Annotated in this window: 53 protein-coding genes and 1 pseudogene (1 of these 54 only partly in view); 40 read left to right on the top strand and 14 right to left on the bottom strand. The window is 55.7% G+C overall.

Going from position 1 to position 57,324, the window contains the following annotated elements:
• Positions 1–228 carry the 5' portion of an ASCH domain-containing protein gene (locus tag FKP33_RS16925; protein WP_127605747.1) on the bottom strand. It extends 105 nt beyond the left edge of the window, so the window shows 228 of its 333 coding nt (coding positions 1–228); it begins with the start codon at positions 226–228; its stop codon lies beyond the left edge, outside the window.
• A 105-nt stretch (positions 229–333) separates the two neighbouring features.
• Here FKP33_RS16925 and FKP33_RS16920 point away from each other — a divergent pair, with 105 nt between their 5' ends.
• The 3 genes from FKP33_RS16920 (at position 334) to abc-f (ending at position 5,098) form a co-directional block, all read left to right on the top strand.
• Positions 334–1,380, top strand: coding sequence for a M42 family metallopeptidase (locus FKP33_RS16920; protein WP_373423907.1), 1,047 nt, complete (start codon positions 334–336; stop codon positions 1,378–1,380).
• Positions 1,381–1,425: 45 nt separating this feature from the next.
• A complete protein-coding gene (locus tag FKP33_RS16915; RefSeq protein ID WP_141335827.1) occupies positions 1,426–3,369 on the top strand; it encodes an ABC-F family ATP-binding cassette domain-containing protein in 1,944 nt (647 codons plus the stop codon).
• A 115-nt stretch (positions 3,370–3,484) separates the two neighbouring features.
• Entirely contained in the window at positions 3,485–5,098 is a 1,614-nt protein-coding gene (gene abc-f / locus FKP33_RS16910; protein ID WP_054799417.1) for a ribosomal protection-like ABC-F family protein, read from the top strand.
• Between the two features lie 107 nt (positions 5,099–5,205).
• On the opposite strand, the gene FKP33_RS16905 is transcribed toward abc-f, so the two are convergent.
• Positions 5,206–5,394, bottom strand: coding sequence for a hypothetical protein (locus FKP33_RS16905; protein ID WP_054796473.1), 189 nt, complete (start codon positions 5,392–5,394; stop codon positions 5,206–5,208).
• Between the two features lie 107 nt (positions 5,395–5,501).
• Between FKP33_RS16905 and FKP33_RS16900 the strand changes: the two genes are divergently transcribed.
• The 8 genes from FKP33_RS16900 to FKP33_RS16865 all read left to right on the top strand — a co-directional run bounded on the left by FKP33_RS16900 (position 5,502) and on the right by FKP33_RS16865 (position 11,487).
• Positions 5,502–5,840, top strand: a complete 339-nt coding sequence (locus FKP33_RS16900) for a thioredoxin family protein (protein WP_054796442.1) — start codon at positions 5,502–5,504, stop codon at positions 5,838–5,840.
• A gap of 45 nt (positions 5,841–5,885) precedes the next feature.
• Complete coding sequence (gene kapB / locus FKP33_RS16895) at positions 5,886–6,269, top strand: kinase-associated lipoprotein KapB (RefSeq protein WP_141335826.1); 384 nt, start codon at positions 5,886–5,888, stop codon at positions 6,267–6,269.
• Between the two features lie 19 nt (positions 6,270–6,288).
• Positions 6,289–7,683, top strand: coding sequence for a sensor histidine kinase (locus FKP33_RS16890; RefSeq protein ID WP_141335825.1), 1,395 nt, complete (start codon positions 6,289–6,291; stop codon positions 7,681–7,683).
• 6 nt (positions 7,684–7,689) lie between these two features.
• On the top strand, positions 7,690–8,349 hold the full coding sequence (locus tag FKP33_RS16885; protein WP_054796444.1) for a response regulator transcription factor: 660 nt from the start codon (positions 7,690–7,692) through the stop codon (positions 8,347–8,349).
• Positions 8,350–8,386: 37 nt separating this feature from the next.
• On the top strand, positions 8,387–9,466 hold the full coding sequence (locus FKP33_RS16880; RefSeq protein ID WP_141335824.1) for a Gfo/Idh/MocA family protein: 1,080 nt from the start codon (positions 8,387–8,389) through the stop codon (positions 9,464–9,466).
• 4 nt (positions 9,467–9,470) lie between these two features.
• Positions 9,471–10,118, top strand: coding sequence for a trimeric intracellular cation channel family protein (locus FKP33_RS16875; RefSeq protein ID WP_127605752.1), 648 nt, complete (start codon positions 9,471–9,473; stop codon positions 10,116–10,118).
• Between the two features lie 23 nt (positions 10,119–10,141).
• Positions 10,142–10,663 carry a hypothetical protein gene (locus tag FKP33_RS16870; RefSeq protein ID WP_258313464.1) on the top strand — a complete coding sequence of 174 codons (522 nt, stop codon included), beginning with the start codon at positions 10,142–10,144 and terminating at the stop codon, positions 10,661–10,663.
• Positions 10,664–10,746: 83 nt separating this feature from the next.
• Positions 10,747–11,487 carry a YhcN/YlaJ family sporulation lipoprotein gene (locus tag FKP33_RS16865; protein ID WP_054796446.1) on the top strand — a complete coding sequence of 247 codons (741 nt, stop codon included), beginning with the start codon at positions 10,747–10,749 and terminating at the stop codon, positions 11,485–11,487.
• A gap of 53 nt (positions 11,488–11,540) precedes the next feature.
• Here the strand turns inward: FKP33_RS16865 and FKP33_RS16860 are convergent, their stop codons facing one another.
• A complete protein-coding gene (locus FKP33_RS16860; RefSeq protein WP_141335823.1) occupies positions 11,541–12,251 on the bottom strand; it encodes a response regulator transcription factor in 711 nt (236 codons plus the stop codon).
• 222 nt (positions 12,252–12,473) lie between these two features.
• Here FKP33_RS16860 and FKP33_RS16855 point away from each other — a divergent pair, with 222 nt between their 5' ends.
• Positions 12,474–12,677 carry an aspartyl-phosphate phosphatase Spo0E family protein gene (locus FKP33_RS16855; protein ID WP_054799415.1) on the top strand — a complete coding sequence of 68 codons (204 nt, stop codon included), beginning with the start codon at positions 12,474–12,476 and terminating at the stop codon, positions 12,675–12,677.
• Positions 12,678–12,791: 114 nt separating this feature from the next.
• Positions 12,792–12,962 carry a hypothetical protein gene (locus FKP33_RS16850; RefSeq protein WP_244932905.1) on the top strand — a complete coding sequence of 57 codons (171 nt, stop codon included), beginning with the start codon at positions 12,792–12,794 and terminating at the stop codon, positions 12,960–12,962.
• Positions 12,963–12,997: 35 nt separating this feature from the next.
• Here the strand turns inward: FKP33_RS16850 and FKP33_RS16845 are convergent, their stop codons facing one another.
• The gene (locus FKP33_RS16845) at positions 12,998–13,321 is read right to left on the bottom strand and encodes a winged helix-turn-helix transcriptional regulator (RefSeq protein WP_054796475.1); all 324 of its coding nucleotides are present in this window, start codon (positions 13,319–13,321) and stop codon (positions 12,998–13,000) included.
• Positions 13,322–13,569: 248 nt separating this feature from the next.
• On the opposite strand from FKP33_RS16845, the gene purT reads away from it, so the two are divergent.
• The 6 genes from purT to FKP33_RS16815 all read left to right on the top strand — a co-directional run bounded on the left by purT (position 13,570) and on the right by FKP33_RS16815 (position 17,886).
• Complete coding sequence (gene purT / locus FKP33_RS16840) at positions 13,570–14,751, top strand: formate-dependent phosphoribosylglycinamide formyltransferase (RefSeq protein WP_141335822.1); 1,182 nt, start codon at positions 13,570–13,572, stop codon at positions 14,749–14,751.
• 97 nt (positions 14,752–14,848) lie between these two features.
• Positions 14,849–15,637, top strand: a complete 789-nt coding sequence (locus tag FKP33_RS16835) for a TIGR00266 family protein (protein WP_054796447.1) — start codon at positions 14,849–14,851, stop codon at positions 15,635–15,637.
• Positions 15,638–15,701: 64 nt separating this feature from the next.
• Positions 15,702–15,974, top strand: coding sequence for a hypothetical protein (locus FKP33_RS16830; protein WP_127605758.1), 273 nt, complete (start codon positions 15,702–15,704; stop codon positions 15,972–15,974).
• A gap of 166 nt (positions 15,975–16,140) precedes the next feature.
• On the top strand, positions 16,141–16,647 hold the full coding sequence (locus FKP33_RS16825; protein WP_127605760.1) for a metallophosphoesterase family protein: 507 nt from the start codon (positions 16,141–16,143) through the stop codon (positions 16,645–16,647).
• A gap of 50 nt (positions 16,648–16,697) precedes the next feature.
• Positions 16,698–17,039: a bacillithiol system redox-active protein YtxJ gene (ytxJ, locus tag FKP33_RS16820; protein ID WP_127605762.1), complete on the top strand. Its 342-nt coding sequence runs from the start codon at positions 16,698–16,700 to the stop codon at positions 17,037–17,039.
• 34 nt (positions 17,040–17,073) lie between these two features.
• Positions 17,074–17,886, top strand: a complete 813-nt coding sequence (locus FKP33_RS16815; protein ID WP_127605764.1) for an alpha/beta hydrolase — start codon at positions 17,074–17,076, stop codon at positions 17,884–17,886.
• An 80-nt stretch (positions 17,887–17,966) separates the two neighbouring features.
• On the opposite strand, the gene FKP33_RS16810 is transcribed toward FKP33_RS16815, so the two are convergent.
• On the bottom strand, positions 17,967–23,117 hold the full coding sequence (locus tag FKP33_RS16810; RefSeq protein WP_258313463.1) for an AAA family ATPase: 5,151 nt from the start codon (positions 23,115–23,117) through the stop codon (positions 17,967–17,969).
• Positions 23,118–23,296: 179 nt separating this feature from the next.
• Here FKP33_RS16810 and FKP33_RS16805 point away from each other — a divergent pair, with 179 nt between their 5' ends.
• Entirely contained in the window at positions 23,297–24,193 is an 897-nt protein-coding gene (locus tag FKP33_RS16805; RefSeq protein WP_141335820.1) for a TIGR01777 family oxidoreductase, read from the top strand.
• 13 nt (positions 24,194–24,206) lie between these two features.
• Positions 24,207–24,512 (top strand): hypothetical protein, encoded by a 306-nt coding sequence (locus FKP33_RS16800; RefSeq protein WP_127605770.1) that lies wholly within the window; start codon positions 24,207–24,209, stop codon positions 24,510–24,512.
• A 55-nt stretch (positions 24,513–24,567) separates the two neighbouring features.
• Here FKP33_RS16800 and FKP33_RS16795 read toward each other — a convergent pair whose 3' ends face one another.
• Positions 24,568–26,721 (bottom strand): DNA topoisomerase III, encoded by a 2,154-nt coding sequence (locus FKP33_RS16795; protein ID WP_141335819.1) that lies wholly within the window; start codon positions 26,719–26,721, stop codon positions 24,568–24,570.
• A 182-nt stretch (positions 26,722–26,903) separates the two neighbouring features.
• Here FKP33_RS16795 and FKP33_RS16790 point away from each other — a divergent pair, with 182 nt between their 5' ends.
• A complete protein-coding gene (locus tag FKP33_RS16790; protein WP_127605774.1) occupies positions 26,904–27,884 on the top strand; it encodes a helix-turn-helix transcriptional regulator in 981 nt (326 codons plus the stop codon).
• Here the strand turns inward: FKP33_RS16790 and FKP33_RS16785 are convergent.
• The gene (locus tag FKP33_RS16785) at positions 27,881–28,360 is read right to left on the bottom strand and encodes a GyrI-like domain-containing protein (RefSeq protein WP_141335818.1); all 480 of its coding nucleotides are present in this window, start codon (positions 28,358–28,360) and stop codon (positions 27,881–27,883) included. The genes FKP33_RS16790 and FKP33_RS16785 overlap by 4 nt on opposite strands.
• Positions 28,361–28,536: 176 nt before the next feature.
• Here FKP33_RS16785 and FKP33_RS16780 point away from each other — a divergent pair, with 176 nt between their 5' ends.
• From FKP33_RS16780 to FKP33_RS16755, 6 genes are all read left to right on the top strand, one after another.
• Positions 28,537–29,223 (top strand): class I SAM-dependent methyltransferase, encoded by a 687-nt coding sequence (locus tag FKP33_RS16780; protein WP_054796459.1) that lies wholly within the window; start codon positions 28,537–28,539, stop codon positions 29,221–29,223.
• Positions 29,213–30,076 carry a carbon-nitrogen hydrolase family protein gene (locus FKP33_RS16775; protein ID WP_127605780.1) on the top strand — a complete coding sequence of 288 codons (864 nt, stop codon included), beginning with the start codon at positions 29,213–29,215 and terminating at the stop codon, positions 30,074–30,076. The genes FKP33_RS16780 and FKP33_RS16775 overlap by 11 nt, the downstream gene beginning before the upstream one ends.
• Before the next feature lie 44 nt (positions 30,077–30,120).
• On the top strand, positions 30,121–30,774 hold the full coding sequence (locus tag FKP33_RS16770) for a GNAT family N-acetyltransferase (RefSeq protein ID WP_155614150.1): 654 nt from the start codon (positions 30,121–30,123) through the stop codon (positions 30,772–30,774).
• 348 nt (positions 30,775–31,122) lie between these two features.
• A complete protein-coding gene (locus FKP33_RS16765; RefSeq protein WP_141335817.1) occupies positions 31,123–32,508 on the top strand; it encodes an MFS transporter in 1,386 nt (461 codons plus the stop codon).
• A 68-nt stretch (positions 32,509–32,576) separates the two neighbouring features.
• Complete coding sequence (locus tag FKP33_RS16760; protein WP_054796461.1) at positions 32,577–33,194, top strand: superoxide dismutase family protein; 618 nt, start codon at positions 32,577–32,579, stop codon at positions 33,192–33,194.
• A 191-nt stretch (positions 33,195–33,385) separates the two neighbouring features.
• Positions 33,386–34,480: a DUF3900 domain-containing protein gene (locus FKP33_RS16755; protein WP_127605784.1), complete on the top strand. Its 1,095-nt coding sequence runs from the start codon at positions 33,386–33,388 to the stop codon at positions 34,478–34,480.
• Positions 34,481–34,526: 46 nt separating this feature from the next.
• On the opposite strand, the gene FKP33_RS16750 is transcribed toward FKP33_RS16755, so the two are convergent.
• Both FKP33_RS16750 and FKP33_RS16745 read right to left on the bottom strand, forming a co-directional pair.
• On the bottom strand, positions 34,527–36,260 hold the full coding sequence (locus FKP33_RS16750; protein ID WP_127605786.1) for a vWA domain-containing protein: 1,734 nt from the start codon (positions 36,258–36,260) through the stop codon (positions 34,527–34,529).
• 20 nt (positions 36,261–36,280) lie between these two features.
• Positions 36,281–37,582, bottom strand: coding sequence for an AAA family ATPase (locus tag FKP33_RS16745; RefSeq protein ID WP_054796462.1), 1,302 nt, complete (start codon positions 37,580–37,582; stop codon positions 36,281–36,283).
• Positions 37,583–37,894: 312 nt separating this feature from the next.
• Between FKP33_RS16745 and larE the strand changes: the two genes are divergently transcribed.
• The 8 genes from larE to FKP33_RS16705 all read left to right on the top strand — a co-directional run bounded on the left by larE (position 37,895) and on the right by FKP33_RS16705 (position 47,233).
• Positions 37,895–38,791 carry an ATP-dependent sacrificial sulfur transferase LarE gene (gene larE / locus FKP33_RS16740; RefSeq protein ID WP_244932906.1) on the top strand — a complete coding sequence of 299 codons (897 nt, stop codon included), beginning with the start codon at positions 37,895–37,897 and terminating at the stop codon, positions 38,789–38,791.
• Complete coding sequence (locus FKP33_RS16735; protein ID WP_127605787.1) at positions 38,788–39,789, top strand: 2-hydroxyacid dehydrogenase; 1,002 nt, start codon at positions 38,788–38,790, stop codon at positions 39,787–39,789. The genes larE and FKP33_RS16735 overlap by 4 nt, the downstream gene beginning before the upstream one ends.
• A 196-nt stretch (positions 39,790–39,985) precedes the next feature.
• The gene (locus FKP33_RS16730) at positions 39,986–41,437 is read left to right on the top strand and encodes a PTS mannitol transporter subunit IIBC (RefSeq protein WP_141335816.1); all 1,452 of its coding nucleotides are present in this window, start codon (positions 39,986–39,988) and stop codon (positions 41,435–41,437) included.
• A gap of 73 nt (positions 41,438–41,510) precedes the next feature.
• Positions 41,511–43,580 carry a BglG family transcription antiterminator gene (locus FKP33_RS16725; protein WP_164751738.1) on the top strand — a complete coding sequence of 690 codons (2,070 nt, stop codon included), beginning with the start codon at positions 41,511–41,513 and terminating at the stop codon, positions 43,578–43,580.
• Positions 43,577–44,014, top strand: a complete 438-nt coding sequence (locus tag FKP33_RS16720) for a PTS mannitol transporter subunit IIA (RefSeq protein WP_127605793.1) — start codon at positions 43,577–43,579, stop codon at positions 44,012–44,014. The genes FKP33_RS16725 and FKP33_RS16720 overlap by 4 nt, the downstream gene beginning before the upstream one ends.
• Positions 44,011–45,168, top strand: a complete 1,158-nt coding sequence (locus tag FKP33_RS16715) for a mannitol-1-phosphate 5-dehydrogenase (RefSeq protein WP_127605795.1) — start codon at positions 44,011–44,013, stop codon at positions 45,166–45,168. The genes FKP33_RS16720 and FKP33_RS16715 overlap by 4 nt, the downstream gene beginning before the upstream one ends.
• A 33-nt stretch (positions 45,169–45,201) precedes the next feature.
• Positions 45,202–46,947 (top strand): phosphoenolpyruvate--protein phosphotransferase, encoded by a 1,746-nt coding sequence (gene ptsP / locus FKP33_RS16710; protein WP_127605797.1) that lies wholly within the window; start codon positions 45,202–45,204, stop codon positions 46,945–46,947.
• A 25-nt stretch (positions 46,948–46,972) separates the two neighbouring features.
• Entirely contained in the window at positions 46,973–47,233 is a 261-nt protein-coding gene (locus tag FKP33_RS16705; protein WP_127605799.1) for an HPr family phosphocarrier protein, read from the top strand.
• Between the two features lie 68 nt (positions 47,234–47,301).
• On the opposite strand, the gene FKP33_RS16700 is transcribed toward FKP33_RS16705, so the two are convergent.
• A complete protein-coding gene (locus tag FKP33_RS16700) occupies positions 47,302–47,676 on the bottom strand; it encodes a hypothetical protein (RefSeq protein ID WP_127605801.1) in 375 nt (124 codons plus the stop codon).
• A gap of 237 nt (positions 47,677–47,913) precedes the next feature.
• On the opposite strand from FKP33_RS16700, the pseudogene FKP33_RS16695 reads away from it, so the two are divergent.
• Positions 47,914–48,404, top strand: a pseudogene (locus FKP33_RS16695) (cation efflux transmembrane domain-containing protein).
• 264 nt (positions 48,405–48,668) lie between these two features.
• Here the strand turns inward: FKP33_RS16695 and FKP33_RS16690 are convergent.
• The gene (locus tag FKP33_RS16690) at positions 48,669–50,810 is read right to left on the bottom strand and encodes a HelD family protein (RefSeq protein ID WP_127605803.1); all 2,142 of its coding nucleotides are present in this window, start codon (positions 50,808–50,810) and stop codon (positions 48,669–48,671) included.
• A 226-nt stretch (positions 50,811–51,036) separates the two neighbouring features.
• Positions 51,037–51,183 (bottom strand): DUF4023 domain-containing protein, encoded by a 147-nt coding sequence (locus FKP33_RS16685; protein WP_127605805.1) that lies wholly within the window; start codon positions 51,181–51,183, stop codon positions 51,037–51,039.
• 137 nt (positions 51,184–51,320) lie between these two features.
• Here FKP33_RS16685 and fumC point away from each other — a divergent pair, with 137 nt between their 5' ends.
• Complete coding sequence (gene fumC, locus FKP33_RS16680) at positions 51,321–52,709, top strand: class II fumarate hydratase (protein ID WP_141335815.1); 1,389 nt, start codon at positions 51,321–51,323, stop codon at positions 52,707–52,709.
• A gap of 82 nt (positions 52,710–52,791) precedes the next feature.
• Here fumC and FKP33_RS16675 read toward each other — a convergent pair whose 3' ends face one another.
• Complete coding sequence (locus FKP33_RS16675; protein WP_054799406.1) at positions 52,792–53,181, bottom strand: ArsR/SmtB family transcription factor; 390 nt, start codon at positions 53,179–53,181, stop codon at positions 52,792–52,794.
• A 1-nt stretch (position 53,182) separates the two neighbouring features.
• Positions 53,183–53,608: an SRPBCC family protein gene (locus FKP33_RS16670; RefSeq protein ID WP_141335814.1), complete on the bottom strand. Its 426-nt coding sequence runs from the start codon at positions 53,606–53,608 to the stop codon at positions 53,183–53,185.
• 320 nt (positions 53,609–53,928) lie between these two features.
• Here FKP33_RS16670 and FKP33_RS16665 point away from each other — a divergent pair, with 320 nt between their 5' ends.
• Positions 53,929–55,176, top strand: a complete 1,248-nt coding sequence (locus FKP33_RS16665) for a GTP-binding protein (protein ID WP_127605809.1) — start codon at positions 53,929–53,931, stop codon at positions 55,174–55,176.
• A 247-nt stretch (positions 55,177–55,423) separates the two neighbouring features.
• Positions 55,424–57,324: DNA topoisomerase 3 (locus FKP33_RS16660; protein WP_141335813.1), on the top strand; the 1,901-nt coding region annotated here is incomplete at its 3' end.

The raw sequence follows: 57,324 nt of genomic DNA, 5'->3' as shown, positions 1-57,324 counted from the left end.
ACCTTCCGTTTGCACGTTCTCGTCGGTCAATTCGCCGATCGATTGCTGGTAGACGCGTGTGACCTCATATCGATGCCCGCGCAGCTCCATAATTTCACCCGGGTCAGCGTACCGTCCGTTGCGGCGGGTAGTTGTTTTTTGGCCGCTCAATACTTTCTCAATGTCGGCTTCCACCGTAATCATCCGGTCGATCGAACAGGTTTTCGGCGGCAATGCTTCGGTTGTCATTTTGTTTCCTCCTTGAGGGTTCGTCTGCAGTTATGCAATTCCATCCAAAAGCTTACACGAAAACGAAATTCGAATCAAATAAAGGAGCGTGACGTGAACTTGAACATGAACGAGTCATATATGCTGCAGCTGCTCCGAACGCTGCTCGAAACCCCCAGTCCGAGCGGCTTTTGCGCGGATATCATGCGCCTGTTGAAGCAGGAAGCCGCGGGGCTCGGTTATACGATGCAGCTGACGCCCAAGGGCAACGGCATCCTGACGGTAGAAGGGCGCGAGCCCGGCCGGACGATCGGCTTATCCGCACACGTCGATACGCTGGGCGCTATGGTGCGTTCGATCAAATCGAACGGAGCCTTGAGATTCACGCTGATCGGCGGATACATGCTCGGCTCCGTGGAGAACGAGTATTGCCTCGTCCACACGCGTGACGGACGAACCTACACGGGGACGATTATGACCAACAAGCCGTCGGTCCACGTGTTCGCCGACGCCCGCGAGCTGAAACGCGAAGAGGCGGTCATGGAAGTGAGGCTCGACGAGCCGGTCGCATCGGAGCAGGATGTGAAGGCGCTTGGGATCGGGACAGGCGACTTTATTTCGTTCGATCCGCGCGCGCAATTTTTGCAGAACGGGTATATCAAGTCCCGCCACCTAGATGATAAAGCGGGCGTCGCGGCCTTGTTCGGACTGCTGGAATGGCTGAAAAGGGAGAACGTTCAGCCGGCCTGCACGCTTCAGCTGCTGATTAGCACGTATGAAGAAGTCGGGCACGGCGCCGCATGGATTCCCTCCGACATTACCGAATTGCTCGCCGTCGATATGGGGGCAATGGGTGACGATCTGCGCTGCACCGAGCTGGACGTCTCGATTTGCGCCAAAGACTCGTCGGGGCCTTACGATTACGCGATGACGTCGCAATTGATCCAGCTGGCTAAACGCGAAGGCTTGTCCTATGCGGTCGACATTTACCCGCAGTACGGATCCGACGCCTCGGCCGCCCTGCGCGGAGGCAGCAACATTCGCGCCGCGCTGATCGGTCCTGGCGTACACGCTTCGCATGCGATGGAACGGACGCACCGGCAAGGCATCGCTCATACCGCGGCGCTGCTCGCCGCTTACGTGATGGACCCGGCGCCCTTGTACGAGGCGTAACAGCCTTGCCCGTAAGCAGCCGCTTGAAGAGAGGAAGATACGATCATGAATATCGTGACGGTTGAAGATTTATATAAAAGCTACGGTGAAAAAGTGCTGTTCGACGGCATTTCGTTTCAAATCAATGAGAAGGAGCGGATCGGTCTCGTCGGCGTGAACGGGACGGGCAAATCGACGCTGCTTCGGGTGATGGCCGGTCTTGAAACGACGGAGCGCGGCAAGCTGACGCACGCCAATCATTTTCACGTCGAATATTTGCCGCAGCAGCCCGAGTTCGACATGGAGTCGACGGTGCTCGAACAGGTGTTCCACGGCGATACGCCGATTATGAAGGCACTCCGCGAGTACGAATGGGCGCTCGCCGAACTCCAGCTCGCGCCGGAGGATGAGAAGCGGCAGGCGAAGCTGTTCGCCGCGCAAAGCCGGATGGACGCCAGCGGCGCCTGGGATGCGCAGACGACGGCAAAGACGGTGCTCTCCAAGCTCGGCATCCGCGACTTCGCGCAGAAGGTCGGCACCCTGTCCGGCGGCCAGCGCAAACGCGTCGCGATGGCGCGCGTGCTCATCCAGCCTGCCGACCTGCTGATTCTGGACGAGCCGACCAACCACATCGACCACGAGACGGTCGAATGGCTGGAGGATTTCCTCGCCGGGTGGAAAGGCGCGCTGCTGCTTGTTACGCACGACCGGTACTTCTTGGACCGGGTGACGAATCGCATGTTCGAGCTGGATCGCGGCAAGCTGTACAGCTACGAAGGGAACTATGCTTCGTTTCTGGAGAAAAAAGCGGAACGCCTCGAACGGGAAGCCTCCATGGAAGACAAGCGGCAGAACCTGCTGCGGCGCGAGCTGGCCTGGCTGCGAAGAGGCGCAAAAGCGCGGACGACGAAGCAGAAGGCGCGCGTGGACCGCGTCGTCGAGCTGCGCGACCGCAAGGTCGACGGTCCGTCCGGAAGCCTCGATATGTCGCTGGGCGCAGGCCGTCTAGGGAAAAAGATTATGGAGCTTGAGGATGTCTCAAAAGCTTACGACACGCGCCGCATCGTCGACTCATTCAGCTACATCGTGCTGCCCGAAGACCGCATCGGCATCATCGGTCCGAACGGCACCGGCAAATCGACGTTCCTCAACATGCTGGCCGGACGGATTCAGCCGGACAGCGGCGAAATCGCCGTCGGACCGACGGTTAAGCTTGCCTACTATACGCAGGAGAGCGTCGAGATGGACGAGAAGATGCGGGCGATCGAGTACATCAAGGAAGCGGCCGAAGTGATCCGCACGACCAGCGGCGAAGCCATTACCGCTTCACAGATGCTGGAGCGGTTCCTGTTCACCTCGGCTCAACAGTGGACGCCGATCGGCAAGCTGTCGGGCGGCGAGCGCAGAAGGCTGTATTTGCTGCGGACGCTGATGGGCGAACCGAACGTGCTGCTGCTCGACGAACCGACGAACGATCTCGACATTCAGACGTTGACGATTCTCGAAGAGTATTTGGAAGACTTCCCGGGTGTCGTCATCACCGTCTCCCATGACCGTTATTTCCTGGACCGGACGGCGGACCATTTGTTCGTTTTCGAAGGGGACGGGAAGGTGCGCAAGTTTTACGGCAACTACAGCGAATATTTGGAGCAGACGAAGCAGGAGCGGCAGCAGGAGAGCGATACGGCTCGTACCGGGAAGGCGGATGCACCGAAGAGTGCGCAAGGCCAGGCATCGACGGCAGGCGACCGCCGGGAGGCGAACCAGAACCGTCCGAGAAAGCTTTCTTTTAAAGAACAGAAAGAGTGGGACGAAATCGAAGGCAAAATCGCCGATATGGAAGAAAAGCTCGCGGAAGTGAAGCGGGGCATCGAGAGAGCCGGGAGCGACTACGGCAAAGTGCAGGAGCTTTACCGCGAGGAGCAGGAGCTTACCGAGAAGCTGGAGCAGGCGATGGAGCGCTGGTCGGAGCTGTCGGAGCTGGTCGAGAGCATCTCCCAACAGAAATAAAGGCGCCCTGCATAATCTTTTTGGGAAACAAGCTCTAGTTATGCTATAATATACGTTTGGAAGCTATTTGTTTTATCGTTTAGTTTTAGTCCATGGGAAAGTAGGTCATCGATTCATGATTACGGTAACTAACGTCACGTTAAGATACGGCAAACGCGCGTTATTCGAAGACGTCAACATCAAATTTACTCCGGGCAACTGTTACGGGTTGATCGGCGCGAACGGAGCGGGCAAATCGACGTTCCTGAAAATTTTATCCGGCGAGCTGGAACCGAACAAGGGCGAAGTGAGCATTACGCCGGGCGAGCGCATGGCCGTATTGAAGCAGAACCATTTTGAATACGACGAAATCGACGTGTTGAAAACGGTCATTAAAGGCCACGCCCGACTGTTTCAAATTATGGAGGAAAAGGATGCGCTTTACGCAAAGCCCGATTTCTCCGAAGATGACGGCATGAAAGCGGCGGAGCTTGAGGGCGAATTCCAAGAGCTGGACGGCTGGCAGGCGGAGTCCGATGCGGCGGAGCTGCTGATCGGTCTTGGCATCCCGAAAGATTTGCACGATATCAAAATGAAAGAACTTGACGGCAGCCAGAAGGTGCGCGTCCTGCTGGCGCAAGCGTTGTTCGGCAATCCGAACATTCTGCTGCTCGACGAGCCGACGAACCATTTGGACATCGAATCGGTCCGCTGGCTGGAGAACTTCTTGTCCCGCTACGAAGGCACCGTCATCGTAGTCTCCCATGACCGTCACTTCCTGAACCAGGTATGTACGCATATCGCGGACATCGACTTCAGCAAAATCCAGCTGTACGTCGGCAACTACGACTTCTGGTACGAGTCCAGCCAACTGGCGCTCAAGCTCGTGCGGGAGCAAAACAAGAAAACCGAAGAGAAGCGCAAGGAGCTCGAGGAGTTTATTCGCCGATTCAGCGCCAATGCGTCCAAGTCCAAGCAGGCGACGTCCCGGAAGAAAACGCTCGAGAAGCTTCAGCTTGAGGACATCAAGCCGTCGACGCGCAAATATCCGTTCATTAAATTTACGCCGGAACGCGAAGCGGGCAAACAACTGCTGCAGGTTGACCGGATCAACAAAACGATCGACGGCCAGCTTGTGCTGAACAATGTCTCTTTCACCGTGAACAAAGGGGATAAAATCGCCCTTGTCGGCCCGAACGGGATCGCCAAAACGACGCTGTTCCAAATCCTGATGGGCGAAATCGAAGCCGATTCCGGTGAGTACAGCTGGGGCGTAACGACAACGCAAGCCTATTTCCCTAAAGACAACTCGGCTTATTTCCAGTCCGATATGAATTTGGTCGATTGGCTGCGTCAATATTCGAAGGATCAAGACGAGTCGTACCTCCGCGGGTTCCTGGGTCGGATGCTGTTCTCCGGCGAAGAAGCGCTGAAGAAGGCGAGCGTACTGTCCGGAGGCGAGAAAGTGCGCTGCATGCTGTCCAAAATGATGATGAGCGGCGCGAACGTACTGCTGCTCGACGAGCCGACGAACCACTTGGATCTTGAATCCATCACGGCGCTGAACAACGGCTTGATCGATTTCGACGGCACGATGCTGTTCGTTTCGCATGACCATCAGTTCGTGCAAACGATCGCCAACCGCATCATCGAGATTACGCCGGCCGGAATTATCGACAAGGTCATTACGTACGACGAGTTTCTGGAGAACGACGATATTAAGCGTCAGCGCGAGCTTGCCTACGCTTAATACAAGTCTGACGCCAGCGCGTTTGCTTCCGTCGCGCGCGACAAAAGAAAAGGATGAGCGGCAGCCCTTCCGGGCAGCCCTCATCCTTCTTTAACACCTATGGCCGATTAGCTTCCGCCGGTACGACGGCGTTGATTGTTCGGTTTCTTATTGTTCTGGCTGCGCATGACCGCGTCGCTGCCAGCCCGCTGCTGCGGATTGTTCTTCGCGTCAAGCTGAGCTTGTTTCTTCTGTGCAAGCTTGTTCTTGATCGCATCCGCCAAGCTCACCTTGCGCGGTTCTTCCGAGTTATTCATTTCCGACATTTGTATACACCTGCCTGTAGATCAATATAGTACCATCATACCGGATTTGTCCACCCGGAAGCAACATTCAAAAATAAAGCCGAGAAGGGGGCGTTGAGATGGGATTGCCCGACTGGTCGGAGAAGGAGCTGAAGGCCCTGAGTCTCCCGCCCGTTACGCCTGCGGACCGAGCGGACGAACCGACGCGTTATGTGCTGTTCCATACGCCGCTATGCGGCACATGTCAAGCGGGCCGGCGAATGCTGGAGGTCGTGGCCTCCATGGATCCGGGTCTGACTATCGGACAGACGAACATCAACTTGTGCCGGGAGCTGCCTTATGACTGGCAGATCGAAAGCGTACCTTGCCTGGTCAAACTGGAGCGCGGTGTTCCGACCGGCAAGCGGTACAGAATGGAAGGGGTCGCCGAGCTCTACGCCTGGATGAGAACAACGTAACAACGTAATCCAGCCGAAACCTGAATGAAGGAAGGGAGAATTCATATGCAATCGGATACATGTCAACCGGGTCAAATTGTTACGGCGTCATACAAAACGGGAGAGTACATCGGCGAAGTCGTCGAGCTGATGTCAACCGGTAAAGCGGCTGTGCGCATTCTTGCCGTAGTGAAACATCCGGCCCAAGGAGATTTGCACAATCCGATGAACCCGGACGTGCCGTTCTTTCATGAACGCCGCGCGCTGGCCTACCAGGAGATCGCCTTAATGCCGCCGCAAACGATCGCCGCTTATCACGGTTCGATTCCGGATTACAAACAATCGCTGCTGCAGGCCCTCGATCGGGAGATCGCCAGCTTCGACCGGCTCCGCCGCTTTGCGGAGCGCTCGCTCAGCGAGCTGGAGAAGCTGAAGCAGGACTATCTCTAAGAGACGGAAGTGATTGACCATGCTGTTCGTACTCATCGGTCTATGGACTGTCGGGCTGCTCTTGCTCGTAACCGATCCGAAGCGGCTGACGACCCGATGGATCAGCAGCATTGCCTTTACCGGCGGGTCCGGGGGCTTGTCCGCGGTCATTGCCGATCAGGTGGTTCCGTACTTGCTCGAGCGACAATGGCTTACCGAGCCGGTCGCTCAACTGCTTGCGAACGCTGAGCTCATTGCGTCCCGAATTTGTTACTATGGACTGCCGTACACGTTCCTGATGTTCGCCATCGTTTATCACCCGAATTATCCGCTGTGGACTTGGCGTAAATGGTTGCCGTGGGCACTGCTTCTGCCGCTTGCCGGAACGTTCCTGTTCGAACCGAAGCCGAACGATCCGATTCCTTACGGTTATGTTACGTTCTGGGCGACGCCTTATATCCTTACCGGCATCGGCCTGCTGCTGACGGCGGCCTGCCGCGAGCGCAACTCGTTCTTGCGCCGCAGCCGGTTTCTGGTTGCGGCGGCGGCGGCGCCGACGTTATTTTTTGCTCTATTCACATTATATTTATTTCCGACGTTTCTCGGCATTTATGAGCTGTGGCGGTATAACGCCTGGGTTATCGCCTTTACGATTGCAGTTATTATCGGCTCCAGCTTTCGGTACGGTTTTATGGGGCTGCAAATTTCGATCCAAAACCAGAAGCTCGATTATACGCTGCGGGCGATTACATCGGGAACGTCGATCCTGAACCATGCGATCAAGAACGACGTAGGGAAAATCCGGCTGTTTGGCGAAAAAATCAAATCCGATGCCGCAACAGGCAGTCCCGATCCGGTCGAGCTCGTGCGGGACTTGGAAGTAATTATGAACGCTTCCCAGCACATTTACGATATGATGTACCGGATTCAAGGCCAAACGCAGGAGGTCGTTCTGCAGAAGGAACGCATCGTTCCCGCCGATGTCATGCACGAATGCCTGCGCATGCTGGCTCCGGAGTTAAGCGGCTTCGAGGTCCGCGAGGAGTATGCGTACAGGGGAGCCATGGAAGCTGACCGCGCGCAGCTCGTCGAAGTATGGACGAACGTGCTGACGAATGCGATGGAAGCGATGCCGCAAGGCGGCGTGTTAATCGTGCGTATGACGGAGACGAAACGGAAAATCGTGGTGGAAATCAAGGACAACGGAATCGGGATGGAAAAGCATCAGCTGAAACGGGTGTTCGATCCTTTTTACTCGACGAAGAGCGGGAAAAAGATGAATTTCGGACTAGGGCTGTCTTACTGCTATGCCATCGTGCATAAGCATAAGGGCACCATGAACGTACACAGCAAGCCGGGGCTGGGCACGAGCGTATTCATGCAGTTCCCGAAGCCGAAGCAGCAGCATGATAATTCTGTTGAAGGAAAGGGTTGATCTGAGATGGAGACGAACGTCATCCGGGTTGCCATCGTGGAGGATGACCCCGATTGGCTGGTCGGCTTGAAAAGCTACTTGAACAAGGAAGCGGACATCGAGGTCGTCGGAACGGCTTCCAGCGGCGCCGACGCTGTGGAACTGCTCGAACGGACGGAAGCGGACGTCGTGCTGCTGGACATTATGATGTCCGACAGCCCGGAAGGGCTATGGGCGGCGGCCGAGATTGTGAAGTGCAGCGGCGCGCGGGTGATCATGTTGTCCTCGATGGAGGAAAAGGACATGATCTTCGAGGCTTTTAGAGCGGGAGCGGTCGATTATATGGTGAAATCGGATTTCGCTGAAATTCCGAAAGCGGTGCGCAGCGCCTATGCGAACCGCAGCGCCATCCATCCGAGCGTAGCGGCGCAAATGCGTGAGGAATTCCGGCGCTTGAAGCAGCTCGAACAGGATGTGCGGGCCAAGGAGCTGCGCGAGCTGCTGACGCCAACGGAAATTCAAGTGCTCGATTTAATCGAGAAAGGGCACACGCAGACGCAAATCGCCGACAAGTTCGTCGTCTCGATCCGGACGGTGAAAGTGCATGTAGGCAACATTTTGAAGAAGCTTGGCGGAAAAAGCAGCAAAGAAGCGGCGCAAAAAGCAAAGGATATGGGCATTCTGTAAGAAGCACCATTACATCTTGAATGGGAGGAAATTTGCGATGTCTGCCAATGATCGGATTCAAATCGGCATCATCGGCGCCGGTGGTATCGGCAATGAGCATATGAAAGGCTTCCAGGCGACGCCGGGCGCCGTCGTCACGGCTGTGACGGACGTATACCAGCCGCTCGCCCTCGAACGGGCGAAGCAATACGGCATACCGAACGTTCATGCGACCTATCAGGAACTGCTGCAGGATCCGGGGGTCGATGCCGTCGTCATAGCCGTCCCGAACGACGTGCATGCGCCGATTGCCATCGAAGCGCTGCAGGCGGGTAAACACGTGCTGCTGGAGAAACCGATGGCCATGAATGCCGCTTCTGCGAAGGAAATCGTCAAGGCCCACCATAAATCCGGCAAAGTGCTGATGCTTTCGCATCAGCAGCGCTGGGAATCCGTGTATTTGCAAGTGAAGGAGCAGATCGACAAAGGCGCGCTCGGACGCATCTACAATACGAAAGCCGGTTGGATGCGGCGTAAAGGAATACCGGGCTGGGGCTCCTGGTTTACACAAATGCATAAAGCGGGGGGCGGTCCGTTAATCGACTTAGGCGTACATATGCTTGATTTGTCGCTGCATTTTATGGGCAGCCCGAAGCCGGTGTCCGTCTTCGGTACGACCTATGCCGAATTCGGGCCGAAGCGCAAAGGGATCGGCGACTGGGGCAAGCCGGATTGGAACGGCTTCTACGACGTGGAAGATTTGGCAACCGCGCTGATCAAGCTCGAGAATGGCGGTACGATTACGCTGGACGTAAGCTGGGCGGCGAATACGACGTTCCAGGACAACGGTCCGTATATTTATTTAATGGGCACGGACGGCGGCGCTTCGCTTAAAATGGGCCAGGGCACGCTGCACACCGAGCTCTTCGACCGGACAGCCGACGTGGAAGTGAACGTGCCCGAAGGAGACGAAGTTCCCCGCATTCGGATGAACGCACACTTCCTGGAATGTGTCCGCGAAGGGCGCGAGCCGATGACGTCCGCCATGTCGGGCCTGGCGAACAGTTTGGTACTCGAAGCGATTTACGAATCGTCCCGTACCGGGAACGTCGTAAACTTAGATTGGAGTTTGGATTAATCGGATGGATGAGCTTCTTCAAATTAACCTGCAGTTATTCAGCATGATCGGCACGATCGCGTTCGCCATTTCGGGCGCGGTCGTTGCCATGGAAGAAGAGTACGACATATTAGGCGTGTTTGTACTGGCCCTCGTCACCGCCTTCGGCGGCGGGGTTGTTCGCAATGTATTGATCGGCATTCCGGTGACGACCTTGTGGGAGCAGCGGACGTACTTCTTGACGGCGCTTATCGCCGCATTTCTCGTCTTTATCGTTCCTGTCAGCTGGATTCGCAAGTGGAAAACGTGGGAAGCGCTGTTCGACGCGATCGGCCTGTCGGCTTTCGCCATTCAGGGGGCGCTGTACGCGACGCAAATGAACGCCCCGCTGTCCGCGGTTATCGTAGCCGCCATGCTGACCGGGATCGGCGGCGGCATCATCCGCGATGTGCTGGCGGGCCGTAAACCGCTTGTGCTGCGAGACGAAATTTATGCGGTGTGGGCGATGCTGACCGGCTTCTTGATCGGCTTAGGCTGGGTGCAAGGCTCTTGGCAGCTGCTCGTCTTGTTTGCCGTCATTGTTGTTCTCCGGATGATGTCCGTATTCCGTCGTTGGCGACTGCCGCGTCGGGCTTTAAACTTGACCGAAGAACCGTCCATGGAAAAAAGCTGAATCGGGAATAAGGGGGGCTAATCGTGAGTAATAACCAAGAACCGGGTATTTCATGGAAGGAGTGGAGGCTCGTCCCTTCATCCTCCATTCAAGAGCGGTTGGAAACGGTCAGAACGCTGCAGGAGAGCGAGCTGGAACTGTATGAAATCAGCAAGGACAAGGTGAGTGCGGAGCATTACTTGCACTATGCTTACCTGCATCGCAACGTCGCGGCCATCGGCACGCCAGGGGCACAAGATGAAGTGTTCCATCAACTGCTTCCGCTTGACTCCGACGACGTGCTCGGTCTCTTGTTCGAAGAGCAGCCTTACACGTATCCGGAGCATTGGCAAAAGCCCTTTTTGCGCAACGGTCCGGAAGGCGACTATGTATGGTTTGACCCATCGTATGCCGCGCAGGAGGCCGAATTCGAGTCGATCGGCCGCAGCATCGCGGAGCAGCTGGCCCGCTTTAAGGAACAGGGAGATTTATCCGAGGAGGCGGTGCGCCGCTTCTTATCGGGAGTCGATGCCGGCTTCGACCCTGAATCTGACAAAAAGAAATAAGGCTGGCGCATAATTTCCACCCTGTGATTCATCCTAAGCTTAAGTCTTAGCTGTGTTAGGATGGACAGGAGGGAATGTCAAGCATGTATCGAGCATTAGGCAAAGGAACGAAGCGCATAGGGCTCGTCTCAGGCGTCTGCTTGCTGGTGCTTGCCGGCTGCGCAGGCAACAAGCCGGGTACGAGCAGTGCCGGGGGAGGGCTGAACGACCACCGGCAGCAAGCCTTATTCGACCGCGATTCCCGCAACAACGAAGACGCATCGCTTGGTGTGAAGCCGCGTTGGATTCAAGAACAGGAGAACCGCCAGCAGCCGGAAAACGGCGGACGCACGCAGCTCGATATGACGAATCGACATCTGGCCAAGACGATGGGCTTCGAACCGGGGATAGCGTCTAGAATCGCCGATCTTGAAGGCGTTCAAGCCGCGCAAGTGCTGCTGACGGAAGTTAACGCGTACGTCGCCGTAGTGCTGGACGGACATAAGCCGGACGAGGAAGCGAATCCGGATACGTGGGGTCATCGCATAACAGCTAAAGGCGGCGCAGGTTTATTCGGCGCGGTGGAGGGGACTCCCAACCGGATTTCCTGGACGGAGAACGGAGGGCTCGGCTACGGCAAAGCCGACGAAATCCGCAAGCTGGTGCTGACCATGGCGCCGACCCATATTCAAGACGTATACGTATCGGCCAACCCGAATTTCGTGCAGCGTGTCCGCTTTTACGCCAAGGAAGAGCAGGAGCGTGGCACGTTCGCCGATTATACGAACGAGTTTAATACCATGATTCAGTATGTGTTTCCGGATAACGGGAATACCAGGAAATAATCGGACACATCAAAAACTCCTTTAACCGCTTGATGCGGCATAAAGGAGTTTTTTTACTGCTGGAACTTGTATCCGACACCCCACACCGTCTTGATGTGCTTCGGATCCTTGGGATCGGTTTCTACTTTTTTACGTAAATTTGTAATATGTACGTCTACGGAGCGCTCGGTGACGAAAGAATCGATGCCGCGAATGTTGTTCAACAGCTCCTCCCTGGAAAACACTTTGCCCGGATGAAGCCAGAAGTGCTTCATGATTTCAAATTCGGAGTAGGTGGTTTCAACAGGCTGGCGATGCACGTAAATGCACCGTTTCTCCATATCGACTACAATATTGCTTGTCTCCTGCTGCGCTGCGGGCTTGGTGGAAGCGGCAGAAGCGGCCGCTTTGACCTTATGCGTGAGCGCGGATCTTCGCAGCAGGGCGCTCGTACGGGCAGCCAGCTCGCGCATGCTGAACGGCTTGCACATGTAATCGTCGGCGCCGTTCATCAGGGCGTTCACCCGCTCGGCCACTTCGCTCTTGGCGGACACAATCATGATGGGCACCGTCGATTTGGAGCGGAACTGCTTGCACAAGTCGATACCGTTCGTATCCGGCAGCATCAAATCGAGTATAAGAACATCCGGTTCAGCTTCGTTAAACAAATCGATAGCTTCTTGGCCGGTATAGGCGATGCTGACCGAATAATTTTCTTCGCTCAAGTAGATGGATATCATATCTGCGATACTATGATCATCTTCAACCAACAATATTCTAGACATGACTTGCCACCTCAAATATCGATGAATAGTAGGAAATCATTAACAATGCTCATAGATCCGTCTGCAACTTTTCCAAAAAGATGATGCAAAATGAAAGTAAAATGTAAAATAGGCGATTTCGATCCTGTTGTAAAGGGTAAATAAACAGTAACCGAGATCGAAGAGCCTCTCAAGTTATGCAGTTGTTCGCAAAAACGAACGTATGAATAGGGGGAATCGATCATGAACATATCAGGCAGCGAGCTGGGATGTCAAATTCAAAAATGCATCGATGATCTAAACATTCTCGTGATCGATAAAGGCTTGACGCTAACGGATCCGCTTGTAGTGAAAATAAGTATGGAGCTCGACGAACTGATCTTGGAAGCGATGCGCCGAAAGTGTGACGGCTCATCGTTCGTCTTTGATCGGTCATGCATAAAATGAAAGGATCGCGTACATACCAAGAAAGGAAGCTTGACTACTTCCCGGAAGGACGTGTCCGACTTGAACAGCTGTTATAAAGTGCGCGCTTGCTGCAGTACACGGGATTGCGACTACGTGCAACATAACGATATCATTCGGACGATCAACCATGAATCGTCTTTTTCTTTTGCCATGTGGATGAACGGGTTGGACGACCTCCAAGCGACGACAACCTGTCCCCGGTGCGGAAGCCGCCTATTTTACTACCCCGTTACCTATATGGCTGAAACGGGGTACGGCGAATAGCCGTACCCCCTAACATGAAGAAGGAAGAAACATGGTTACTGTTTACAGCACCATGCTTCTCCCCATTGCTGCACGGCTTCCATGACCGGCCGCAGCGCCTTTCCTTTATCCGTCAATTGGTACTCGATTCGCACCGGCGTTTCGGGATAGACGTGTCGGCTAATAACGCCTACGGCCTCGAGCTCTTTAAACCGTTCGGCCAACATTCTATCGCTCATACCGGGTATCATTTCTGAAATATCTTTAAATCTGCGCGGGCCCACCAGCAGCGCGCGGACAATCAAGCCGGTCCAGCGTTTACCTAAAATTTCAAAAGCCGCTTCAAACTTCGGACACATCGTTTGCGGTTGATCACTCATCGTTCTCACCTCTTCTTTATTTATTTTATCATAAGTTCCTTTACTTTCGTAAGATTTTTATGAAGGGTTTTTGCACAAATAGTAACATATTCTGGGGTCATAACCGGATGCAAAGCGTCATTAGAACGGTTTCGGTCGTTTTGAGCGGAACCGGAAGCCGGGAAATGCATTTTTTGGTTGAAAAAATGAGGCAAGTACAGTATAACTGCGATAGGCCTAAAAAAGTTAACCATCAGGAGGATTTATTGATGTACGGAGCCCCTTTATCAGGACAAGCCCAAAAAATGCTGCTGCTCGGCTCGGGCGAGCTGGGCAAGGAGGTCGTGCTCGAAGCGCAGCGTCTCGGTGTTGAAACGATCGCCGTCGACCGTTATGCGCATGCGCCGGCCATGCAGGTCGCGCACCGCTCGCACGTCGTGAATATGCTGGACGGGGAAGCGCTGCGGCGGATTATCGAGCAGGAGCGGCCGGATCTGATCGTGCCGGAGATCGAAGCGATCGCGACGCCGACGCTCGTCGAGCTCGAGTCGGAAGGGTACCGGGTCGTGCCGACCGCGAATGCGGCGCGGTTGACGATGGATCGTGAAGGCATCCGCCGCCTGGCTGCGGAAACGCTCGGGCTGCCGACGGCGAAGTACGCGTTCGCCGATAGTCTGGAGGAGCTTCGCGCTGCCGTTGCCGAGATCGGCACTCCTTGCGTGATTAAGCCGATCATGAGCTCGTCCGGCAAAGGACAGAGCGTCTGCCGGACCCCGGAGGATATCGAGACGTCGTGGAACTATGCGATGGAAGGCGGCCGCGCCAAGCGGACCCGCGTCATTGTCGAAGAATTTATCAAGTTCGATTCGGAGATTACGCTGCTGACGGTCCGTTCTGTCAGCGGCACGGCTTATTGCGCGCCGATCGGCCATATTCAGAAGGACGGCGACTATATCGAATCGTGGCAGCCTCACGAGATGTCCGCCGCGCAAATCGAAGCGTCGCAAGCGATTGCGAAAGCGATCACCGATGCGCTTGGCGGATACGGGCTATACGGCGTTGAACTGTTCTTGGCGACGGACCGCGTGTACTTCAGCGAAGTGAGCCCGCGGCCGCACGACACCGGTATGGTCACGATGGCGACGCAGGACTTGTCCGAATTTGCGCTGCACGTAAGGGCAATACTCGGCTATCCGATTCCGACAGTTCGTCTGTTGACGCCGGGTGCGTCGTATACGTTGAAGGCGGATCGCGACAGCACGGATTTCCGCATAGGCGGCATCGGGGAAGCGCTGGCGGTTCCGAACACGCAGGTCCGCGTTTTCGGCAAACCGGAGACGAAGCCCGGCCGAAGGATGGCTGTCGCGCTGAGCTCGGCGGACACGACGTCCCAAGCGAGAGAACAGGCTAAACAAGCCGCAGAAAAATTACATATCGACTATACGTCCTAACTCGTATCCGTCCGAGCTTCCCGGTTATAAGTGAAACGCGCAGCTGATCGTCTCGTACATATGCATATAAGCAGGATGAAGAAGGGGAGAGGAACCGATGAACGCACATGAAATCGATTATCAAATTGTGGGCTCCGAAATGCAATACGTTGAAATTGAGCTCGATCCCGGCGAAAGCGTAATTGCCGAGGCGGGCAGCTTAATGATGATGGATCAGAGTATCCATATGGAGACGATTTTCGGCGACGGCAGCGATCAGGGGAAAGGGCTGATGGGGAAGCTGTTCGGCGCGGGCAAGCGGTTGTTAACCGGCGAGAGCCTGTTCATGACGCTCTTTACGAACCGCGGTTCCGGGAAAGAGCGGGTCAGCTTCGCCTCTCCGTACCCGGGCCGTATTATGCCGATGGATTTATCCGAGCTCGGCAATAAAATCATTTGTCAGAAGGACGCCTTCCTGTGTGCCGCGAAGGGCGTCTCAGTCGGCATCGATTTTCAGCGTAAGCTGGGGACGGGCTTCTTCGGAGGCGAAGGCTTTATCATGCAGAAGATCGAAGGCGACGGACTGGCGTTCGTGCATGCGGGCGGGGCGATTTGCGAACGCGTGCTGCGGCCGGGTGAGCTGATTCGCGTCGATACCGGATGTTTGGTAGCTATGACGCAGGAAGTCGATTACGACATCGAGTTCGTGAAAGGTGTCAAAACCGCTTTATTCGGAGGCGAGGGTTTGTTCTTCGCAACGCTGCGCGGACCGGGACGGGTGTGGATTCAATCGCTGCCGTTCAGCCGTCTGGCCGACCGCGTCATGAGCGCGGCGGGGCCGGGCGGGCGTAAAGAAGAGGGGAGCATTCTCGGCGGACTAGGCAACCTGCTTGACGGCGACCGTTAAGAGCGATATGATTCTAAATACAAATAAGTAACCTCTCATTATTTTTTGGAAAAGGGGTGCGAAGATGGCATATAACCCACAAGTCGTCGATGCCAAAATCGTCAGTCACAATCCGAAGAACGGATTGTTCGAAATCGTTGCTCAAATGAAAGACAGGACCGTATGCCGTTTGATTTATGAAAAGGATGCGTCCGGTCAACCAAGGCCGACTCATATCAACCGCTTGCTGAAGGAGCCTTGCCCGATTTGCCGCAAAGATTTTCTTTGCAACTGCATGTCCAAGTTCAAGGAAACCATTTCCAGCCAGGCGCTCGAGAAGGCCGGAACTCCTCAATAAGCAGTCTCGCACTCGTTGCGCGGCGCGACAAGCCCGTAGGTTTTCTGCCTGCGGGCTTGTCGTTTGTTAAAAACCTGCCGCCGCATGGCAGGGTTAAAGCATTGATCTTTTGTCCTGCAGAGGGGAACTATGGTAAAATGTTGTTAAAGGCGAAAGGGGTTGTGCCATGCGAATCGGCGTCGTATCCGACACCCATTTAAACAGCCGCTCGACGGCACTTCCGGCAGCGCTCGTGCGCGGCCTGCAAGGCGTGGACTGCATCTTGCATGCCGGCGACTGGATCGACGAATCGATCGTCGCCTTATTCGAATCGATCGCCCCTGTGGACGGTGTAGCCGGAAACAACGACGGGGTGGAGATCATCCGACGGTTCGGCAAGCGAAAGGTGCTTGCGCTCGGCGGGTTTCGCATCGGACTCGTTCACGGGGACGGGGGACGCTCGACTCCCGAGACCGCCTTTCAGTCGTTCTGCGATACGCATGGACACTCGACCGTCGATGTGGTCATTTTCGGTCATTCGCACATCCCGTTCCTGGAAAGACGGGGCGGCACTTTGCTGTTCAATCCCGGTTCGGCCGCTGACAAGCGGCGGCAGCCGCAGTACTCATACGGCATCATCGAGCTGACGGACCGCATCGAAGCCACGCACTTCTATTATGCGGATCGCAGCTAACGTTCCATTCACGATTCAATAAACCCATTAGGAGACGGAGGAACCTGAACATGGCTTCTTGGAAAGAAATTACGACGAACGAAGAGTGGGAACAAGCGCTCACGGCCAGCGTCAGCAAGCCAATTGTTATTCTGAAACATAGCACGGCCTGTCCGGTGAGCTTCAATGCCCTGCAAGAGTATGAAGCATACCTTGGGAAGACGCCGAACCCGGAGGTTGATTACTTGCTGGTGAAGGTGATCGAATCGCGTCCGGTGTCCAACCAAATCGCTGAAGATACCGGCGTGAAACACGCTTCGCCGCAAATTTTATACGTGAAAAACAAAGATACCGTATGGAATACGTCCCATTGGGCGATCACGGAAGAACACATTCATGCCGTCTTGAACTAAGGCAAGTTTAGTCACCGGGTAGAGGAGAGAGCGTATGGCCGTTCAACCGTTTTCGTTTTTTTCTGCAGCGTTATTCGCCCGGAAAGTGTGCCAGGTTTATGTTCCCGATAGTTATCATCTCGATGAGGATCGTCGTTACCCCGTTGTTTATTTATTGCACGGGCTGCACGGCGACGAAACGAGCTGGACGGTGAAAGGAAACGCGGAAGCGACCCTGGATGCGTTAATCGCTTCCCGGGAGCTCAGCGAGAGCATAGTCGTTATGCCGAACGACGGCGGGTACGGGCACGGGACGTTTTACGTCAATTGGTATGATGGGACGGGGCGATTCGAGGATTACATCCTCCAGGATTTGATCCCGACCATCGACCATGAATTCCGCACGATTGCCGACCGGTCGAAACGCGCCGTGTGCGGGCTGTCGATGGGCGGTTACGGCGCCTTTGCGCTGGCGCTGCGCAACCCCGACGTGTTCAGTGCAGCCGCAAGCATCTCGGGAGCGCTCGTGTCGGTTTCCTTGATGACGCCGCAGGATCTGCGCTCGGACACGACGCCGCGGATCATGGGGCCAATGTACGGGCCTTACGCCAAGGAGCTGGATTTGCACGTGTTGGCGGGGCGGCGGGTGAAGGATGAGGCAAGACCGGCGCTGCATTTCAACTGCGGCCGTTCGGACTTTCTGTTCCCGGCCAACCAGGCGTTCAAAGCGCTGCTTGATCAGCTCGGTTATCCGCATGAGTATATGGAGTTCGAAGGCGACCATCAATGGTCGTATTTCAGCGAACATCTGACGGATGCGCTGCGGTTTATCGAGAAAGCGCTGCAAGTCACCGAGCCGGCGCGGTAAGGAGACAGGTGGAAAGTAAAGCCCGTTCCGGGAGCTATGCTATCGCATAGAAATCCCGAACGGGCTTTATGTCGTGAAATTCAGGACGAACTGGCGTCGAGGGGCAGCCGGTCCGCACGGCCGACGGCTTCGGTTGCCCGTTTGGGCAAGTACACGATGAAAGACGTGCCGTGATCAAGTGTGGATTCGCATTCCATGAAACCGCCGTAATGCTGCAAATAATTGTGCGCAAGGTGCAGGCCGAGTCCGGAGTTCGCCTGTTCCGATTTGGTCGAGAACCCTTTGTCGAATATGCGGTTGCGTTCTTCCGCCGAAATGTAGGAGCCGGTATTATACACCGTCAACCGGTAGTGATCTTCATGTTCCTGGATCGTCAGCCGGACAGTCCGCAGCAGATCGTCCTGCGGGATCGCCTCGACGGCATTCTTCAACAGGTTGTGCATCACGCTGGAGAAATAATTGATCGGCAGCGTCAGCTGATCGAACGCGCAGTCCAGGTTACCGCTTACCTGCAGGTCGATTTTCTTGGAAACGCATGTTAGCGAAAGTTGGTTGAGCACGACCGCGAGGATCGGAAATTTCACCGAGCCTATGACGGATTGCTGCACGATTTCCTTACACCAAACCGAGATGTAATCTTTGGCCAAGTCGTACTTGTTTATCATCAGCAGGGCATGAACGGTTTGGACGTTGTTGATCAACTCATGCTGCGATTTTCGGATATTGAGCATCGTCGCCTCGGATGACTGCGCCCAGCGCTCCTTCTCATCGAGCTGAAGGCGAATGTTTTTCTCCTGCTCCTCCAACAGCTGAAGCTTGTAATCCTTGGATTCGAGATAATCGTACAGCTTGGCGTTCTCGATCAAGACGGCGATTTCCGAGGCAAGCAGCTTAAGCGTTTCAACCCTTTCCTCTTGAAACACGTGCGTCGCCAGGTTGTTCTCCAGGTACAAAGCGCCGACGAGCTTGTTGAATCGGCAGATCGGGACGCAGAGAATCGATTTCGGCCGTTTGGTTTGAATGTAGGCGTCTTTCGAGAACAGCTCGGATAATACCGCATCCTGCAGCAGCACCGTCTCGCCGGTGCGGGCGGCATATTGAATGACCGTGACCGCAGCGTCTCGGCAGTCCTCAAGCGGCATGATTTGCATCGCCGCGAACGGGGCGTTGGCGGTTTTCTCCGCATCGATCCACAACCTCCGGTCGCGCTCCAGCACGAGCATGCCTTTTTCGGCTCCCGCATTTTCCAGTACGATCGTCATGATGCTGTCCAGCATTTGTTGAAGAACGGTTTCGTTCGATACCGCCTGCGACGCTTTCACGACGCACGAGAGGTCGATGCTCGCTTCCGCTGCTTGGCCTCGGGTTACCAGGTACGGGTACTTCTCGTCGAGATCGGTCACTTTGCGCTCGGCGCCCCATTTGGCGTAAAGGCTGCGCGCTTCGAGCAAATAGGAGCGGGCGATTTTCAATTTGCCTGCTTGCAAATAATGCTTGGCTGCACATTCGCTGGCCATGGCCTCGTACTGGACGAAGCGGCCTTTACCCGCATAATGGATCGCTTGATCGTATTTTTCTTCCGCGAGCGCTCGCTTGTCGGTGATCCGGTACCATTCGGCTTCGAGCAGCAGTTTCAGATGTAAGAAATTATCGGGTGAATGCCGGGCCCATTTGTCCATAAACCGGATGCTGAATTGAATTCGATCCCGGAGGCGCTTTCTCTCGGCTGGGGCAGCTTGATCGTAAAGTCCCGCAAGCACCATGCCATAATGAAAGTGGTGCAGATGCACGTGCATCATCCCGAAGATGGTCGACAGTACCGTTTCCGCTTCTTCCAACAGCTTCCGGGCTTCGTCCAGGCGGTTGAACATATAAAACGTTTGCCCCTGCATGACATAATATGTATGTATGATTGCATTGTTGGTGAACCGGGAAAGCTGCTCGATTTCTTCGGCGCTCATGAACCGCTCGGATCTTGTTTCATCGGATGTATGAGAGAACGCTTGATTTCTCATGTTCTGCATGTAACGCTGGAGAACGGTTAGGATCATGATCGTATCGCGGTCCTGCGCTTTATATATAAAATTTTGGTAGTGCTCCGTCTCTTTGAACACGTCCGATAGATGATCCCCCCGAAACAAGCGAAGGAAAAAGCTAAACGTGATCGAATATCCGGCGTATACGAAATCCCCCGATTCTTCCCCGAATTGATAAGCCTTGCGCAGCAGTTCGACGTTCGTCTCGATATGCTCCTTCACATGGCTGGTGAAGGCCCCTGCGCCGAAGTAAACTTTACATTTGATCGGCAAATGATTGAATGAATCGCTCAATTTCACGCCGAGCCGTCCATAGGCCAGACCCGAATTCAGTCTGCCGAGCAGCGAACTCATAATCACGCCGTAAGTCGTATAAGCGAACGCACTGCCTTCCGCATGTCCGTGCACCAGCGAATAATTGAACATGCGAAGCATCAAATAAATGTACAATTCCGAGTTTATGTAGTACGCAGGCGGAATCAGATTAACCAGGAACTGCATAACCGCCTTGTGATTCGGATCGGTCATCACGGGGATGTCGATCAAATCGTCGATGCTGCGGGTGCCTTTACGCGCCTGTGATTTCAGCATCTCCCAAACAATGCTCGCTTTCCCCGTGTTCGGGCGGATATGAATCCCGAGCAGCTTCAGACCTTTCAATCCGATCCGCAGCGCTTCCTCGTGCTCGCCCAGGTTCGTGAATAGCACCATCATCAGGTTGTAGGCTTCGGCTTTCTCCAGTTTGGTGCGCGCATGCAATAAGGCGGCCGCGAACGAATGCTTGGCTTCCTCGAATTGCCCGCTTAAGTATTCAAGCTCCGCTTTCTCCAGCTGAAGCGCGTAAGCCAGCTCGTACTGCCGCTCCCAGTGATCCGATTCAAGCAGCCGATAACCGCACAGCGCGTACTTCAGTCCGGTATCGTACGCAGAGCTTTCTTTTGCCTTGCGGCAAGCCTTTAAGTTTAAGGCAGCCAGCCGCTCCTTCTCTTCCCGTGATCCGATCAGCGGCGCGCCAAGGTTCAGCTGGTTCACGATTTCGAACGTATTCTCTTCTTGTGCGCTTGCGTCCGCATAATGATGCTCCAATAGACGACCGATTTGTAAATGAATTTCCTGTTTGCGATAGTCTGAAAGCAAGGAGTACAAAGCTTGGTAAACGCGATCATGCAAAAATTTATACGTTGTAACCGGGGTTACACTGTTTCTGCCCGTATGGACCGCGTGGATAAGGCCGTCTTTGACCGCATCCTTCAAGCTTTCTTCCACTTCTTCGGCAGTCCGTCCGGTGACGAGCGCAAGCGTCTCCGAAGTGAACTGATGACCGATGCAAGCTGCGTGCTGGAGCAAAGACTGCAGCTGTTCCGGGAGCCGTACGATTTTGTTGATCATAAAATCGACGACGTTCTCGGTCATGTGCAGCTCTTGGATCTTCGCTTCGTCCCATGTCCATGCGCGTGCCGAGTAGTCGAACCACAGCAGCTGCTGATCGTAAATAGAGCGGAAAAACTGCTTCGTGAAGAACGGATTGCCCTTCGTTTTTTTCATCATCAATTGCGCCAAGGCGCGTACGGGTTGCCGCGCAGGCTGCAGGGTGTCGGTCAGCATTTGCTCCAAATGACGTTCATCCAGCGGCTCTAATTGAATTTGCGTCGTATGGCTGCTCTTCTGCTGCTGCAGCTTATCGATCATGACACGGAGCGGATGCGAGCCCCCGACGTCGCGATCCCGGAATGAACCGATAAACAAGCGGTAGTTCCTGTTCGTACCGAGCCCAATATCCTGTATCAATTGAATGGACGCGGCGTCAGCCCACTGCAAATCGTCGAGAAATAGGATGAGCGGCTGTTCTCTGGAAGTAAACACGGATAGCACCTTCTGCACCGTCATCATGAGCCGGTTGTACATTTCCGCCGGAGGCATCTTTGTAATCGGAGGCTGCTTGCCGAACACCTGTTCGAGATCCGGAATCATCTCCATGAGCACTTGACCGTTAGGGCCGACTGCCTCCAGAATACGTCGTTTCATGTTGTGAAACGCTTCTTCGTTCAAGGTCAATAAGTATTGAAGCAGCTGCTTGCCCGCTTCGTGCAAGGCGTGGTAAGGGGTAGCGCGTTTAAATTGATCGAATTTGCCGTAGATGAATAAACCGTTCTGTTGTTGAATCAGCTTCTGAAATTCATGAATCAAATAGGACTTGCCAATACCGGATATGCCGGACACGAACGCGAATTCCATTCCGCCCTTGCGAACCCGGGCGTAAGCCTCGCTCAGCGCTTGAAGAGCGGCTTCGCGTCCGTATATCTTCTCGGAGATCACGAATTGATCGGAAACGCCTTCATTGCCGATTTCATACGGTTCCAGATAGCCATCGGTCAGCAGCTTGTTCAACGCGATCTCCAGATCGTGGCGCAAGGCGAACGCGCTCGGGTAGCGGTGCTCGGGATGTTTGGCCAAACATTTCAGCACAATGTCCGAGACGGGCTTCGGTATTTGATATTCCGTGAGCGGCTTTGGTTCTTTGGCAAACTGCATATGGAGCAGTTCCAACACGTCGTCGCTCTGGAACGGCAGCTCGCCGGACAGCATCCGATAGAACATGATGCCGAGCGCATACAAATCTGTTCGATGATCCGGCCGCCGGTTCATCCGGCCGGTAAGCTCAGGCGCTGCATAGAACAGCGCATTCGTTTCATAAACGGGCTGCGGCAGCACATGCGCCTCCGGTACCGTTGAGATCGGGGTGACCCGGAACAGATCGGTCAGCTTGCATTTTTTTCGATTCGATTCTACAAAAAAAGCGTACGGACTTAAGTTCAGATGCAGGTGTTTCGTCTGGTGCAGCTTGCTGACCGCCTCGGCGGCGCCGATCGCCAGGTTCAGAAACAGGGTCAGCTCGGCAGGGCCTGATTGCAGGTAAGCCGAGAGCGGCTGTCCTTCGATTGGCTGGAACAGCAGGGCGGGGGCGCCGTTCCATTCGTAAGCCTGCTCCGGCACCCAGACGTCAGCGGCAGCAAGCCGTTTCGCTTGCTCGTATTCCTGCAGCAATCTTTGCTGGAGCGGATTATAGTCCAGTCCGGGCCGCAGCGCTTTGAAATAACGGATGAAGCCTGTGTCTTGTTCCTTAGCCCGAAACAGCAAAGTATGGCCGTTCTCATGGACAGGTTCGATGGTTTTTTCGTTTAAGTTCCAAGCCAACTCGACAGACCTCCGATAACTAACCTTCTTACTATCCATTGTACTTTCCTATATTAGGTTAATCAACCTCAATGCCGCCTGTAATCGGGCCTGAAGACTTCACTAATTTTCCATAATCGTAACATTTGTTATATAATGAAAATCAACCTAAGGTAGTGGACACATGCGGAGGAATGAACATGAAAGTTGCAATTGCAGGAGGAACCGGTTTTATCGGTCGTCACTTGACCCAATACTATATTCAGCAGAAGGCGTCGGTGGTCGTAGTCGCGCGAAAGAAGCGCAAACCGGACCATCCGCTCGTCCGATATGCGACTTGGGAGGAGCTCGAGACGAGCTTGCTGCCCCTTGAAGGCGTGGACGCGATCGTCAATTTAGCCGGGGAGACGATCAATCAGCGCTGGACGGCAGAGGCGAAGGCCCGTATTCTGCAATCGCGGCTCGATTCGGTGGCCAGCGTGCAATCGTGGATCGAGCGGATGGAGCGAAAGCCGGTATTGATCAACGCATCCGGCGTAGCCATATACGGGACGTCCGATTCGGAAACGTTCATCGAAGAGAGTGAATGGAAGAAGGACGATTTCTTGGCGAGCGTTGTCGACCAATGGGAGATGGCGGCGGAGCATATTCCGGATACCCGGGTCGTGCTGCTGCGGCTAGGCGTTGTGTTCGGCAAAGACGGAGGCGCTTTCCCGAAGATGATCGCACCGTTCAAATTCGGCCTGGGCGGGCGGATCGGTACGGGAAGACAGCCGTTATCGTGGATCCATATCGACGATTTGTGCCGATTAATCGATTTCTGCATCGAGCATGAAGAGATTGAAGGGCCGGTCAACGCGACGACGCCGATGGCCGTAACGAACGATGCCTTCGGCCGGGCGGTGGCGTCCAAGCTGAAGAAGCCCTACTTGTTCCCGGTCCCCGCGTTCATGATGAAGATGCTGTTCGGCGAGATGTCGATGCTGCTGCTGCAGGGGCAGAAGGTTTTTCCGTCGGTTGCCGTGAAACATAACTTCCATTACCTGTATCCGGTTATCGAGATGGCGCTGGAAGATTTGCTCGCGGACAAAAAGTGAAGGGGAACGGTACATGTTGACATACGGCAGCACGGATATACAAGAATTACAATTCGTACACCTGTCCCATACGCTCGAACGCCGAAACGAGCAATGGTTCGATATTTACGTCAGCTTCGACCTTATCGATCCGTCGCTCCTCCCGGAAGGAATCGAAGAGCTGGGCGCTCTGCTCGTTTGCACAGCGGACGGTTTGCTTGTCGAGATCGCGCCGCAGGATGAGGGCAGGGATTGCGAATACCAGTTTACGGAGTCGGAGAAGGAGCAGCTCCGCCGGTATTTTCAAGCGCAAGTGCTCCCGGAGTTGAATAAGGGTTAAACCAAGAGCCCCGAAACGGATTATTCCGATCGGGGCTTTTGGCTGCGATTCCGCTTTACTTTTTCTTCTCCATCGCAGCGCGAAGGGCTTCCTCCAGGCTGGAGCCTAGCGAGACCTTATCGCTGTACTGTTCGGCCAGCTTCGATTGCTGCCGCTTCCCTGCTCGGCCGCCGGGGGCATCCCCCAGCATTTCGACGACATTGCAAGGCCGGCACTGCGCGTACTTCCCCGCTTTGCCGGTATGAATTTCCATCTTTTTGCGGCATTGCGGACACCGTTTATTCGATAACGGCGCTTCCGCGGCACGCTTGTAGCCGCATTCGCGGTCGATGCAGACGAGCCTTTTGCCGTGTTTGCCTTTGATTTCCTGCAACGACTTTCCGCATTCCGGGCAGCGCGAGTTGGTGAGGTTATGCGGCTTGTACTCGGCCTCGCTCGCTTTGACATCCCGTACGATCGATTCGGTTTGCTTCCGGATGCGGTTCATGAACGACTGCGCATCCCCTTGACCGGTCGAAATGCGCTGCAGCTCCTGCTCCCAGGCGGCCGTCAATTCCGGCGAACGCAGCTCCGGCACCACGAGCTCCATGAGCTGAGCGCCTTTGCCCGTCGGCTGCAGCGTATTCATCCGCCGTTCGATCGTATCGGTCGACAACAGCTTCTCGATAATATCGGCTCGCGTGGCCGGCGTCCCGAGCCCATGCTTTTCCATGATGGAAAGCAGTCCTGCTTCCGTATACCGGGAAGGCGGTTTGGTCATTTGCTTATGCAAGGACAGGCGGACGTTGTTCAGCGCCATCCCTTTTTGCAGCGCAGGCAGCGTCTGGACCGCGTTCGAGCCGTCGGCGGCATCCCGGTCGTCGCTTTCCTCGTCATCCGCCGAGTGGGACCAGGCCGCCTCCTCGTACATGCTGCGCCATCCTTTGTCGCGGACGACGCGCCCCTTCGCATGAAAAGCTTCGCCGCCAAGCTCGATGACGACAGCCGTTTCATCGTAGCGGTAAGCCGGGTAGAACAGCGAGATGAACCGTTTGACGATCAGGTCGTACAATTTTCGCTCATCGGCGCTTAAGTTGTTCAGCTGCGGGCGTTCATCGGTTGGGATGATCGCATGGTGATCGGTCACCTTCGAATCGTCGGCGATCCGCTTGGTGACCGGTAAAGGCTTCGCCAGCAGCGGCTTGACCAGGCCGAGGTAAGGTTGTACCTGAAGCGATTTCAGACGGCCCGGCAGCGTCGGTACGATGTCGGTGGAAAGGAAGCGGGAATCCGTTCGCGGGTAGGTGACAAGCTTGTGCTGCTCGTACAAACGTTGGAGCACGTTCGACGTCTGCTTCGCCGTGAAGCCATACCGTTTATTTGCGTCCCGCTGCAGCTCCGTCAAGTCGTAGGCAAGCGGATGAGGCTCCTGCTTCTCCGTCATTTTCAGCTGGCTCACCTGCGCCGCTTGGGTGCGGTTCAGCTTGGCGAGCAGCGCCTCGGCCGCGGCTTTTTCGAACAATCGGCCGTCAGGGTGGGCCGAGCTGCGCCATGTCGCTTGGAAGGAGCCGAAGTCGGCCCGCAGGAGCCAATAATCTTTGGCTTGGAACGATTTGATTTGCTTCTCGCGTTCCATCATCATGGCGAGCGTCGGCGTCTGTACCCGGCCGGCGGCGAGCTGGGCGTTATGCTTGCAGGTAAGCGCACGCGTCAGATTTAAGCCGATCAGCCAATCCGCTTCCGCCCGACAGACGGCGGACCGGTACAGCGGATCGTAGGCCGTACCCGGCTTCAACGACGCGAAGCCGTCGCGAATCGCCTTGTCCGTCTGCGACGATATCCAAAGCCGTTGGAACGGCTTGTTCCAGCGAACCAGCTCCATGATCCAGCGGGCGACGAGCTCGCCTTCACGGCCGGCATCGGTAGCTATAATAAGCTGGCCAAGATCGCTGCGTTTCGCAAGGCTGGCTATCGCCTTGAATTGAGGCGTCGTCTCACGGATCACTTTCAGTTTCATTTGCCTCGGGATGAGCGGCAAATCCTCAAGCCGCCATTCCTTATAGCTCGGATCGTAATCCTCCGGCTCTGCTAGCGTCACTAAGTGACCGAGCGCCCAAGTGACAACGTAACCGGCGCCTTCGTAGTAATGCTTATGCTTTTGCCCGCAGCCCAGCACCCGCGCAATCTCCTTGGCGACGCTCGGCTTCTCGGCTAATACCAATGATTTCATAAGGACTCCTTTCAACCGTAAAGAGGCAAGCGGCTGTTCTTGTTCCTCTCAGTTGTAACATATTTTCAGGAAGTCCGCTAACTTTCTTGAGATAAGACTGACAGAACTTGTCATAGTTATCATGTATAATGAAGAGAATCGTCGATGGGGACGAATCGCTCGATGTGAATGGAGGCGCCCGGGTGTCCAAATCCAAGAGACTGCTCGAGTTAATGATTGCCGTCAATAAAAAACGGAAGTTTACGGTTCGCGAGTTGGCAGAAGAGTTTCAAGTTTCTTCGCGGACGATAATGCGGGATTTGCAGGTGTTGGACGATCTCGGCTTACCGTTGTATGCCGAATACGGTCCGCACGGCGGCTACCGGGTGTTGAACGAACGGCTGCTGCCGCCGATCATGTTCTCGGAGCAGGAGGCGGTGGCGATGTTCTTCGCCTACCAGTCGCTGCAGCATTACGGCGCGCTCCCGTTCAGCGAGGAAGCGGTGACGGCGCTTACTAAATTTTATTATTACTTGCCCGACGACACGAAACAGAAGATTGATAAAATGAAGCGGCGGGTCATCTTCTGGACGCCGAAGCGTCAGGCCCCCGTACCTTATTTGCAGTTGTTGCTGGATGCCGCGCTGCAGCAGCGTCCGCTGCGCATCCATTACGATTCGCGCGATGGCGCGAAGGAACGGTCGATTCAACCGATCGGCGTTTATTCACACAACGGATATTGGTATTGTCCGGCTTACTGCTTTCTCAAAAGCAAGTACCTGCTGTTTCGCGCGGACCGCGTATTGTCGGCGGTGTGGGCGGGCGAGGATCATCCTACGGTCGATCTGCAAGATTTCCCGATCAATCAATGGTTCATGCCGCCGGATGAGAGGAGAGAGGGGACGGCGTCCGGTAGCATGAGCAAGCTTAAGATCGAAGCGAAGCTTACGGTGAACGGGGTGCGGCGGTGCCGCTGGGAGTCGTGGTTTCAACAAGAGCTGCAGGTGGACGAGAACGGAGAAGGCAGGCTGCAGCTGCTCATCGAACCGAACGAAGCGGATTATTTTGCCCGGTATTTCCTCACTTTGGGAGCGGACGTCGTCGTTGAGCGGCCTGCCGAGTTCGTTCATTTGATTCGGCAGGCGCTGTCCGAACTGATGCGTGTGTATAACGTAAAAGACTAACCGACGTTCAACACGGGAACGTAAATGTCGAAGGCGCTGTCCTCGGCATCGACCCCGGTGTAACGCTCGTCGTACCATTCGAATTCAGGTGCGGCTGCACGGGTATATTCGCCGTTCTCCCCGAGCCATGCATAAATGGCCGGGTACGTTGCCGCAAGCCCTGCTACCGGTCCGCGATGGGTGAAGACGGCATACGTGTGCGGCTCCAGCTCCAACGCCTCGAGGCCGTCCGGAACGGCGTCTGGAAGCCGTGAGACAAGCGCCCCGGCCACATAATCTATCGTTCCCCTAAAGGGATCGGCACAGAGCGACAGCCCTAGCGTGACGGGGCCGTGGCCTTCAATTTCATGCCGTCTCGACGCGAAGACGCCCCATTGTTCGGCAATGGTCGGAATCGGAGCGCCTTCCGTCAGGCGGTGCGTCTGTTTAATACCGACAACGTACAGGGACGGTTTGCTTTGAATTTGAGGTATCATAGAAATCTCTCCTTAACGGCAGGGGTGGTTGGATTATGTACAAACCAAGCATAACGTATAACTATGACATTTTCGGTCATGGTTAGTTCGTTTTTTTTCATTTTTGGAGTTACGGTGCGCTGGATGATATAATACTCGAACAAGGGGTTGTTTGGGAAGCGAGTGAAGCTGGGGGCATGAATCCGAGGGAACAGTTTGGTCCGATCGATATTTATTTGTTCGATCAATTGTTGAAAGGCCGTATAGCTCCCGGGATGCGCATATTGGATGCCGGATGCGGGGACGGGCGCAATCTCGTCTATTTCCTGCGCGAAGGATATGACGTGTACGGGGTGGATCGTGCGGAGAAGGCGGTCCGAAGCTTGCGGCGAACGGCGTCGGAGCTGGCCCCGACGCTGAGTGAGGATCGGTTTCGGATCGAACCGATTGAGAAAATGAGCTTTGCCAACGATACGTTCGATGTGGTCATTGCTTGTGCCGTCTTGCATTTTGCCGAGAATGACGCTCACTATGGACAAATGGTATCGGAGCTGTGGCGGGTGCTGAAGCCGGGCGGACTGCTGTTCGCGCGGCTGGCGTCGAAGATCGGGATCGAGGGCCGGGTCGAGCCGCTCGGAAACAGGCGGTACAAGCTGCCCGATGGAAGCGAACGTTACTTGGTCGATTCGGAGACGCTGCACCGGTGGACGGAGAAAATGCATGGCGTATTCGTCGAACCAATCAAAACGGTGCAGGTCGAAGACCTGCGCTCCATGACGACCTGGTGCGTGAAGAAGCCGCATATCTTGTTTTTCGATCCGATTGAGGAAACCGCATCGGAAGAACCTACTAATGAAGAGAGGGAGCATTCGCATGAAGCTTAGAGTATCTGCCGTACAGTATCATCTACATACGATTGGAAGTTTTGAGGAGTTTGCCGCCCAGGTGGAGCATTATGTGAAAACGGCCGCCGAGTTCGATGCCGATTTCGTGTTGTTTCCTGAGCTGTTCACCACGCAGCTGCTGTCGATCGGACAACCGGACAGGAAGGAACAGGCGCTGCCGATTACAGCCCTGCCGGGTTTCACTGAGCGTTACGAGGCGTTATTCGCCGGGCTGGCCCGGAACACGGGTATGCATTTGATCGGCGGTACGCATATTATCGAGGAGAACGGCAAGCTGTACAACGCGGCTTATTTGTTCTACCCGGACGGCCGCATCGAGACGCAGCGGAAGCTGCACATCACGCCGACGGAAGTGAAGGAATGGACCATGGGCGCCGGAGACGGTCTGCAGGTATTTGACACGGATAAAGGGCGGATCGCGCTGCTCATTTGTTACGATATCGAGTTCCCGGAAATCGTGCGAATGGCGAAAGCCCGCGGGGCGGATGTCATCTTCTGCCCTTCGTGCACGGACGACCGGCACGGCTTTCACCGGGTTCGATATACGTGTCACGCCCGCGCGATCGAGAACCAGGTGTACGTCGTGACGACCGGCACCGTCGGCTCGCTGCCAACGGTTGATTTCATGCGCGGCAATTACGGGCAAGCTGCGATCATCACGCCGAACGATGTGCCGTTCCCGCCGGCTGGCATCATGACGGTCGGGGAGATCAACGACGATATGGTGATCACCGGAGATTTGGATCTGGACTTGCTGTATGAAGTGCGGGAAAAAGGTTCGGTCACAACGTGGCGCGATAGGAGAACGGACTTGTACACCGATTGGAAATAGGAAGGTGTGTGACTAGCGTGAGCTTAACCTTGTATCGTAAGGAAATGTACGTCTTCGACCAAGACCGTCCGGTGAAGGCCGTCATTCGCTCTTACACGGAAGCCGATTTCGACGGGCTGATTCGTATCCAGCAGGAAAGCTTCCCGCCTCCATTCCCGTCGGAGCTGTGGTGGAACCGCGAGCAGCTTGCCAATCATGTGCGGCTGTTTCCGCAAGGGGCGCTATGCGTCGAGATCGACGGTGAGCTGGCAGCCTCGATTACCGGACTTCTCGTCAACTATGAGCCGGGCGACCCGGATCATAGCTGGGAGGAAATCACCGACGGCGGGTATATTCGGAACCATCAGCCGGACGGCAACACGCTGTACATCGTCGATATTTGCGCGCGGCCGGCGTACCGCAAGCTGGGTTTAGGCAAATGGCTGATGATGTCCATGTACGAAACGGTCGTTGATTTGAAGCTGGAACGGCTGCTCGGGGGCGGGCGTATTCCCGGTTACGGACGTGTCGCCGATCAGATGACGGCCGAAGCTTATGTGGAGCAGGTGATGGAAGGCAAGCTGAAGGACCCGGTCATGACGTTCCTGCTGCGCTGCGGCCGCACGCCGTTGAAGCTTGTTTCGAACTATTTGGAGGATGACGAGTCGCGCAACTATGCGATGCTGATGGAATGGCGAAATCCGTTTCGCCGGAAGTAACGCCGCAGAGATGCTTAGATGCTTAAGGGAACGAGTAAGCTGCAAGAACAAGCGCTAGTGTACGTTCCGGCAAGGAAACAGGTTGCTGTGAGAAGAGCAGGTCGTCTTGACCTGCTCTTTTCAGTCTGCGCGTTCCGAGTGTACCTGTATTAGCGGAGCTCCGGTGCGCTATTGAGCCAAAGGAAGCAGGTTGGTCAAGCGTCCAAGCAGCGGAAAGTGAAAGATTTTCATATACATTTATTTTGACGAAGTATAAAAAAAGAACGATAATGAGATTTATAACTCGAAAAAAGTTCATATCTTTACTTTATGAAGCGAGGAATCAAACAAACGAAATGAGGCGCTGTTATGGATCATGCGTTGACCAAACAACAGGCCGGGGAAAAGCTGCTCCGTGTCTTGGTGTTCACCTTAATTATTTCTGTGATGAATGCATCGATGTTTAATGTCGTGCTGCCGGAAATCAGCCGTCAGTTTCAGCTGTCGGCTTCGCAAGTCAGCTGGATTGTTACCAGTTATATGATCGTGTATGCGATCGGCTCCGTCACCTTCGGCAAGCTGGCCGATAAATACCGGTTGAAAGATTTGCTGACGTTCGGCCTTATCTTTTTTACGTTAGGCTCCATTGTGGGATTGGCGGCGACACATTTTTGGATGATTATCGCAGGAAGGATCCTCCAAGCGACGGGAGCCTCCGTCATCCCTGCAACGGCGATGATCATTCCGGTACGTTACTTTGCGCCGGAGAAACGCGGACGCGCGCTGGGCACGACGGCGATCGGACTGTCGCTGGGAGCCGCACTCGGGCCGATCGTATCCGGCTTCGTGACAAGTTTGGCGAGCTGGCGGCTGCTGTTCGCCCTGTCGATTTTGTCGCTGCTGACGCTGCCGTTTTACCGCAAGTATCTGGATGACGAGCGCGGCCAAGTCGGCTCCATCGATTTCGTCGGCGGACTTCTGCTCGCGGGTACGGTTGCTGCGCTGCTGCTGGCGGTAACGCTGTCCGATTGGAGCCTGGCCGCGATCGGCGCCGTCTTGTTCGTCTTGTTCGTGGTCCGCATCCGCAGCGCTGCCGAGCCTTTCGTCGATCCAGCGCTGTTCGCGAACAAATCGTATACGTTCAGCCTGCTGATCGCTTTTCTGGCGACGGGCTTTATGTTCGGCATTGCTTATACGACGCCGCAGCTGTTGTCGAACGTGAACCACCTGAATCCCGCCGTCATCGGTTTCGCGATGTTTCCGGCGGCGATCGCCTCAGCCTTGATGGGCCGGCGGGGCGGGAAGCTGGCCGACGAGAAGGGCAATTCATTCCTGGTCTACACGGCGGCTCTGCTGCTTCTGATTTGTTTTCTCGCCTTATCTACGGTTGCGGGATTGTCGCCATACTGGATTACGTTGTTTCTCGTGTTCGGCAGCATAGGCCAAACGTTCATGCAAATCGCCATGTCCAACACGGTATCTCGAACGTTATCGAAGGAGCAGGCAGGCGTCGGCATGGGGATGTTCTCCATGTTGAACTTTATATCGGGAGCGGCGACAACCGCTTTGATCGGCAAAACGCTGGATCTTGGCGCCCCGTCGATTCGGTTCAATCCGCTGTTCGGGATGCGGGACGGCTTGATTTACAGCAACATTTTCGTATGTCTCGCGGTGGTGCTCGGCTTTGTACTTGTCCTGTACGCAACGCTACTCGGCCAGCGGCGCAAAGATTTCAAGCCGGCCCGCCAGGGATAACGGTTTAAACTTCCTCCGAAACGGTAACAATGAACGATGGAACATTGGAACCTAAGGAGAAATGAAGAATGAACAAATCGATGTTAGGGTTGTGCATTGCGGTCGTAACGATGCTGATCGCCAGCGGCTGCGAACGTTTATCCGTGCCTTGGATCGGTGCTGACGCCAAAGCCAGGCACGGGCATGAGACACAGCAGCCGGACGACAGTACGGCCGTCATGGCGAAAGAAGCCAAGCCGGTCAGCATCAATATGATCGGCACGAAAGGAACAACGGTCGGCACGGCGACGCTGACCCAAACCGCCGAAGGCTTGCGGATTCGGCTGGAGGCCAGCGGATTAACCCCGGGCGAGCACGGGTTTCATGTCCATGAAACCGGCGCATGCGCCGCACCGGACTTCACGACGGCAGGCGGTCATTTCAATCCGGACGGTCACGCGCATGGGCTGGAAAGCTCATCAGGACCACATGCCGGCGATTTGCCGAACCTTGTGGCAGATCAGCAGGGCGTCGTGAAAGCGGAGGTGGTGGCCAAGTCGCTGACGCTGGAGAAGGATAAGCCGAACTCGGTATCCAAAGCGGGCGGTACGGCGCTGATCATTCATGAGAAAGCGGACGATAACAAAACGGGGCCTTCGGGCAATGCCGGCGCTCGCGTCGCCTGCGGGGTCATCTCGGCCGGATAAGCCGCGCGTTCGGCGCGCGTGACGATGAACGCATTCGCTTCCAACGGAAGCGGATGCGTTTTTTGGCATGCGGTGTGCCCAGAGGCACGCATCTCATTTCCACTAGAGACAACAGGCCGCTCTGTTGTATACTAAAATTCGGTCTTTTCTTATAGGTGGATTGGAATGGTAGAGGAAGGCGGGAACAACGCATGAAATTTGACGTTGATTATATTTCATTTTTTGTCATTCAGGTGGATGGGGAAGACGGGCAGGGGGGCAAGCGGAGCAAGCATTTCATCACGATGGATGCCGAGGATTATGCCGTAAGCGAGCTGAGCGACTTTCTGGACGGCGAATTCGGGAAGACGGCCAAGCGGAAAGCGGAACGGCATCCGAAAGCCGAGCAGGTTCCGACCAAAATCGGGCGCTTTATCGTGGAACCGGGCTACGAGCTGGACAGCAACCCGAACTACAATTTATTCGCGAGATTGCGTATGGCCGAATCGATCGATGCGTTCATGGGCCATGCGGACGAGCTCGTGACCACTTATATGGATGCGAGCGCAATACGGGGCGGCGCGATGTTCGTCGTGCGGGCGCGGTACAGCCAGCTGTTCGATGAGCCGTTTCTGTTCGTGTTCAAATGCGACTTTGAGCAGAAAATCGCCCGCATTACGGACGAGCGCAGTTTGCTGAACCGGGTGGAAATGGCCATCAACGCCAAAAACATGAAGTCGATCATGTATCCGCATATGCCGGAGCCGGGCATGATGGACCACTGGGAGCTGAAAATTCACCAGTCTTCGCACGCGCGGTATTTCGAAGATTTTTTAAAGTTTGTCGAGTACGAGAAGTCCGTTCCCGAACTGATGAACGAGCAGGTGCTTGGCTTTGTGCAGCAGTATGTCGAGCAGGTGTACGAGGATAACGTTGAGGCAAAGGAACGGGAAATGGAAGAAATGGAGCTGTGGGCCCACAGCGAGAAACGCGAGCTGCAGGAAAAATGGGAAGCGGCGCAAGTGATGGAGGCGACATCGATTATGGTGGAGCAAAAGCCGGATCTTGATATGAAAATCAAGCTTGGGCACATGTCCGTGCGCGCGCTGCTTGCCGACTACGGAGACCGGCTGCATATTGCGAAGCTGGGCGACCGGTATGTCGTGCTGCTGGAAGCCGAAGCGCTGCAGTTCGACCAGGGGATCTCTCCGGTCGAGCTGTTGCTGCCGGAATCATTGGAATCGCTGGTCCAGCGCCTGCGGCAAAAGGTAGAGGAGGAAGGCCGCGAAGCCGTCCTGCCATATTAAACCAACAAGGCTGTCTCCCTGCGCCGGCAGGGGAGACAGCCTTGTTCTATTGGGGCGCAGCCCGGCCCGTACGCCGCGCCTTGAATACATCCAGCAGCAGGTCATGCTGCTGCTGCGTTTCCCAAGTCGCGGCGAAGCGCACTTGGTGTGACACGCCGGCGATGTCGTAGCGCTGCGCCAAATGCTGGCGCGCGCTGCCGACGATCAGCGTGTGCAGCCGCACCTGCTTCGCTTGTCCGAGCGACGCCAGCGCATCGCGCACCGGCGGAGAGACGGCGCCGACGCCGTCGGTCACCATGACGAAGTCGGCGTCATGGTAGCGCGGCTGCGAAGCGACGATTTCGATGCCGCGGCGGATCGGCGCATCGAAGTGGGTGCCGCCGCCGAAGGCGAGCTGCGTCAACGCATAGAACGCCGCCCAGTTCGGCTTGTTCCAGTAGAGCGGATGCTCGAGCAGCTCGCCGCGGGCGCCGAAGATCATCAGCAGGAAGTCGCGCTTCTCGAGCATGGCGAACGCCGCGAACGTGGCGACGAACAGCTGCGCAACCCGAAGCTTGGCGCCGCGCATCGAGTGCGACGTGTCAAGCATGCAGATGACGGGACCTTTCTCGGGCTCCTCGGACTTACCGGCAATGTTGTAGCTGAGCAGCTTGCGCTCCAGCCATTTCACCATGAAATACGCCTCGTAATCCGGATCGGCCAGAAGGCTCGCTTCGGAAGGCAGCATGCGGGCGATGTCGCCGGATTGGCGCAAATCGTCGTAGCTTTCGGGGATACGGGGGGCATGCACCTTTTTTCGGACAGCTTTGAACTGCTGCACCTGACGGCCCACCTCCTGCATGAACGCAACCAGGTCGGGATACCGCTTCAGCTTCTCGATCCATTCCAGAAAACGGGCATACGGCTGCCGCTGCAGCCGTCCCAGATCGCTCCCCCAGCGGCGGTTCGCCACACGCTGGCTGGCCTGGAGCAAGTCCGCAAGCGCCAGCGTCTCGGTCTGCTCGCTGCCGAGCGAGGCCCGAAGCGCTTCATTCAACCACGAGCCGAGCTGCTCTTCAAGCTGCTTGAACGTTTCCTGCTCCTTCCTGCGCAGCCGCTCCAGCTGTTTCTCCGCGTGCTTCAGCTCCTGTTCGGCCTTGGCCAGCTTCGTACGCAGCTTGTCCCGGCGCAGGAAATCGGTGCGCATCTCCTCCTGCAGCGAGCGGACGCGGCTGGCAAGCGCCTCGATCTCCGAGGCGACGAGAGGCCTGGCGTCGAGGGCGGCCTGCTTGTCCTCGACGTTCCGCTTGCCCTGCTGGAGCGTATACCCGACCAGGCGCAGCTTCTCGATCTGCTTCTCCGACAGCTGCTCCTGCACCTGCTGCGAGGGCTCCTGGCCCTGCTGCTTGTTTTTCTCGCTCAGGCCGATCGTCCGCAGCTGCTGCTCCTCCTGTAGGCGGCGCTTCACCTCGTCTTCGAAAGAGGAGGTGAGCCACATGAGCGCTTTGAGCGACGTTTTGAACGCCGCGTTCACTTCCCCGGTGGTGAGCGGATGAAGGGAGCGGTAGAAGTGCTGCTTGCGCAGCTCCCGGACGAGCCAGCGGTGGAAAGGCGTCGCCTCCGCATGCGCATCCTCGGCAGGGCGGGCCAGATAGAAGCACATGTAAAAGTCGGCGAACAATTCGATCGAGAACCAGGCGGTGCGCTTCTCCGCCTCCCGGATCCATTCTTGCGCGGTGCGGGAGGAGGTGACGTAACCGTCAAACACATAGCGGTCTATCCGGGTGGAACGAATGATCATAACGTCTCCTCACAGGTCTCCTAGAGCGTGTAGTCGTAATCGATGCCGGGCAGCTCCCGATCGAACAAGGTGCGGTAGAGCCCCTGCATCGTTTGCAGCGTCCGTTCGCCCTGGATGCGCAGATGCGTGTACTTGACCGCATATTGCGCGGTTTGCAGGACGAGGAAGTTCCGGTTGCGAATGTAACCCGGCAAATCCTTCTCGCGCTGCAGCCACTGGATCAGCTTGCCCTGCAGCTCGCGAGCCGTTTCCTCCAGCTCGTGCTTGCATTCCTCGAGATTCGCTTTCGCTTTGGCTTGATCCTCCTGGCTGAGCCGGGCGCCGATTTCCTTCTTGAATTGAAACGCATGCAGCTCTTCTTCCTTCGAGAGCCAATGCTTGGCGATCCGGTCGTAGCGCCGGAGCGGCAGCTCGCGTTCGGTTTCCGCTTTCAGGGCCTCTTGGAACGATTGCTGGAACAGGTCGTGCAGCGTGCCGTAATCCTCCGGGTGATCCCACAGCATGTGCGGCGTATATACGGTATCCCATACCTGCACTGCGTCGCGCCCGTTCAAGGCGGCGGACGTTTTCCAGACGTGTCCGATTTTGCGCCAGCGGCGGTCCGAGAGTCTGAACGCCTTGTCCTCCATCGCCGTCTTGAGCTGATACAGCATATAGATGATGGGTTCCGGAATCGATACGCGGTCCGCGGCGCTGCGGATCTTTTCAACCTGGCTCAGGGTGAGCAGCGACGGCAAAGGCTCGTTCGGCAGCTGGAACATCCGTTCGTAGCTGGACATTTGTTTTAAATATTCAACCTCATACCGCAATAGAAAACGGTCGTACAAAGCCGCAAGCTGCTCGTTCTCTTCCGGCAGCTCGTTGGAGGCGGCGATCAGGAAGAGCAGCGGTACCTGCTGTTTATCTTGTCCGTTGAAAAAGATACGCTCATTTAAAATCGACAGCAGCGCATTCAGGATGGCGCTGTTCGCTTTGAAAATTTCGTCCAAAAAGGCAAAGTCGACCGCAGGCAAATACCCGTCCGTCTGACGTACATATTGGTCCTGCTTCAGCTGCTGCAGCGATACCGGTCCGAACATTTCGTCCGGCGTTGTGAAGCGGGTGAGCAAGTAGTCAAACCAGCGCCCGCCGCCGAACACTTGCGCCACGGCGCGGGCCAGCTGCGATTTGGCCGTACCGGGAGGCCCGACCAGCAAGGCGTTCTCTCCGGCCATCAAACCAAGCAGCAGCAGGCGAATCAGTTCCTCCCGTTCAAGAAAACGGGCTTCAAGCGCTTCGATCGCTTGTTCGAGCTTTTGCTGAATTACCGTTATTTCATTCATGGCACTAACTCCCTCGGCTAGGATCAGATCGAGATGTAACCAGCTTGTTATCTTGTAACATTGTAACAGACCCGAATCGAATTCTCTAATTGGCAGGCGGCCAAAGAGCCGGCCGCATAGACCGGGAGAGACCATTCGATGGAACAAAAAAGGGGGAAACGACGTGCGTAGAGGCATGCGCGAAAGCGCGGTTTCCGCCGTTTGATACAAAAACCGTTTCTTCTTCTTGCAAAAGCGATTATAATAAGTAAAGCGGACCACTCGGGTGACCGTAAGACGGAAGACGTGTGCAATGCTTGGAGAAGCACACTTATGGAGGCTGAACAGATGAGCGTCACCGATAACCAGATGAATCAGAAATACGAGAAGCTTAAAGATATACTGCGCGGCATGGGGAAAGTAGTCGTTGCCTTCTCCGGCGGCGTTGATAGCGCATTCCTGCTGAAAGCGGCCCTTGAGGAGCTTGGCAGCGACAATGTTCTTGCGATCACGGCCGATTCGGAGACGTATCCCGCCCGCGAGAAGGAAGAGGCTATTGTGCTCGCCAGATCGTTAGGCGCACCGCACGAAGTCATCCCGACCAGTGAGCTGAACATCCCCGGCTATGCCGAAAATCCGACCAACCGCTGCTATTTTTGCAAAAATTCGCTGTTCGATCACTTGATTCCGATCGCCGAAGCCAAAGGGTATCCGTACGTCGTCTTCGGCGCTATCGCCGACGATCTCGGCGAGCACCGTCCGGGTCTGCAAGCCGCGCATGAACGGGGCGTACGCGCGCCGCTGCTGGAGGCGGGCATCCTGAAGTCCGAAATCCGCCACATGTCGCGTCTCTTCGGATTGAAGACGTGGGATAAGCCTTCGTTTGCTTGCTTGTCTTCGCGAATTCCATACGGCGAGCTGATCACGGCGGAGAAGCTGTCGATGATCGACCGTGCCGAGGATTTCATCATGCAGCTCGGGTTTCGGCAAGTGCGGGTGCGTCAACACGACAATTTGGCCCGCATCGAAGTGCCGGCTGCCGACCTGGCTGCCCTGCTGCCGATTGCCGAGACGGTGCACGCAAAGCTGCGGGAGATCGGATATGCGTACGTCACGCTCGATTTGAAGGGCTATCGTTCAGGCAGCTTGAATGAAGTGCTGCCGGCGGAGCAGCAAGCCGTCCAGGCTGCGGTTTCCGCCTCCGGGCAGAAAGGGAGGGTGCATATATGAAGTCGAACAAACCGAAGGTTTACATATCGAAGCCCGTTCCGCCGGAAGTTCTGGCCTATTTGCAAGAGCACTGCGAATGCCGGATGTGGGACGGACAAGGCACCGCCTCCCGTCAGCAGCTGCTTGCCGAATTAAGCGAAGTAGAAGGTTTGCTGATGACCGGCGTACCGATCAACGAGGAACTGCTTGATCGCGCGCCGAAGCTGCGCGCTGTCAGCACCATCTCGGTCGGCTATAACCATTTCGATATTGAGGCGATGAGAGCGCGCGGCGTGATCGGCACGCACACGCCTTATGTGCTGGACGATACGGTGGCTGACTTGGTGCTTGCGCTCATGCTGTCCGCGGCACGGCGCATTCCCGAGCTGGATGCGTTCGTGAAGCAGGGACGTTGGCAGCGCGGTCAGGGGCTGACCGACGAAGACTTCTTCGGGTTCGACGTGCATCATCGCACGCTCGGTCTCATCGGGATGGGCCGCATCGGGGACGCGATCGCGCAGCGGGCGGTGCACGGCTTCGGCATGCAGCTGCTCTATCATAACCGTTCGCGCAAGCCGGAAGCGGAAGAGCGGTTTCAAGCTGTTTATTGCGAGCTTGACGAGCTGCTGCGGCGCTCGGACTTCGTCGTCATGATGACGCCGCTGACCCCTGAGACGACCCGGATGATCCGCCGCGAGCATTTCGATTTGATGAAGCCGACGGCATTCTTCATCAACGCTTCACGCGGCCAGACCGTCGACGAAGCCGCGCTGTTCGATGCGCTTCAATCCGGCAGCATCCGCGGCGCCGGACTCGATGTGTTCGATCCGGAGCCTCCTCGGCCGGATCATCCGTTCTTCACGCTGCCGAACGTCGTCACGCTGCCGCATATCGGTTCGGCGACGGCCGCCACCCGTCTCGATATGGCCATGCTCGCCGCACGCAATCTCGTGGCAGCGCTTCATGGCGAGCAACCGCCGAACATTGTACCGGAACTGCTCGAACGGATCGAGCGATAACCCCAAAGTCCGCTTTTCGCTTTAGAGCGAGGGCGGGCTTTTTTGACGCGCCGGGCTCCTTAAAAGTTGTCATCAGCGATGATGACGAAACCTCCTTTTCCTTCGATTGAAATTGAAAGCGTTACACTTTACGATTAGTTCATAACCCTTTGCGGAATAATGATCAGGCAAAGGAAAGAAGTGAGGAGGATACCTAATGAGCGAGCACACCAAACAACAAGCTTCTCCCGGGGGGGTCCGGGTAGCGGTGCAGCGTTTCGGTCGTTTCTTGAGCGGAATGGTGATGCCGAATATGGGAGCTTTTATCGCATGGGGGTTAATTACCGCCTTGTTTATTCCAACCGGATGGTTTCCGAATGAATATTTAGCCAAACTTGTCGGGCCCATGATTACGTACTTGCTGCCGCTGTTGATCGGTTATACCGGCGGAACGATGATTCACGGTACGCGCGGCGGCGTCATTGGCGCGGTGGCCACGATGGGCGTCGTCGTCGGAGCGGATATTCCGATGTTTATGGGCGCCATGATCGTCGGACCTGCGGCGGCTTGGGTTCTGAAGAAGTTCGATAAATCGATCGAAGGCAAAATCCGTTCAGGGTTTGAGATGCTGGTCAACAACTTCTCGGCGGGAATCATCGGCGCCGCGCTTGCGTTGGTCGCCTACACCGGCATCGGACCTGTTGTGCAGGCTATCAGTAAAACACTTGCCGCCGGGGTTGAATTCCTGATCAACAACGGGCTGCTTCCGCTGGCGAACGTCTTGATCGAGCCGGGTAAGATTCTGTTTCTCAACAATGCGATCAATCACGGCGTATTAGGTCCGATCGCCTTGGATCAAGCGGCTAAGACCGGTCAGTCGATCATTTTCATGCTGGAATCGAACCCTGGTCCGGGACTTGGCATTCTGCTGGCCTACTGGCTCGTCGGCCGCGGCTCGGCGAAACAATCGGCGCCGGGCGCCGCGATCATTCACTTCCTTGGCGGTATTCATGAAATTTACTTCCCGTACATTCTAATGAATCCGCGACTGATCCTCGCCGCTATTGCCGGCGGTGTCGTAGGCAGCTATACGTTCTCGATCTTCGGTGCGGGACTTGTGGCGACGCCTTCTCCGGGCAGTATATTCGCTTACCTTGCGATGGCTCCTAAGGGAGGATTGCTCCCGGTGCTCAGCGGGGTGGTGACGGCAACGGTCGCTTCGTTCCTCATCGCTTCGGCGCTCTTGAAGACGAGCGGTAAGGAGCAGGATGGTGATCTTGAACAAGCAACCGAGCAAATGAAACAAATGAAAAATGCAGGCAAGGACGCAAATCCGGCTTCTGCGGCTCCCGCGGCGGCGGCAGGCACAACAACCGTTGTGAAAGCGAAGTCCGAAGTTCAGAAAATCGTCTTCGCCTGCGATGCCGGAATGGGCTCCAGCGCTATGGGTGCGTCGATCCTGCGGAAAAAAATAAATAAAGCCGGTATCCCGGTCACGGTAACCAATACGGCGATCAGCGAAATTCCGCAGGATGCGGATATCGTCATCACCCACAAATCGTTGACGGAACGGGCCAAATTGGTCGCGCCCAAGGCGGAGCATATTTCGATCGACGACTTTCTGAAAAGCCCGGAATACGATTCATTGATTAACAGATTAGGTGAATAAAGTTTAATTTGACGCTGGCGAAAAATTTCGTCGGCGTCAAGCCCATTTCTTGTAAGCAGGGATGATTCAGCCTATGCGGAAGGTGTCCAATCGACAGCGACAAATATTAGAGCTGCTGCTCAGCAGACAAGGTGAAATTACCGCCGGTGAAATCGCCGATGCCATTAAAGTGAGCACCCGGACCGTTCATCGCGAGCTTCCGGAAATCGAATCGATTTTGCTGGCCGAAGGACTGACGCTATCCAAGAAGTCCGGGGTCGGCATCCAGCTTCAGGCGGAGCCCGGTCAGCTAGAGGCCCTTTCACGGCGGCTTCTCCGATTGGATACCGATGCCCACACCGCAGACGAACGAAAGGTTCTTATCCTGTGCCGGCTTCTCGATTCCGTCGAACCGATCAAGCTGTTCACGCTGTCGCATGAGCTGCATGTTACCGAGCCTACGATCAGCGCGGATTTGGACGAACACGAAGACGGGTTGAGCAAAGAAGGCTTGACGTTGGTGCGAAGAAGAGGATACGGCATCCAGCTGGTCGGGCCGGAACCGGCCAAGCGATCTGTGATTGCCAGGCTCGCCAGAGACCGTCTGGACGACTCCGACCTATTTGGCAAGCCCGGCAATCCTTCCCCGCATCCGGTTACGCGCAAGCTGCTGGAGATGATCGGAAAGAGCAGCTTTTTCAGGGTCGAGCAGGCGGTTTGGCAGTTGGAGGAGCAGTGGCCTACGCAGTTGTCGGAGGCGGCTTACACGGAGCTGCTTATTCGGCTGTCCGTCGCCATAACGCGCGTGCGTCAGGGCCGGTGCATCAAACCCGGAGAATATAGTGCCAAATCGCAAGCAGACCGGGAAACGCATAGCAGACTGGCGCTATTCGCCGAATTGCTGGAGCTGGACTTGTCCCCTGAAGAGTCCGGGTATTTCGCGGATTTGCTTTCCTTCTGGAAGGGGACTCCGTCTCAAGAGCTGCTGCTTCAAGACGATATGGATATGGTGGAAACCGTCGTGAATCTGATTCGTTTCGTCGAGGAGCGCATCAAGGTCCCGCTGCTTTCCGATCGTTCGCTGGTGGAAGGCCTGCTGCATCATTTGAAGCCGGCGCTGGAGCGAATCGAGCAGGGCGAAGCCATTCGCAATCCGCTGCTCTCCCAAATCAAGCGAGACTTCGAATCGCTATTCCTCACGGTCCGCCAAGTGGTTGACCGGACGATTCGGGGACTTCAAATTCCCGACGAGGAAATCGGTTATCTGGTCATGCATTTCGGAGCGGCTCTGGAACGTGCCAAGCAATTCTCCCGTCATGTCCGGGCGCTGATCGTATGTACCAGCGGTATCGGTTCGTCCAAGCTGCTGGCGGCACGAATTACGAAAGAGCTCCCGCAGATCGACATTGTCGGACACGCTTCCTGGTTCGAGGCGGCTCATCGACCGAAAGAGGATTACGATCTGATTATCTCGACCGTTGATCTCCCCGTGGAAGCCGACCAGTACATCAAACTGAGTCCGCTGCTTACGGCGGACGAGACGGAACGACTGAGAAAATTTATTCAAACGATTCTCATCGAAAGACCGTCCTCGGAGCAGGACGGCATTCTCCAAGCGGGTGGTACCGTTGACCGGTTGCGTATGCTGAAACGTTACGTCGAGGAAATGATCCGACTGCTCGACCGGTTTGAGGTTTATCGGCTGGACGGTCAACGTGTCAACTACGAGCTGCGAGACGTCATTACGGACATTTGCAGGGTGGTTCAGCAGGCTTACGGCATAGAGCCTATCGAAACCGTGGTTTCGCAATTGTTGGCCCGGGAAAGCTATGGAAGCCAGGTCATTCCGGGAACGGAGCTGGCCCTGCTGCATACCCGAAGCGATTCGGTGCAGGAGCCGCTTGTCGCGTTGTTTGTCCTGAACCCGCCGGTCCATATGGGTCCTGAAGGCCGGCACGCCGTGACGCAAGCATTGCTGATGCTTGCTCCGATGGAATTGCCGCGGGAGAGCCTGGAGGTGCTGAGCGAAATTAGCGCCATGCTGCTGCTGCCGGAATTCATCGTTCAGCTCGGGACCGCCGATGCCGAGACGATTCGCCGCGCGATATCGGAAGAGCTGGAACAATTTATACAAACAAAAATGGAATGGAGAGAGACGAAATGAGCATTGTATCCCAAGATAAAGTGAGACTGAACGTAAAAGTGAACGATAAATATGAGGCGATCCGGATAGCTGGACAGCTTCTGGTCGATGCCGGCCATGTGCCTTCCGAATATGTGGATAAAATGATCGAACGCGAGCGCTCGCTCTCTACCTATATGGGCGGCGGTCTGGCGATTCCTCATGGCACGAATGAGGCTAAGGCGCTGATCAAGTCGACCGGACTGTCGGTTGTCATCGTGCCGGACGGTGTCGACTTCGGTGAAGGCGAGCGCGCGAACCTGATCATCGGTATTGCCGCTGCGGGCGACGAGCACCTCGAAATTTTAACGAACGTTGCGATGCTTGTGTCCGAAGAGGAGGATATGAAGCGAATTTTGAATGCTTCTTCGGAGGCGGAACTAGTCGATATTTTCGAAAGTGGGCTGGACGCATGAGGGCGGTTCATTTTGGAGCAGGGAACATCGGCAGAGGTTTCATCGGATTGCTGTTGTCGCGGGCGGGCTATGAGGTTTGCTTCGTGGACGTGAACGCGTCGCTCGTGGATTTGCTGCGCGAACGCGGGCAGTATACAGTCACGCTGGCGAACGCGCAGGCGGATGCCGAGCTTGTACGGAACGTGACCGCGGTTAACGGTACGAACCTGGAGCAAGTCGCGGAGGCGATCGCAGGTGCGGATTTAGTGACGACGGCGGTCGGCGTGTCGGTTCTTAAGCACATTGCCCCGTCTATCGCCCAGGGAATCCGGGTCCGGCTGCGCGCTTCCGCCGCGCCGTTGCCCGTCATTGCGTGCGAGAATGCGATCGGCGGCAGCACCCAGCTTAAGGAACAGGTGTATGCGCATCTGACGCCCGAAGACCGTGTGCTGGCGGATGGCCTCGTTGCCTTCCCGGATGCGGCCGTCGATCGGATCGTGCCGCTGCAGCACCACGAGGACCCGCTGCAGGTAACGGTCGAGCCTTTCTACGAATGGGTCGTCGACCGGTCCGCGATGCCGTCCGGCTTTCAGGAAATTGCCGGCGTTCATTATGTCGAGAAGCTGGAGCCCTATATCGAGCGCAAGCTGTTCACCGTCAATACGGGACATTGCTGCGCGGCCTATCACGGCTATCTTGCAGGCTGCTCCACGATTCAGGAAGCGATGAGCAGCGAGGCGATCCGGGCGGAGGTAGCGTCCGTTCTGCAAGAAACAGGCGCCATGCTGGTGCGCAAATTCGGATTTGACGCAAAGGAACATGAGACCTATGCGGCTAAAATTATGGATCGCTTCACGAATCCGTATATCGATGACGAGGTCGTACGGGTCGGGCGTTCGCCGATCCGCAAGTTGTCCCCGAATGATAGGCTCGTTCGTCCGGCGCTCTTGGCGCATGAGCTGGGCATGGAGGTGCCGCATCTGGCTGCCGGGATGGCCGCCGCGCTGTTGTTCGACTATCCCGAAGATCAGGAAGCTGCGGCCATTCAGGCTTTAATTGCCGAACACGGCATTCATCATGCTATTGAAACGTACACGGGTCTGCCTGGGGAGCATCCCATTCATCAAAACGTATATAACCGTTATGAAGCGTTGAAGCTGACGGTTAAGCGTTAATCATCAGAGAAAAGCATAAGGAGGGATTGAGTGATGTCCCATGTACTTACTGGAATTGCCGCTTCCCCGGGTTTCGCCATTGCGAAGGCCGTGCCGCTGCAAGCCGAGAAGTATGTTCCTCAGCGCCGCAGCATCGATGATGTTCCGGCGGAGACGGAACGGTTCCGGAAGGCGGTAGCGGAGGCCAAACGGGAGCTGGAAGCCATCAGGCAATCAACGGAAGAAAGGCTGGGCCCCGATAAAGCGGAAATTTTCGAAGGGCATCTGCTGCTGCTGGAAGATCCGGAGCTGATCGATGCAGCCGCCGAGCAGATCGCCGAACAAGCGGTCGATGCGGAGTACGCGCTCTATGAAGTGTCACAATCGTTCATCGAGGCGCTGCTGTCGCTCGATAACGAATTGCTGCGCGGCCGCGCAGTCGATCTGCAGGATGTGGCCGGACGCGTGATCAATCATCTGCGGGGCGTGTCGCACACGACCGTTTCCAGCTTGCTGGAAGCGTGCATTATCGTGGCTGAGGACTTGACGCCTTCGGATACGGCGCAATTAAATTTGGAAATCGTTCGCGGCTTTGTCACCGAAATCGGCAGCCGCACGTCGCACTCGGCCATTATGGCCCGGTCGCTCGATGTACCGGCCATTGTCGGGGCAGGCGCGGGCGTCCATGCCATTCAGGCGGGGGATACGGTAGTTCTGGATGCATTGGAGGGCCGTATTGTGGTCAATCCAAGCGATGCCGAGCTGGCAGACTATCGGGAGAAGCAGGCGCAGTATGAGCGGCGCAAGGCCGAGCTGGCGCGATTGAAGGATCGACCAACCGAATCCGCTGACGGACACCGGGTCGAATTGGCGGCAAATATCGGCAGTGTGGAAGATGTGGCGAAGGCGCTCGAGAACGGGGCGGAAGCCATCGGCCTTTTCCGTACGGAATTTCTATATATGGGCAGAACGTCGTTGCCGACCGAGGAAGAGCAGTATAACAGCTACAAGCACGTGCTTGAGAAAATGGAAGGAAAGCCCGTCGTCATCCGGACGCTCGACATTGGCGGCGACAAGGAACTTCCTTACATGAGCCTGCCGAAGGAAAGCAATCCGTTCCTCGGACTGCGGGCGCTCCGCTTGTGCCTGAGCCGCGAGGATTTATTCCGTACGCAGCTGCGCGCGCTGCTGCGCGCCAGCCGTCACGGGCAGTTGAAAATCATGTTTCCGATGATTTCCGTACTTGATGAGCTGCTTGAAGCCAAACGGCTGCTGCAGGAAGAGAAAGAGAAGCTGCTGCGGGAAGGGGAGGTCGTAGCGGAGCGCATCGAGGTCGGGATGATGATCGAGGTGCCGGCTGCCGCGATCGGTGCCGATATTTTCGCCAGCGAGGTTGATTTTTTCAGCATCGGCACGAACGATTTGATCCAATACATGATGGCGGCCGACCGGATGAACGAAACGGTCTCGTACTTGTACCAGCCATGCCACCCGACGGTGCTGCGGCTCGTGCAGACGGTTATCCGCGCCGCCCGGCGCGAAGGCAAATGGGTCGGCATGTGCGGCGAAATGGCCGGCGACGAAACGGCGATTCCGCTGCTGCTCGGTCTCGGCCTGCACGAGTTCAGCATGAGTGCGAGCTCGATCTTGCCGAGCCGGGCATTGATCGGCACGTTATCTCAACGCGAGTGGGAGGGGCTGGCCGAGCAGGCGCTGACGCTTCGCAGCCAGCAGGAAGTCAAACAATTGGTGCGTGAGCGCTTGTCCCGGCCAAAGGCGCACAGCGCAGCGACCCTCTAAATTTAAAGGAACGAGGTAATCAAACATGATCAGTCAAACATTTACCGTTATCAACCCGACAGGGTTCCATGTGCGTCCTTCCAAGGAATTCGTACAAACCGCAAGCGCCTTTCCTTGTAAAATCAACGTGATCAACAAAGATAAAAAAGCGAATGGAAAAAGCTCGATCAGTATGCTGACCCTCGGCATCGCGGCCGGCGATCAGGTGGTGCTTGAAATCGACGGCGAACAAGAGGCCGAAGCCATGGAAAAGCTCGGCGCCTTACTTGTGAAAATATATGAGTAGTTTGCCTAAAACCGATAACCTTGCTCCGTTTGTACGGGGTAAGGTTATTTTTTTATTGAACCCCCGGCTTAGTCGCCCATTTGCAAATTTCTTACGCGTCTTCGCAGCTCGGCGGCCACTTCTGTAGGATTTTCGTGTTGAAAAATGACATAGGCGTACTTGTTGTGTCCTTCCAATTCAATAATGACAAGGGACTGACGGCTCTCGTAAGAGAGAAAGTACCACTTGTCCGCATGCTTGAAGCTCCCCTCGTAAATATGAAGCGGCGATATGGAAGTGCCAGGCATTCTAAGCATCCATCTGGGGGCATCGAAATCATCCACAAATACGCTTTTGATCGTCGAATAGGGAATGGTTACTTTTTGTTTGAGAGCGAAGAAACAGTGCAGTCCCGTGAGATTTAAAGTAAATTCGGTCTCTCCAAACCGGACAGTTCTTCCCATACTCTTGACGCCTCCTTTGTTCATGAATGATACCCTAATCATATCATAAGTGGATTTCCGCTATCCTCAGATGCACACAAGATATCCGTTGAATACGGGTTGAATAGAGCCCGGTTCAGACTGGCTATTTCATGTTTAAAACGGAATAGAGCCTTTTTTGGCCTATTTTCGGGAATAATAAGGATTGAAACGGTTAGTTGGATGAGTCCGATGTACTTCGGCATCTGGAGGTGTGTTATGAGCAGCTTTTGGAAGTGGGTCAAAAAAGGAAATACGTCTTCGGCTGTGGCCGCATTAGGCAACGCGGCGATTGCGATTCTGAAAGGCGTCGCCGCAGCGCTCAGTGGAAGCGGTGCAATGTTTGCATCGGCCATGCACTCGGTTGCGGACGCCGTAAACCAAGGCTTCGTCTTCGTGGGCAGCGTACTGGCGTCGCGGCGCCGGTTGAAGTGGAATCGAAGATCGCCCGGATGATTCTGGACAGCCCGGATGTGACGGATATCAACAAGCTGCGCATTATTCAAGAAGGGCGCGCGTATCACGTCGAAGGGTACATCGAGCTGCGGAAGGGGCTTACGCTTGCGGATGCGGATGACATTAAGTTCCGCGTGCGCGACAAGCTGCTGGCCGAGTCCGACATTACCGACGTGACGCTCGGGATCATTGAGGACAACGGGGTTCAGGATTGGAAGGGCCGTGAAGAAAGGCCGGTGAACGGCGGCGTGTAAGGGTAAGAGGGTGTGCTGCTGGCTCCCTTTACGTCTTTATCGTAACCATAGCAGAACAGCGATGCGCAATTTGATCGAAATGGGTACCGCTATACTCTCAAAAGACCAATAAAGCACCCCCTGTCCGTTATGGTTTGCCGCAGTCCCCGCATGCTCCGAGTAAGGAATCATCGTTCCTCTATGTTTTTTTGCCGCCGATACGGAGGCTTCCGGCTATGCCTGAAGGATGTCGATCCATCCTGTAACGCAGTCATGGCGTTCATGCTACCCGAATGCAAGCGGCGACGGTTCCGTTTCGTAGAACAGTTTCAGCTCATGCAGAGCGCGCGTGCAGCCGACATAGAGCAGCTTGGCATCCCACGTCGTTCGCTCATAGTGGACGGGATCGACGTCGACGATCAGCACCGTATCGAACTCCAAGCCCTTGGCCATATAAACCGGAAGGACGGACACGCCGCCTTCGTAATGCTGCTGACCGGCGCTGATACGATGCACCTGTCCGCAGCCCGCTTGCAGCAGCGCTTCGTGAAGCACCGTGCTGCCGCACTCGGTACGCGTCAAGATGGCCAGCGTGCCTGCCTCTTGCTTTGCCCGAAACCGGGCAATCTCCTCGACCAGCCGCGGCACCAGCGCCGCTCCCGGAACCTGCTCCAGCTCGACCTCGTCGCCGCTGCGAAACACAGGTACAGCGAGGGCCGGAGGCTCTTCGGGCGCTCGCTGAAGCACGCTGTTCGCGAACTGAATGATTTCCGTCGTCGACCGGTAGCTGCGGTTGAGGGTGAAAAATCCGCGCTGCTCCGGCGCAAACAAGTCCAGCAGCTCCTCCCAGCGATGAATGCCTTGGTAGGCATGGATGCCTTGCGACAAATCGCCCAAGATCGTAAACGACCCGTTCTTCGTATGATGGGACAGCAGCGCGACTTGAAACGGCGAGAAGTCCTGCGCTTCGTCGATTACCGTATGATCGAACCGGTGGTTGCCGGGAATGCCATGGAATCGCTCGCGGATGTAGAGAAGAGGCGCCAAATCTTCGGGCTGCACCCGCTTTTTTTTCGCCAGCAGGCGGGTTTGCTCGCGTATCGGTTCGGGAATCGCCAAGCCGTCCGATCCCGCCCGGACAAAAGCCGCGGCTTCCGCTTCGGGCTGAACCAACTCCTTATAGAACGCAAACGGGGAGTAAGCCGTCCAACGTTTGCCATATTCACGCAGCCGCGTCGTTAATTTCTTCTTATATTCCTTCCGAAGGTGAACTTCCCATACTTTGTCCAGCTCCATCTCGGCCCAGCGCTTCATACGGGCAAGTACGCGTTCGCGTCGCTTCATCAACGGCTCGTGCTTGTTCTCTACATCGTACCATTGCTTTACGATCGCGGCAGGCAGCTTCTTGCCTTCCCACGGTGAGAACGGTTCCGTCGGAACCGCCTGCGCTTCATACGCCTTCAGCATGCTGTCGATCCAGTGCATGTAACGAATCGAGCCCTTGAAACGTCCCGGAGCGGTATCATCGGCGGCGGGTCGGTCCGCACCGACCTGAAACCATCGATTCAACCGTTCGCCCGAATCGGCGAGCGAAACTTCGTCCTCCAGCAGTTCCAGCGCCCAGTCGGTAAACGTCGTTTGTTGGATATGGCCGACGCCGAGCTCGGGCAGCACGCCGGAAATATAATCGAGGAACATCCGGTTCGGCGCAAAAATAATCATTTTCTCCGCTTTCACTTGATCGCGGTATTGGTAGAGGAGGAACGCTAAACGGTGCAGCGCGACGGTCGTCTTGCCGCTCCCTGCGACGCCTTGGATGACGAGTGCGTCGTTCTTGCCCGCCCGGATGATCGCGTCCTGTTCCGCTTGTATGGTCGACACGATATCGCGCAGCTTATTGTCCTTGTTTTCCCCGAGCCGGTACAGCAGAAATTCGTCCGTCACGGCCATCGCATCCGATTCGCGGTCGAAGGTATCGACCACCCGTTGCAAAATCTGCTTGCGGATGACGAGATTTCGTTTCAAATAGACGAGCCCCGCCACGGTGCCGTCCGGCGACTCGTAGCTGGCGGCGTCACGCCCGCCGGTGAACGAGTAGAACAAGCTGGCGGCCGGCGCCCGCCAATCGATCACGAGCAGCTCGGGCGAATCGGCTTTCTCTACGCCGAATTTACCGATATACATGGGCGTAGGTTCGGGCTTGCCTTCTTCCTGAAAGTCGAGCCGGCCGAAATAAGGTTCGGGGGTCGCTTGCGCGAGGTTGCGGCGTTTCGTCTCGCGGATCGATTCCAGGACCTGCTCCGACACATCTTGACCGGTGTAACGGGGAACGGCTTCGAGCCTTGCAAGATGATCTTCCATCTCGCGGATCGTTTGCTCCAAATGAGCAAGTTCCTCTTGATAAGCCTGGTGCAAAGCGGTTTCCATCTTCATACCTCCCGTTTAATGAGATCCCAATAACTGACAACAGGAGGTCGATTATAACATAAAGCAGGAAGGTCGGCAACCGGCGTTGAATCCGGTTATTGCGGCTGAAGCGGCAACCTATTATTATAGAATCAGAGAATGGCAAATTCCGGTATAAAAGAAAAGATAAACAGCCCGCCGCCGGCCTCGAGGGCCGAACGTCAGGCTGCCGTTGCCATTCCGGGAGTCAGCCTCCGTTGAGGTGTTTCTTGGATGCCAGCATTTTCTCCGGATCGCCCTTCCCTTGGTGCTCGCGGTTTTTCTCGTCTTTGGCTTGTGTATCGTGGAGCTTCGCTACAAACTCCCCGGTTGTTCCTTTCAAGTCATCGCGCATACTGATCCCTCCTTTCACGCAACACGTAGTATGCCCGTAGTCGAATGAAATCACCCGAATCGCCGCAAGGATAAAACAGTCGTTCTTACGATAAACTAAACGGATGGACGATGGTAAAAAAAGGAGGACTAGCCGTAATGGAATACCGGATCGAGAAGGATACGATGGGTGAAATTCAAGTGCCCGCGGATAAGCTGTGGGGTGCGCAAACGCAGCGCAGCCGCGAAAATTTCAAAATCGGCACAGAGAGAATGCCGCTCGAGGTCGTTCATGCGTTCGGACTGCTGAAAAAAACGGCGGCGCAAGCGAACCTGAAGCTAAACAAGCTGGAAGCGGTTAAAGCCGAGGCGATCGTGCAGGCGGCCGGCGAGGTGGAGGAAGGGCGATGGGACGATCATTTCCCGCTCGTTGTATGGCAAACCGGCAGCGGTACGCAGTCGAACATGAACGCCAACGAAGTGATCGCGCGGCTGGCCAACGAGCAATTGGAGCGCCGGGGCGCGGACGTGCGCATCCATCCGAACGACGACGTCAACCGCTCGCAAAGCTCGAACGATACGTTCCCGACGGCGATGCATATCGCCGGTGTGCTGGCGCTGCATCGCCGGCTGTTTCCGGCACTGGACGCGCTGAAGGCGACGCTGAAACAAAAGTCCGAAGCGTTCGCGGACATTGTGAAAATCGGCCGGACGCACTTGCAGGATGCGACCCCGCTAACGCTCGGCCAGGAAATCAGCGGCTGGTGGGCGATGCTGGACAAAACCGAACGTATGATTCGGCAAAGTCTCGAGTCGATGTACGAGCTGGCGATCGGAGGCACGGCGGTCGGCACCGGACTGAATGCGCATCCGGCGTTCGGGGAGACGACCGCTGCGGAGATCGCCCGCGAAACCGGATTGCCGTTCGTCAGCGCCGACAACAAGTTTCACGGGCTGACGAGCCACGATCAGATCGTGTATACGCACGGGGCGTTGAAGGCTTTGGCGGCCGATTTAATGAAAATCGCCAACGACGTCCGCTGGCTGGCCAGCGGTCCGCGCAGCGGCATCGGCGAACTGACGATCCCGGAGAACGAGCCGGGCAGCTCAATCATGCCCGGCAAGGTGAACCCGACACAGAGTGAAGCGATGACGATGGTTGCCTGCCAGGTGATGGGCAACGACGCCGTAATCGGCTTTGCGGCAAGTCAAGGAAATTTTGAATTAAACGTGTTCAAGCCGGTCATCATTCACAATTTCCTGCAGTCGGTCCGCCTGCTCGCCGACGCGATGAATTCGTTCAACGAGCATTGCGCCGTCGGCATCGAACCGAACCGCGCGGTCATTACGCGCCATCTGGAGCAGTCGCTTATGCTGGTGACGGCGCTTAATCCGCATATCGGCTACGAGAAGGCGGCGTCGATCGCCAAGACTGCCCATCGGGAAGGGCTGACCCTGAAGGAAGCGGCGGTGCGCAGCGGCTACTTGACGGCTGAGCGGTTCGACGAGGTCGTACGGCCGGAGAACATGATTCGGCCGGAAGCGTAACTGGCGGCGGAGACAATAACAAGGCCTTGAGCATCACGCTCAAGGCCGTTTTTGTTACTAGCAAAGGGTTCATGTCATGCACTTACTTCCCGGAGTCCTTGCTGTTTCGATCGATCACTTCCAGCGGGCCATACAGGCCCGTCCCCTCCGAATCGCCGGACTCTACGAAACGCTTGAGCGTGGACAGCTTGTTTTCCCAAAAGCGCTCGTAATAAGCGAGCCATCGCTTCAATTCGAGGAGCGGTTCCGGTTCAAGCCGGTATCGCGTCTCTCGCCCGACTTTCCTATCCTTGACAAGACCTGCGTCGGCCAGAATGCGAAGATGCTTCGAAACGGCTGTCCGGCTTATCGGAAAGTGTCCGCTGATGACGGTGACAGGCATTTCCTGGTCGACAAGCAATTTCAGCAGCTTGCGGCGGGTAGGATCGGCGATCGCTTGAAAGACGTCGTTTTTCGCGGATGGAGCCGCCATCTTAGGCCTCTACATACTTGCGCAGCGACTGCTGAAGTCCGGCCCAGCCATTGTTCATGCGATCGCGCACCAGCGTGTGCGTTTCCCCGAATTCAGTGACTTTGTCGGCATCCCAGCCGGAATGGATCAGCGTAAACTCCGTTTTGCCGTCCAGGTCGATCAATTCGAAAGTCAGCGTCCAGTCCGCTCCCCATCGGAAGGAGAGCTTGTTCGGAGGATCGATTTCCGTTACTTTGCAGGGTGACTTGCCGAACGGACCCGCCTCCAAGTGAAACTCAAAGCCGGCTACAGGCTGAAAATCATTCGGCATGAACCAGGCCGCAATACCTTCGGATGTAGCAACGGCGTCCCACACCTTGCGAATCGGGGCGTTCAGCACCAGCGTCTGGCGAATGTCGGGCAGTGATTGTGAACGGTCGTTTTCCATGAGAATTCCTCCAATACCGGAATGGGTTGTTTGTTCGCTTGTGCTCTTATCGATAAGAAACCATTTGGTTTCGTTATGTATTATATGACACCTTTTGGTTGCATGTCAAATGATGGGATGCAGCGAGGGGAGGCACCAATTATTTAATCGTAATTAATACTATTTACAAAGGGGGCGAAATCAGATAGAATGTATTTAGATAGTAATAATTACGAATAAATCCAGGGTTGGAGTTTATTTTATGCTCAATATACGTAAATATTACGTATAATTAACTAACTGTTTTACTTGTGTAGTCCAAATAAAGGAGAGTGTGTCCCATGCAAGAAGCGCATATCGTCTCAAAGGAAAAGCTGCTGCCGGTCACAGTGTTGAGCGGGTATTTAGGAGCGGGCAAAACGACCGTGTTGAACCATGTGTTGAACAATCGCCAAGGCTTGAAGGTGGCCGTCATCGTCAACGACCTCAGCGAGGTGAATATCGACGCAGAGCTGATCAAAGAGGGAGGGGGCTTATCCCGCACGGAAGAAAAGCTGGTCGAGATGTCTAACGGCTGTATATGCTGTACACTGCGGGAGGACTTGCTGCGCGAGGTAGAGCGGCTGGCGAAGGATGGCCGATTCGATTACATCCTTATTGAATCGACCGGCGTAGGCGAACCGGTTCCCGTCGCGCAAACCTTCACGTATATCGATGAAGAGCACGGCATCGATCTGTCTACCTATTGCCGCCTCGATACCATGGTCACCGTCGTTGACGCTTACCGGTTCTGGCACGATTTCTCGTCCGGCGAGACGCTGCTGGAGCGGCAGCAGGCCGTGGGCGAAGACGATACGCGTGATGTCGTAGATTTGCTCATCAGCCAGATTGAGTTTTGCGACGTGCTGCTGTTGAACAAATGCGATCTCGTCCAGGAGGACGAATTGAATGAATTGGAGCAGGTGCTGCGTAAACTTCAGCCTCGGGCATCGATTGTTCGCACGTCTCACGGGAAGGTCGAACCGAAGGAGATTTTGAATACCGGACGGTTTAATTTCGAGAAAGCCAGTACGTCGGCCGGGTGGATGCAGGAGCTGCAGAACGCCCATCATACGCCGGAGACGGAGGAGTACGGTATATCTTCTTTCGTATACGAACGGCGCAGACCCTTCCATACGGAACGTCTGACGGCATGGATGGCCGATTGGCCGGAGGAGGTTGTCCGCGCGAAGGGTATTTTGTGGCTGGCTACCCGAAACGCGGTTGCCCAAAATTTAAGCCAAGCCGGCCCCTCGATTCAAATCGGACCGGCGGGCTTGTGGGTTGCCGCCCTTCCGGCAGCGGAAAGGGAGGCGACCTTGGCCGAAGAGCCCGAGCTCAAGCTGGATTGGGACCCGGTATACGGCGACCGGATCACCAAGCTTGTGCTGATCGGCATAAACATGGACAAGGCCGTACTAACCGAAGGACTCGACCGGTGCCTGCTGACCGACGCTGAGATGCAGTCGAACTGGAGCAAGTTGAAGGATGAACTGCCGAATGCCTCATCCGAACAACTCGAAATGATCCTGTCCGGCTCGGAAAAGTAGCGGTCTCCCGTTCGGCAACCGTCAAGACGCAAGGCGTGCGACTGCAATCCCCGTTGCTCCAAAGGACACGTTTCCCTTTCTTCTAGAAGGGGGAAGGTGTCCTTTTTCAGCTTCGCGAACGCTTCAAGCAAGCGTGGGAAACCTGGCCGAGAAGCATGCCGGATTACCGGCAGCGGGTTTACAAAGCTTCGATTATTCGTTACGATTGGCAAAGAAAGTTCTCTGGATACGGAGGCGCGTACAAGGTTTGAAAACTCTTATCATTGCCGAAAAACCGGATATGGGTCGCAATATTGCCGCCGCGATCGATCCGAAAGCGAAGAATCACAGGTCTTATCTCGAAGGTGAACAATACATTATTACTTGGGCGATCGGCCACTTGGTCGGTTTGGCCGAACCGGATGCGTATGATGAAAAATATAAGAAGTGGAACATCCACGACTTGCCGATCATTCCCGAACAGTTTAAACTGCTGCCCAATCTCAAAACAAAGGATCAGCTCAAGGTCATCGGGGACTTGGCCAAGCGAAGCAATTTGTTGATCAACGCATGCGATGCAGGGCGGGAAGGGCAGCACATTTTCTCCCTCATCCAGCGGTATTTAAAATTGAAACACCCGGTCAAACGGTTGTGGATCTCGGATTTGACCCCTGAAACGATCAGGAAAGGCTTTGCTGAATTGAAAGAAGGGGTGGAGTACGACAATTTAACGAAAGCGGCAAGAGCCCGCAGCGAAGCGGATTGGCTGATCGGTATGAACGGATCGCGCGCGTTCACGACCAAGCATCAGGTGCTGTTATCCGTTGGACGCGTGCAAACGCCCGTCTTGGCGCTGCTGTATGATCGCCAGAAGGAAATCGAAGCGTTCAGCTCCCATACCTTTTATGACGTAGAGGCTTATTTTCAGCAAGGGGCTGCGGAATACCGGGGTCTGTGGCAGGGGGATCGGCTAACGGACCCGGAGAAAGCCGGAGCGCTCGTCAACAAGGTAAAAGGCAAAGCGGGCACGATCCAGTCGTATGAAGTCAAGGACACGAAGGAATACCCGTTTAAGCTGTACGATTTGACCCTTCTGCAGCGGGAAGCGAATGCCAAGTTCGGATTTTCGGCCAAGAAAACGCTGGATGTGGCGCAGGCGCTTTACGAAAAACATAAGGTCATCAGCTACCCGAGAACGACATCCAATTATGTGACCGAGTCAAACATCCCGGAAATGCACAAGGCGCTTCAGCAGCTGCGCGGAACGGACTATCGTTCGTTTGTTGAAGCGGCCAATCCGCAGCTGGTGCACAAAAACAATAAAGCGGTTTGCAATCCGGCCAAAGTCGAGGATCATCACGCCATCCTGCCAACCCTCCGCACGGCGAAAGGGTTGGCGCCGGATGAGGCTAAAGTATACGATTTGATTGTAAGGCGCTTTTTAGCTCATTTTTATCCTGCTGCCGAATATAAGGTGCATACGGTGCTCACGGAAGTAGAGCGGGAAAAGTTCAAAACGACGGTGAAACAGCTGATTTCCTTGGGATGGAAAGTCCTGTACGCCGATCAGAAAAAGGAAAAGACAACGGCCAAATCCCGCGGTAAATCCGAGAAGGAGGACGATGACGAGAAAGCGGCGGAAGAGGAAGTGACAACTCCGTTCAACTTGGACCGAACGCAGGGCGTACACTGCGTGAACGCCATTGCCAAGGAGAAAGAAACCCAGCCCCCCAAAGCTTATACGGAAGGCACGCTGCTGAAAGCGATGGAAAGCGCCGGGAAGCAGATTGAGGACGAGGAGCTTCGCGACGCGATGAAAGATTCCGGCCTCGGCACGCCGGCCACGCGGGCCGCGATCATTGAGCGGCTGAAGCAGGTCGGCTATGTCGTCATGCAGGGCAAGCGCATCGAAATTACGACCAAGGGCCGTATGGCCGTCGAGTTGATCCGCGGGGCCGGCGTCGAGCTGCTCACTTCGCCGGAGATGACCGGCCACTGGGAGCGGCGGCTGAACGAGATTGCGCGCGGTGCGGCTTCCGACGAGACGTTCATGCAGAACGTCAAGAAATTCACCTTGTCGATCGTCAACAAGGTGCGGGTACAGCGGCCGGCCGCGAAGCAGGCGTTCGGCACCGATGCCGAGCCGGCCAAGGGCGAGAAGCCGAAGCG

The sequence above is a fragment of the Paenibacillus sp. tmac-D7 genome, assembly GCF_006519665.1.
In the GTDB taxonomy this organism is placed as follows: Bacteria; Bacillota; Bacilli; order Paenibacillales; family NBRC-103111; genus Paenibacillus_G; species Paenibacillus_G validus.
Note: the sequence above shows the minus strand (reverse complement) of the source record. Positions and strands in the feature narration are given on the sequence as shown.

Bases quoted from the DNA above. Each gene is read 5' to 3' on its own strand.
- FKP33_RS16920 (WP_373423907.1), top strand. From the start codon at position 334: ATGAACGAGTCATATATGCTGCAGCTGCTCCGAACGCTGCTCGAAACC.
- FKP33_RS16915 (WP_141335827.1), top strand. From the start codon at position 1,426: ATGAATATCGTGACGGTTGAAGATTTATATAAAAGCTACGGTGAAAAA.
- abc-f (WP_054799417.1), top strand. From the start codon at position 3,485: ATGATTACGGTAACTAACGTCACGTTAAGATACGGCAAACGCGCGTTA.
- FKP33_RS16905 (WP_054796473.1), bottom strand. From the start codon at position 5,394: ATGAATAACTCGGAAGAACCGCGCAAGGTGAGCTTGGCGGATGCGATC.
- FKP33_RS16900 (WP_054796442.1), top strand. From the start codon at position 5,502: ATGGGATTGCCCGACTGGTCGGAGAAGGAGCTGAAGGCCCTGAGTCTC.
- kapB (WP_141335826.1), top strand. From the start codon at position 5,886: ATGCAATCGGATACATGTCAACCGGGTCAAATTGTTACGGCGTCATAC.
- FKP33_RS16890 (WP_141335825.1), top strand. From the start codon at position 6,289: ATGCTGTTCGTACTCATCGGTCTATGGACTGTCGGGCTGCTCTTGCTC.
- FKP33_RS16885 (WP_054796444.1), top strand. From the start codon at position 7,690: ATGGAGACGAACGTCATCCGGGTTGCCATCGTGGAGGATGACCCCGAT.
- FKP33_RS16880 (WP_141335824.1), top strand. From the start codon at position 8,387: ATGTCTGCCAATGATCGGATTCAAATCGGCATCATCGGCGCCGGTGGT.
- FKP33_RS16875 (WP_127605752.1), top strand. From the start codon at position 9,471: ATGGATGAGCTTCTTCAAATTAACCTGCAGTTATTCAGCATGATCGGC.
- FKP33_RS16865 (WP_054796446.1), top strand. From the start codon at position 10,747: ATGTATCGAGCATTAGGCAAAGGAACGAAGCGCATAGGGCTCGTCTCA.
- FKP33_RS16860 (WP_141335823.1), bottom strand. From the start codon at position 12,251: ATGTCTAGAATATTGTTGGTTGAAGATGATCATAGTATCGCAGATATG.
- FKP33_RS16855 (WP_054799415.1), top strand. From the start codon at position 12,474: ATGAACATATCAGGCAGCGAGCTGGGATGTCAAATTCAAAAATGCATC.
- FKP33_RS16845 (WP_054796475.1), bottom strand. From the start codon at position 13,321: ATGAGTGATCAACCGCAAACGATGTGTCCGAAGTTTGAAGCGGCTTTT.
- purT (WP_141335822.1), top strand. From the start codon at position 13,570: ATGTACGGAGCCCCTTTATCAGGACAAGCCCAAAAAATGCTGCTGCTC.
- FKP33_RS16835 (WP_054796447.1), top strand. From the start codon at position 14,849: ATGAACGCACATGAAATCGATTATCAAATTGTGGGCTCCGAAATGCAA.
- FKP33_RS16830 (WP_127605758.1), top strand. From the start codon at position 15,702: ATGGCATATAACCCACAAGTCGTCGATGCCAAAATCGTCAGTCACAAT.
- FKP33_RS16825 (WP_127605760.1), top strand. From the start codon at position 16,141: ATGCGAATCGGCGTCGTATCCGACACCCATTTAAACAGCCGCTCGACG.
- ytxJ (WP_127605762.1), top strand. From the start codon at position 16,698: ATGGCTTCTTGGAAAGAAATTACGACGAACGAAGAGTGGGAACAAGCG.
- FKP33_RS16815 (WP_127605764.1), top strand. From the start codon at position 17,074: ATGGCCGTTCAACCGTTTTCGTTTTTTTCTGCAGCGTTATTCGCCCGG.
- FKP33_RS16805 (WP_141335820.1), top strand. From the start codon at position 23,297: ATGAAAGTTGCAATTGCAGGAGGAACCGGTTTTATCGGTCGTCACTTG.
- FKP33_RS16800 (WP_127605770.1), top strand. From the start codon at position 24,207: ATGTTGACATACGGCAGCACGGATATACAAGAATTACAATTCGTACAC.
- FKP33_RS16795 (WP_141335819.1), bottom strand. From the start codon at position 26,721: ATGAAATCATTGGTATTAGCCGAGAAGCCGAGCGTCGCCAAGGAGATT.
- FKP33_RS16785 (WP_141335818.1), bottom strand. From the start codon at position 28,360: ATGATACCTCAAATTCAAAGCAAACCGTCCCTGTACGTTGTCGGTATT.
- FKP33_RS16780 (WP_054796459.1), top strand. From the start codon at position 28,537: ATGAATCCGAGGGAACAGTTTGGTCCGATCGATATTTATTTGTTCGAT.
- FKP33_RS16775 (WP_127605780.1), top strand. From the start codon at position 29,213: ATGAAGCTTAGAGTATCTGCCGTACAGTATCATCTACATACGATTGGA.
- FKP33_RS16770 (WP_155614150.1), top strand. From the start codon at position 30,121: ATGTACGTCTTCGACCAAGACCGTCCGGTGAAGGCCGTCATTCGCTCT.
- FKP33_RS16765 (WP_141335817.1), top strand. From the start codon at position 31,123: ATGGATCATGCGTTGACCAAACAACAGGCCGGGGAAAAGCTGCTCCGT.
- FKP33_RS16760 (WP_054796461.1), top strand. From the start codon at position 32,577: ATGAACAAATCGATGTTAGGGTTGTGCATTGCGGTCGTAACGATGCTG.
- FKP33_RS16755 (WP_127605784.1), top strand. From the start codon at position 33,386: ATGAAATTTGACGTTGATTATATTTCATTTTTTGTCATTCAGGTGGAT.
- FKP33_RS16750 (WP_127605786.1), bottom strand. From the start codon at position 36,260: ATGATCATTCGTTCCACCCGGATAGACCGCTATGTGTTTGACGGTTAC.
- FKP33_RS16745 (WP_054796462.1), bottom strand. From the start codon at position 37,582: ATGAATGAAATAACGGTAATTCAGCAAAAGCTCGAACAAGCGATCGAA.
- larE (WP_244932906.1), top strand. From the start codon at position 37,895: ATGGAGGCTGAACAGATGAGCGTCACCGATAACCAGATGAATCAGAAA.
- FKP33_RS16735 (WP_127605787.1), top strand. From the start codon at position 38,788: ATGAAGTCGAACAAACCGAAGGTTTACATATCGAAGCCCGTTCCGCCG.
- FKP33_RS16730 (WP_141335816.1), top strand. From the start codon at position 39,986: ATGAGCGAGCACACCAAACAACAAGCTTCTCCCGGGGGGGTCCGGGTA.
- FKP33_RS16725 (WP_164751738.1), top strand. From the start codon at position 41,511: ATGCGGAAGGTGTCCAATCGACAGCGACAAATATTAGAGCTGCTGCTC.
- FKP33_RS16720 (WP_127605793.1), top strand. From the start codon at position 43,577: ATGAGCATTGTATCCCAAGATAAAGTGAGACTGAACGTAAAAGTGAAC.
- FKP33_RS16715 (WP_127605795.1), top strand. From the start codon at position 44,011: ATGAGGGCGGTTCATTTTGGAGCAGGGAACATCGGCAGAGGTTTCATC.
- ptsP (WP_127605797.1), top strand. From the start codon at position 45,202: ATGTCCCATGTACTTACTGGAATTGCCGCTTCCCCGGGTTTCGCCATT.
- FKP33_RS16705 (WP_127605799.1), top strand. From the start codon at position 46,973: ATGATCAGTCAAACATTTACCGTTATCAACCCGACAGGGTTCCATGTG.
- FKP33_RS16700 (WP_127605801.1), bottom strand. From the start codon at position 47,676: ATGGGAAGAACTGTCCGGTTTGGAGAGACCGAATTTACTTTAAATCTC.
- FKP33_RS16690 (WP_127605803.1), bottom strand. From the start codon at position 50,810: ATGGAAACCGCTTTGCACCAGGCTTATCAAGAGGAACTTGCTCATTTG.
- FKP33_RS16685 (WP_127605805.1), bottom strand. From the start codon at position 51,183: ATGCGCGATGACTTGAAAGGAACAACCGGGGAGTTTGTAGCGAAGCTC.
- fumC (WP_141335815.1), top strand. From the start codon at position 51,321: ATGGAATACCGGATCGAGAAGGATACGATGGGTGAAATTCAAGTGCCC.
- FKP33_RS16675 (WP_054799406.1), bottom strand. From the start codon at position 53,181: ATGGCGGCTCCATCCGCGAAAAACGACGTCTTTCAAGCGATCGCCGAT.
- FKP33_RS16670 (WP_141335814.1), bottom strand. From the start codon at position 53,608: ATGGAAAACGACCGTTCACAATCACTGCCCGACATTCGCCAGACGCTG.
- FKP33_RS16665 (WP_127605809.1), top strand. From the start codon at position 53,929: ATGCAAGAAGCGCATATCGTCTCAAAGGAAAAGCTGCTGCCGGTCACA.